The sequence below is a fragment of the Blastococcus sp. SYSU D00922 genome, from assembly GCF_054050495.1.
The window spans coordinates 55,280-111,723 of record NZ_JBJGZL010000013.1 but is presented as its reverse complement, the minus strand read 5'-3'; the positions used below and the strand labels follow the sequence as shown (position 1 = coordinate 111,723).

Annotated in this window: 53 protein-coding genes (2 of these 53 running past the window's edge); 26 read left to right on the top strand and 27 right to left on the bottom strand. The window is 70.3% G+C overall.

Annotated features, from left to right (window positions below):
* A protein-coding gene (locus ACI78T_RS17335) for a hypothetical protein (protein WP_456559364.1) crosses the window boundary here: on the top strand, positions 1-781 show its 3' portion. The gene continues 344 nt to the left of window position 1, outside the view; only the last 781 of its 1,125 coding nucleotides appear in the window; the start codon falls outside the window, past its left edge; its stop codon occupies positions 779-781.
* A gap of 9 nt (positions 782-790) precedes the next feature.
* Here the strand turns inward: ACI78T_RS17335 and ACI78T_RS17330 are convergent, their stop codons facing one another.
* Complete coding sequence (locus ACI78T_RS17330) at positions 791-1,744, bottom strand: D-2-hydroxyacid dehydrogenase family protein (protein ID WP_456559363.1); 954 nt, start codon at positions 1,742-1,744, stop codon at positions 791-793.
* 86 nt (positions 1,745-1,830) lie between these two features.
* On the bottom strand, positions 1,831-1,986 hold the full coding sequence (locus tag ACI78T_RS17325) for a hypothetical protein (RefSeq protein WP_456559362.1): 156 nt from the start codon (positions 1,984-1,986) through the stop codon (positions 1,831-1,833).
* Between the two features lie 121 nt (positions 1,987-2,107).
* Here ACI78T_RS17325 and ACI78T_RS17320 point away from each other — a divergent pair, with 121 nt between their 5' ends.
* Complete coding sequence (locus ACI78T_RS17320) at positions 2,108-3,007, top strand: SMP-30/gluconolactonase/LRE family protein (RefSeq protein ID WP_456559361.1); 900 nt, start codon at positions 2,108-2,110, stop codon at positions 3,005-3,007.
* A 4-nt stretch (positions 3,008-3,011) separates the two neighbouring features.
* Here the strand turns inward: ACI78T_RS17320 and ACI78T_RS17315 are convergent, their stop codons facing one another.
* Positions 3,012-3,239, bottom strand: a complete 228-nt coding sequence (locus ACI78T_RS17315; RefSeq protein ID WP_456559360.1) for a hypothetical protein — start codon at positions 3,237-3,239, stop codon at positions 3,012-3,014.
* An 88-nt stretch (positions 3,240-3,327) separates the two neighbouring features.
* Positions 3,328-4,983 carry an FAD-dependent oxidoreductase gene (locus ACI78T_RS17310; protein WP_456559359.1) on the bottom strand — a complete coding sequence of 552 codons (1,656 nt, stop codon included), beginning with the start codon at positions 4,981-4,983 and terminating at the stop codon, positions 3,328-3,330.
* Positions 4,984-5,110: 127 nt separating this feature from the next.
* Between ACI78T_RS17310 and ACI78T_RS17305 the strand changes: the two genes are divergently transcribed.
* The 3 genes from ACI78T_RS17305 (at position 5,111) to ACI78T_RS17295 (ending at position 8,210) form a co-directional block, all read left to right on the top strand.
* A complete protein-coding gene (locus tag ACI78T_RS17305; RefSeq protein ID WP_456559358.1) occupies positions 5,111-5,635 on the top strand; it encodes an HAD domain-containing protein in 525 nt (174 codons plus the stop codon).
* Between the two features lie 62 nt (positions 5,636-5,697).
* Entirely contained in the window at positions 5,698-6,798 is a 1,101-nt protein-coding gene (locus tag ACI78T_RS17300; RefSeq protein ID WP_456559357.1) for a transglycosylase domain-containing protein, read from the top strand.
* A gap of 20 nt (positions 6,799-6,818) precedes the next feature.
* On the top strand, positions 6,819-8,210 hold the full coding sequence (locus ACI78T_RS17295; RefSeq protein ID WP_456559356.1) for an ADP-ribosylglycohydrolase family protein: 1,392 nt from the start codon (positions 6,819-6,821) through the stop codon (positions 8,208-8,210).
* Between the two features lie 6 nt (positions 8,211-8,216).
* On the opposite strand, the gene ACI78T_RS17290 is transcribed toward ACI78T_RS17295, so the two are convergent.
* A complete protein-coding gene (locus ACI78T_RS17290; RefSeq protein WP_456559355.1) occupies positions 8,217-8,390 on the bottom strand; it encodes a hypothetical protein in 174 nt (57 codons plus the stop codon).
* Between the two features lie 253 nt (positions 8,391-8,643).
* Positions 8,644-9,078, bottom strand: a complete 435-nt coding sequence (locus ACI78T_RS17285; RefSeq protein ID WP_456559354.1) for a PASTA domain-containing protein — start codon at positions 9,076-9,078, stop codon at positions 8,644-8,646.
* A gap of 374 nt (positions 9,079-9,452) precedes the next feature.
* Here ACI78T_RS17285 and ACI78T_RS17280 point away from each other — a divergent pair, with 374 nt between their 5' ends.
* The gene (locus ACI78T_RS17280) at positions 9,453-10,361 is read left to right on the top strand and encodes a phosphorothioated DNA-binding restriction endonuclease (protein ID WP_456559368.1); all 909 of its coding nucleotides are present in this window, start codon (positions 9,453-9,455) and stop codon (positions 10,359-10,361) included.
* Positions 10,362-10,465: 104 nt separating this feature from the next.
* On the opposite strand, the gene ACI78T_RS17275 is transcribed toward ACI78T_RS17280, so the two are convergent.
* From ACI78T_RS17275 to ACI78T_RS17265, 3 genes are read right to left on the bottom strand one after another with little or no spacing between them, the layout of a single operon-like run.
* Positions 10,466-11,656 (bottom strand): OmpA family protein, encoded by a 1,191-nt coding sequence (locus ACI78T_RS17275; protein ID WP_456559353.1) that lies wholly within the window; start codon positions 11,654-11,656, stop codon positions 10,466-10,468.
* The gene (locus ACI78T_RS17270) at positions 11,653-12,999 is read right to left on the bottom strand and encodes a hypothetical protein (protein ID WP_456559352.1); all 1,347 of its coding nucleotides are present in this window, start codon (positions 12,997-12,999) and stop codon (positions 11,653-11,655) included. The genes ACI78T_RS17275 and ACI78T_RS17270 overlap by 4 nt, the downstream gene beginning before the upstream one ends.
* The gene (locus tag ACI78T_RS17265) at positions 12,996-13,565 is read right to left on the bottom strand and encodes a hypothetical protein (protein ID WP_456559351.1); all 570 of its coding nucleotides are present in this window, start codon (positions 13,563-13,565) and stop codon (positions 12,996-12,998) included. The genes ACI78T_RS17270 and ACI78T_RS17265 overlap by 4 nt, the downstream gene beginning before the upstream one ends.
* Before the next feature lie 529 nt (positions 13,566-14,094).
* Here ACI78T_RS17265 and ACI78T_RS17260 point away from each other — a divergent pair.
* The 6 genes from ACI78T_RS17260 to ACI78T_RS17235 all read left to right on the top strand — a co-directional run bounded on the left by ACI78T_RS17260 (position 14,095) and on the right by ACI78T_RS17235 (position 22,831).
* A complete protein-coding gene (locus tag ACI78T_RS17260; protein ID WP_456559350.1) occupies positions 14,095-15,417 on the top strand; it encodes a restriction endonuclease in 1,323 nt (440 codons plus the stop codon).
* A gap of 185 nt (positions 15,418-15,602) precedes the next feature.
* Complete coding sequence (locus ACI78T_RS17255; protein WP_456559349.1) at positions 15,603-18,212, top strand: Z1 domain-containing protein; 2,610 nt, start codon at positions 15,603-15,605, stop codon at positions 18,210-18,212.
* Entirely contained in the window at positions 18,209-19,201 is a 993-nt protein-coding gene (locus tag ACI78T_RS17250; RefSeq protein WP_456559348.1) for a PD-(D/E)XK motif protein, read from the top strand. Before ACI78T_RS17255 ends, ACI78T_RS17250 begins: the two co-directional genes overlap by 4 nt.
* Before the next feature lie 86 nt (positions 19,202-19,287).
* Positions 19,288-21,111, top strand: coding sequence for a hypothetical protein (locus ACI78T_RS17245; protein ID WP_456559347.1), 1,824 nt, complete (start codon positions 19,288-19,290; stop codon positions 21,109-21,111).
* Positions 21,108-22,001, top strand: coding sequence for a hypothetical protein (locus tag ACI78T_RS17240; protein ID WP_456559346.1), 894 nt, complete (start codon positions 21,108-21,110; stop codon positions 21,999-22,001). The genes ACI78T_RS17245 and ACI78T_RS17240 overlap by 4 nt, the downstream gene beginning before the upstream one ends.
* Complete coding sequence (locus ACI78T_RS17235; RefSeq protein WP_456559345.1) at positions 21,998-22,831, top strand: DUF6339 family protein; 834 nt, start codon at positions 21,998-22,000, stop codon at positions 22,829-22,831. The genes ACI78T_RS17240 and ACI78T_RS17235 overlap by 4 nt, the downstream gene beginning before the upstream one ends.
* On the opposite strand, the gene ACI78T_RS17230 is transcribed toward ACI78T_RS17235, so the two are convergent.
* Entirely contained in the window at positions 22,788-23,201 is a 414-nt protein-coding gene (locus ACI78T_RS17230) for a very short patch repair endonuclease (protein ID WP_456559344.1), read from the bottom strand. The two genes, ACI78T_RS17235 and ACI78T_RS17230, sit on opposite strands and share 44 nt — an antisense overlap.
* A gap of 249 nt (positions 23,202-23,450) precedes the next feature.
* Here ACI78T_RS17230 and ACI78T_RS17225 point away from each other — a divergent pair, with 249 nt between their 5' ends.
* Positions 23,451-24,506, top strand: coding sequence for a DNA cytosine methyltransferase (locus ACI78T_RS17225; protein WP_456559343.1), 1,056 nt, complete (start codon positions 23,451-23,453; stop codon positions 24,504-24,506).
* A gap of 589 nt (positions 24,507-25,095) precedes the next feature.
* On the opposite strand, the gene ACI78T_RS17220 is transcribed toward ACI78T_RS17225, so the two are convergent.
* The gene (locus ACI78T_RS17220; protein WP_456559342.1) at positions 25,096-27,246 is read right to left on the bottom strand and encodes a BbrUII/HgiDII family restriction enzyme; all 2,151 of its coding nucleotides are present in this window, start codon (positions 27,244-27,246) and stop codon (positions 25,096-25,098) included.
* Positions 27,206-28,336, bottom strand: coding sequence for a DNA cytosine methyltransferase (locus ACI78T_RS17215; RefSeq protein ID WP_456559341.1), 1,131 nt, complete (start codon positions 28,334-28,336; stop codon positions 27,206-27,208). Before ACI78T_RS17215 ends, ACI78T_RS17220 begins: the two co-directional genes overlap by 41 nt.
* A 411-nt stretch (positions 28,337-28,747) precedes the next feature.
* Here ACI78T_RS17215 and ACI78T_RS17210 point away from each other — a divergent pair, with 411 nt between their 5' ends.
* Together ACI78T_RS17210 and ACI78T_RS17205 are read left to right on the top strand one after the other, a co-directional pair.
* Positions 28,748-29,110, top strand: a complete 363-nt coding sequence (locus tag ACI78T_RS17210) for a DUF1330 domain-containing protein (RefSeq protein ID WP_456559340.1) — start codon at positions 28,748-28,750, stop codon at positions 29,108-29,110.
* A gap of 2 nt (positions 29,111-29,112) precedes the next feature.
* Complete coding sequence (locus ACI78T_RS17205) at positions 29,113-30,429, top strand: ABC1 kinase family protein (protein ID WP_456559339.1); 1,317 nt, start codon at positions 29,113-29,115, stop codon at positions 30,427-30,429.
* On the opposite strand, the gene ACI78T_RS17200 is transcribed toward ACI78T_RS17205, so the two are convergent.
* From ACI78T_RS17200 to ACI78T_RS17190, 3 genes are all read right to left on the bottom strand, one after another.
* Entirely contained in the window at positions 30,423-31,169 is a 747-nt protein-coding gene (locus ACI78T_RS17200; protein ID WP_456559338.1) for an enoyl-CoA hydratase/isomerase family protein, read from the bottom strand. The genes ACI78T_RS17205 and ACI78T_RS17200 overlap by 7 nt on opposite strands.
* Positions 31,170-31,284: 115 nt before the next feature.
* Positions 31,285-32,145 carry an HNH endonuclease gene (locus ACI78T_RS17195; protein ID WP_456559337.1) on the bottom strand — a complete coding sequence of 287 codons (861 nt, stop codon included), beginning with the start codon at positions 32,143-32,145 and terminating at the stop codon, positions 31,285-31,287.
* A 110-nt stretch (positions 32,146-32,255) separates the two neighbouring features.
* Positions 32,256-32,600, bottom strand: coding sequence for a nucleotide pyrophosphohydrolase (locus tag ACI78T_RS17190; protein ID WP_456559336.1), 345 nt, complete (start codon positions 32,598-32,600; stop codon positions 32,256-32,258).
* 107 nt (positions 32,601-32,707) lie between these two features.
* Between ACI78T_RS17190 and ACI78T_RS17185 the strand changes: the two genes are divergently transcribed.
* Positions 32,708-34,594, top strand: a complete 1,887-nt coding sequence (locus ACI78T_RS17185; protein WP_456559335.1) for a DNA/RNA helicase domain-containing protein — start codon at positions 32,708-32,710, stop codon at positions 34,592-34,594.
* Between the two features lie 71 nt (positions 34,595-34,665).
* Here ACI78T_RS17185 and ACI78T_RS17180 read toward each other — a convergent pair whose 3' ends face one another.
* The 3 genes from ACI78T_RS17180 to ACI78T_RS17170 all read right to left on the bottom strand — a co-directional run bounded on the left by ACI78T_RS17180 (position 34,666) and on the right by ACI78T_RS17170 (position 40,141).
* On the bottom strand, positions 34,666-37,977 hold the full coding sequence (locus ACI78T_RS17180; protein WP_456559334.1) for a TM0106 family RecB-like putative nuclease: 3,312 nt from the start codon (positions 37,975-37,977) through the stop codon (positions 34,666-34,668).
* Between the two features lie 152 nt (positions 37,978-38,129).
* Positions 38,130-39,179 (bottom strand): hypothetical protein, encoded by a 1,050-nt coding sequence (locus tag ACI78T_RS17175; RefSeq protein WP_456559333.1) that lies wholly within the window; start codon positions 39,177-39,179, stop codon positions 38,130-38,132.
* Between the two features lie 224 nt (positions 39,180-39,403).
* A complete protein-coding gene (locus tag ACI78T_RS17170) occupies positions 39,404-40,141 on the bottom strand; it encodes an excalibur calcium-binding domain-containing protein (protein WP_456559332.1) in 738 nt (245 codons plus the stop codon).
* A gap of 234 nt (positions 40,142-40,375) precedes the next feature.
* Between ACI78T_RS17170 and ACI78T_RS17165 the strand changes: the two genes are divergently transcribed.
* Positions 40,376-41,623 (top strand): MFS transporter, encoded by a 1,248-nt coding sequence (locus ACI78T_RS17165; protein WP_456559331.1) that lies wholly within the window; start codon positions 40,376-40,378, stop codon positions 41,621-41,623.
* Between the two features lie 101 nt (positions 41,624-41,724).
* Entirely contained in the window at positions 41,725-42,345 is a 621-nt protein-coding gene (locus tag ACI78T_RS17160; protein WP_456559330.1) for a hypothetical protein, read from the top strand.
* A 47-nt stretch (positions 42,346-42,392) separates the two neighbouring features.
* On the opposite strand, the gene ACI78T_RS17155 is transcribed toward ACI78T_RS17160, so the two are convergent.
* Together ACI78T_RS17155 and ACI78T_RS17150 are read right to left on the bottom strand one after the other, a co-directional pair.
* The gene (locus ACI78T_RS17155) at positions 42,393-42,926 is read right to left on the bottom strand and encodes a DUF4916 domain-containing protein (protein ID WP_456559329.1); all 534 of its coding nucleotides are present in this window, start codon (positions 42,924-42,926) and stop codon (positions 42,393-42,395) included.
* Between the two features lie 14 nt (positions 42,927-42,940).
* Positions 42,941-44,338: a DUF4407 domain-containing protein gene (locus ACI78T_RS17150; RefSeq protein WP_456559328.1), complete on the bottom strand. Its 1,398-nt coding sequence runs from the start codon at positions 44,336-44,338 to the stop codon at positions 42,941-42,943.
* A 212-nt stretch (positions 44,339-44,550) separates the two neighbouring features.
* Here ACI78T_RS17150 and ACI78T_RS17145 point away from each other — a divergent pair, with 212 nt between their 5' ends.
* Both ACI78T_RS17145 and ACI78T_RS17140 read left to right on the top strand, forming a co-directional pair.
* Complete coding sequence (locus tag ACI78T_RS17145) at positions 44,551-45,180, top strand: antibiotic biosynthesis monooxygenase (RefSeq protein WP_456559327.1); 630 nt, start codon at positions 44,551-44,553, stop codon at positions 45,178-45,180.
* A 114-nt stretch (positions 45,181-45,294) separates the two neighbouring features.
* The gene (locus ACI78T_RS17140) at positions 45,295-45,678 is read left to right on the top strand and encodes a hypothetical protein (protein ID WP_456559326.1); all 384 of its coding nucleotides are present in this window, start codon (positions 45,295-45,297) and stop codon (positions 45,676-45,678) included.
* Between the two features lie 57 nt (positions 45,679-45,735).
* Here ACI78T_RS17140 and ACI78T_RS17135 read toward each other — a convergent pair whose 3' ends face one another.
* The gene (locus ACI78T_RS17135; protein ID WP_456559325.1) at positions 45,736-45,915 is read right to left on the bottom strand and encodes a hypothetical protein; all 180 of its coding nucleotides are present in this window, start codon (positions 45,913-45,915) and stop codon (positions 45,736-45,738) included.
* A 154-nt stretch (positions 45,916-46,069) separates the two neighbouring features.
* Here ACI78T_RS17135 and ACI78T_RS17130 point away from each other — a divergent pair, with 154 nt between their 5' ends.
* Positions 46,070-46,822, top strand: a complete 753-nt coding sequence (locus ACI78T_RS17130; RefSeq protein WP_456559324.1) for a DUF6308 family protein — start codon at positions 46,070-46,072, stop codon at positions 46,820-46,822.
* Here ACI78T_RS17130 and ACI78T_RS17125 read toward each other — a convergent pair.
* The gene (locus ACI78T_RS17125) at positions 46,786-47,370 is read right to left on the bottom strand and encodes a TIGR03086 family metal-binding protein (protein ID WP_456559323.1); all 585 of its coding nucleotides are present in this window, start codon (positions 47,368-47,370) and stop codon (positions 46,786-46,788) included. The two genes, ACI78T_RS17130 and ACI78T_RS17125, sit on opposite strands and share 37 nt — an antisense overlap.
* A 5-nt stretch (positions 47,371-47,375) precedes the next feature.
* On the bottom strand, positions 47,376-47,798 hold the full coding sequence (locus tag ACI78T_RS17120; protein ID WP_456559322.1) for a hypothetical protein: 423 nt from the start codon (positions 47,796-47,798) through the stop codon (positions 47,376-47,378).
* A 68-nt stretch (positions 47,799-47,866) separates the two neighbouring features.
* Between ACI78T_RS17120 and ACI78T_RS17115 the strand changes: the two genes are divergently transcribed.
* Complete coding sequence (locus ACI78T_RS17115; protein ID WP_456559321.1) at positions 47,867-48,286, top strand: DUF1810 domain-containing protein; 420 nt, start codon at positions 47,867-47,869, stop codon at positions 48,284-48,286.
* An 11-nt stretch (positions 48,287-48,297) separates the two neighbouring features.
* On the top strand, positions 48,298-48,864 hold the full coding sequence (locus ACI78T_RS17110) for a hypothetical protein (protein WP_456559320.1): 567 nt from the start codon (positions 48,298-48,300) through the stop codon (positions 48,862-48,864).
* Here ACI78T_RS17110 and ACI78T_RS17105 read toward each other — a convergent pair.
* Genes ACI78T_RS17105 through ACI78T_RS17095 form a run of 3 tightly spaced genes read right to left on the bottom strand, consistent with a single transcriptional unit; the run spans position 48,815 to position 51,488 of the window.
* Positions 48,815-49,600, bottom strand: coding sequence for an ABC transporter ATP-binding protein (locus ACI78T_RS17105; protein WP_456559367.1), 786 nt, complete (start codon positions 49,598-49,600; stop codon positions 48,815-48,817). The two genes, ACI78T_RS17110 and ACI78T_RS17105, sit on opposite strands and share 50 nt — an antisense overlap.
* Before the next feature lie 16 nt (positions 49,601-49,616).
* Positions 49,617-50,504, bottom strand: a complete 888-nt coding sequence (locus ACI78T_RS17100; RefSeq protein WP_456559319.1) for an ABC transporter permease — start codon at positions 50,502-50,504, stop codon at positions 49,617-49,619.
* 6 nt (positions 50,505-50,510) lie between these two features.
* A complete protein-coding gene (locus tag ACI78T_RS17095; protein WP_456559318.1) occupies positions 50,511-51,488 on the bottom strand; it encodes an ABC transporter substrate-binding protein in 978 nt (325 codons plus the stop codon).
* A 223-nt stretch (positions 51,489-51,711) separates the two neighbouring features.
* On the opposite strand from ACI78T_RS17095, the gene ACI78T_RS17090 reads away from it, so the two are divergent.
* Together ACI78T_RS17090 and ACI78T_RS17085 are read left to right on the top strand one after the other, a co-directional pair.
* A complete protein-coding gene (locus ACI78T_RS17090) occupies positions 51,712-52,446 on the top strand; it encodes a hemerythrin domain-containing protein (protein WP_456559317.1) in 735 nt (244 codons plus the stop codon).
* A 19-nt stretch (positions 52,447-52,465) separates the two neighbouring features.
* The gene (locus ACI78T_RS17085) at positions 52,466-54,715 is read left to right on the top strand and encodes an ATP-binding protein (RefSeq protein WP_456559316.1); all 2,250 of its coding nucleotides are present in this window, start codon (positions 52,466-52,468) and stop codon (positions 54,713-54,715) included.
* Here the strand turns inward: ACI78T_RS17085 and ACI78T_RS17080 are convergent.
* Positions 54,690-55,355, bottom strand: coding sequence for a hemerythrin domain-containing protein (locus ACI78T_RS17080; RefSeq protein WP_456559315.1), 666 nt, complete (start codon positions 55,353-55,355; stop codon positions 54,690-54,692). The genes ACI78T_RS17085 and ACI78T_RS17080 overlap by 26 nt on opposite strands.
* Before the next feature lie 118 nt (positions 55,356-55,473).
* Between ACI78T_RS17080 and ACI78T_RS17075 the strand changes: the two genes are divergently transcribed.
* Positions 55,474-56,444, top strand: partial view of a glutathione S-transferase family protein gene (locus ACI78T_RS17075; protein ID WP_456559314.1) — the 5' portion only. Its footprint extends 64 nt past the window's final position; 971 of the gene's 1,035 nt are visible here — the first part of the coding sequence; the start codon lies at positions 55,474-55,476; the stop codon falls past the right edge of the window.

Here is a 56,444-nt window from a genome sequence, read left to right as displayed (position 1 = left end):
CGACGGCCTGGTCGCCCGTCTACCGGGGATCGCCGGCGAGGGCGCCGACGCGACGGCGACGCAGCTGGCCAAGGCACTGGCCGAGACCTCGCGCAACGCGGTCAGCGCGCTCCGCCGGCTGCGCTACTCGATGGAGCGCCGACTGGCCGCCGAGATCCGTGACGGTACGAAGTCCGTCGAATCGGCGCTCGCCGACATCCTGGAGCTGTCCACTGCGGCGGGACGGGCCCGCGACGAGGCGCGCGCAGCGAGGCGTGAAGGTCTGTGGTCGTGGCGCAGCGACGACGCGGCCTACCAGGCGCAGCGACGCTTGCTCGACCCCAGCTTGCCCGAGCGGACGACCGACGTGGAGGGCCGCTCGCGGCCGTGGTTCCTGACGCTGGATGCCGGCGTCCGCCAGTGCGTGCAGATGGACGACCAGCTCGCCGAGGAGACCGCGGTGCTTCACGGGCTCCTGACGGCGGCGTCCACGATCGCGGTCACCCGTGACGCCCGGGCGCAGGAGAACCTCACGCTCATCGCCGCGGTCGGCGGAATCCTGCTCGGCCTGCCCGGCCTGGTCCTCGCCCTCTACGGGGCGAGCACGGTGCTGCCGCTCAGCGGAAAGAACTCCAAGTTCGTCGTCCCGCTCATCGTCGCCGGCGGTCTGGCCATCGTCATCGCTGCGTTGCTGCCCGGGCACGGTCGCGTACGCGCGAAGCGGATCTTCGGAACGGTCCTCTCAGTGGTCGTGACGACGCTGCTGCTGATGTGGGCAGGCGGCCTCGTGCCGCCGTCCTGACCACGCGGGTCAGGGCGTGAGAACCCGGACGGGGTTGCCGGCTAGCCAGGCGGCGACGTCCTCGACCGCCTCGCGGTAGAAGACCTCGTAGGTGTCGCGGGTGACGTAGCCGAGGTGCGGGGTGAGCACGGTGCGCGGCGCCGTCCGGAGCGGGTGGTCCCTCGGCAACGGCTCCTGGTCGAAGACGTCGAGCCCGGCGCCGCCGATCTTCTTGCCGTGGAGCGCGTCGAGCAGGGCTTGCTGGTCGACGATCGGTCCGCGGCTGGTGTTGACCAGGATCGCGGTCGGCTTCATGCGGCCGAGGTCCTCGGCGCCGATGAGCCCGCGGGTGCGCTTGGACAGCAGCGTGTGGATCGTGACGACGTCCGAGGTGCTGAACAGCTCGTCCTTGTCGACGCGGCGGACGCCTGACTCGGCCGCGCGCTCGTCGGTGAGGTTCTGGCTCCAGGCGACGACGTCCATGCCGAACGCCTGGCCGATGCGGGAGATCTGGGTGCCCAGGCGACCGAGGCCGACGATGCCGAGCCGGGCGCCGTGCAGGTCCATGCCGATGGTCTGCTGCCAGCCGCCGGCGCGGACGGCGTCGTGCTCCTGCGGGATGTGCCGGGCGACGGCGAGGATGAGGCCCCAGGTGAGCTCGGCCGTGCCGGTGCCGAGGATCGCGGTACCGCAGACGGTGACGCCGCGCTCGGTGGCCGCCTCGACGTCGATCGACTTGTTGCGCATGCCGGTGGTCACCAGCAGGTTGAGGTTGGGCAGCCGCTCGAGCAGCGAGCGCCGGAAGTCGGTGCGCTCGCGCATGGCGATGACGACGTCGAAGGGTGCGAGGCGGGCGGCCGCGGCGTCCTCGTCGCCGACGTGGTCGTGGAACTCGACGACCTCGATGTCACCCGGCACTTGCGACCAGTCGCAGTAGCGGGCGGCGACGGACTGGTAGTCGTCGAGGACGGCGATCCGATGCATGCGTGTGGGTCTACCTGGGCGGACCTGCACATGACAACGGCCCCCACCCGCGAGTGCGGGCAGGGGCCGTGACGTCGTGCGAGGGATCAGTAGCCGCGGGAGCGGCCGCTGCCACCCTTCTGCTTCGCCTGGAAGTCGGAGATCATCTTCTTAATCTTCGCCTGGTTCTGCGGCTTGCGGGCCTCCTGGATGACCTTCGCCGCGACGCCGGACGCGATGAGCTTTCGGATCATGCCTGCCATGAGTGGCCTCCTTCGGGTTGCTTGCACTCTGCTTGCCCGAACGAACGGCACCCCAACCGCGCTCCCGCCCGATCAGGCGATCTGTCGTGAATGGGGCGCGCTACCCGTAACGTCCGGTCACATGGCCGATCGAGAGTTCCGGACGGTGCTGGAGGGCGGCTCCTTCTTCGAGGGCCCGCGGTGGCACGAGGGCACGTGGTGGGCGTCGGACTTCTACCGGCACACCGTCAGCCGGGTGAACCCGGAAGGCGGCGAGACCGTCGTCCTCGAGGTGGAGAACCAGCCGTCGGGACTCGGCTGGCTCCCGAACGGCGACCTGCTCGTCGTCTCGATGAAGGACCAGCGCCTGCTCCGCCTCAGCGACGGTGAGGTGACCACCCACGCCGACCTCTCGGGCGTCTGCGGCGGCCACGTCAACGACATGGTCGTGGACGGGCAGGGCCGGGCGTTCGTGGGCGACTTCGGCTTCGACCTGATGGGCGGCGGCGCGCCGACGTCGGCCTCGTTGAAGCGGGTCGACCCCGACGGCACCGTCACCGTCGTCGCCGACGGCCTGCGGTTCCCGAACGGCTCGGTCATCACCCCGGACGGCGGCACGCTGATCGTCGGCGAGACGTGGGGCAACCGCTTCTCCGCCTTCGACATCACCGCCGACGGCTCGCTGACCAACCGGCGGGTGTGGGCGGAGTTCGGGCCCGTGCCCGAGGGCGGCTCGGTCGAGGAGCTGATGGGGCAGGTCGTCATCGCACCGGACGGCTGCACGCTGGACGCCGAGGGGCACGTCTGGGTGGCCGACGGCTTCGGGTCGCGCGCGATCCGCGTCGCGCCCGGCGGCGCGATCGTCGACGAGGTCGCCGGTCCGGACGGCATGGGCGTCTACGCCTGCGCGCTCGGTGGGGACGACGGCCGCGAGCTGCTCCTGTGCTGCGCACCCGACTTCTACGAGCACACGCGGGCGCCGGCCCGCGAGGCCGTTCTCGTCAGCACGCGGGTCGACGTCCCGCACGCCGGCCTGCCCTGACGGGTCAGACCGCCACCTCGGAGCGGTCCAGCGCCCGGAACGCCCCGTAGACGAGGAACGCCGGCCAGACCATCGACTTCAGCACCGCCAGGGCCTTCTCCTGCGGGGTGTTGGCGTGCTGCCAGTGCCACACCACCGCGCCGACGAAGCCGAGCCCGTAGACCGGGCTGCCCCCGCCGCCCTGGCCGGGACCGCCCTTGCGCCCGCTCTTGTTCGCGCCCTTCTCGCCCATCGCGCCGCCTCCCTCGTTCTCGGGATCCCCCGCGCCGATGAGCCCCGAGGCTAGGGACGCCGGTGCCGGCCGACCAGGGGTCGCGCGCTCAGACCGCGAGCAGCCGGTGCACGTACTGGATGGCGATCGAGCCCTCCCCCACCGCTGACGCCACGCGCTTGACCGACCCGTGCCGGACGTCGCCGGCCGCGAGCACCCCCGGGACGCTCGTCTCCAGCGGCATCGGACGCCGGCCGAGCGCCTGCAGGGCGGCGTCGCTGAGTTCCGACCCGGTGACGACGAAGCCGGCCTCGTCCCGCTCGATCGACGGCGGCAGCCACGCGGTGTGCGGCTGCGCGCCGATCATCAGGAACAGCGCGTAGGCGCCGACCGTCTCCTGCTCGCCGGTCGCCCGATCGCGCAGCACCAGGTGGTCGAGCCAGCCGTCGCCGCCGCCGTCCACCACCTCGGTGCCGGTCCGGACGTCGATGTTCGAGGCCTCCTCCACCTGCCGGACCAGGTAGTGCGACATCCCCGCCTCGAGCGTCTCCGCGCGCACCACGAGGGTGACCCGCTTCGCGAAGTGGGCGAGGTGGATGGCGGCCTGCCCGGCGGAGTTGGCCCCGCCGACGATGACGACCTCCTCGTCGGCCACCAGCGGCGCCTCCGACGCGGCCGCGCCGTAGAAGACGCCGGCCCCGTTGAGCGCCTCGAGCGACTGGACGCCGAGCCGGCGGTAGCGGGCGCCGGTCGCGAGGACGACGGCGCGGGCCCGCACGAAGCCGCCGGTGTGCAGGCTGACCTCGATGCCGTCGTCGCCGGGGACGAGGTCGGTGACCGTCTGCATGAACGCGAAGCGGGCACCGAAGACCCACGCCTGCTGGTAGGCGCGGCGGGCCAGCTCGGCGCCGGTGACGCCGCGCGGGAAGCCGAGGTAGTTGCGGATCGAGGAGCTGGACGTCGCCTGCCCGCCGATGCTGCCCGAGTCGACGACCAGCGTCCGCAGCCCCTCGCTCGCGCCGTACACACCGGCGGAGAGCCCAGCCGGGCCGCAGCCGACGATCACCAGGTCGTAGCGCTCGCCCGACGAGTCGACGGGTGCTCCGGCGAAGCGGGCGATGTCGGCGTCGGTGGGGTCCTCCATGACGTGGCCGGTCGGCATCACCAGCATCGGGAACTTCCGCTCGCCGACGTCGGCGAGGATGGCCCGCCCCTCCTCCGACTGGGCCAGGCAGAAGCGGTGCGGCATGGCGCAGCGGCCGAGCACCTCGCGCAGCTCGTACGACCGGCCCGACCACGTCTCGCCGACGACGTCGATGGTGTGCGGGGCGCGGCGCCGGTTCTCGGCCCAGGCGAGCAGGAACGACGACATCGCCTGGTGGAACTGCTCGTCCGGTGGGGGCGCGGGCCGCACCACGTAGTGGTCGATGCGCCCGCGGGCGATCGCCTCGAAGAGGGCGTCGCCGGTGTCCGGGTCGCCGAGGTGGCCCCAGTCGATGAGCAGGGCGCGCTCGGCGTGCGGGAAGAGGCGGCCGACCTCGCCGAGGAAGTCGCTCCCCGGGCCGCCGTCGAGCTCCTCGCCGGCGAGGACCAGGGCGACCTCCTCGCCGGCGGCGGTCAGGTCGTCGAAGGTGCTGCGGGCCTCGGCCGTGCTCGGCAGGATGCAGACCCGGTAGTCGGGGGTGTAGCGGGTGCGCAGCTCACGTTCGACGGCGGCGAGCAGGTCGGGGTGGTCGTCGACGGCGACGATCAGCGGGGCGTTCATGGCAGCTCCGGGCATCGGTCGGCCCCGTTGGCCGGCGATCCTAGGAACCGGGTCACGGCCGTCGCCAGGGTTCCGTGCGCGACCGCCGGTGCGGTGCCGGAGCGGCGCGTCGGGTAGGCCTGTACCTGTGACCGCCGCTCCGCCCGTCCTGCTGCTCGACGTCGACGGCGTCCTGAACGCCGTCCGGCGCGACCTGCCCGAGGGATGGCGGCGCGGGACCTTCAACGGCTACGTGCTGTCGTGGGACCCGACCGTCGTCGCCCGGCTGCGCGCGTGGCACGAAGCGGGCCGGGTGGAGCTGCAGTGGCTGACGACGTGGACGCGGCTGGCCGACGAGCTGCTGGCCGAATCGATGGGTCTCCCCCGCGGCCTGCGCACCCACGACCGGGACGACGTCCTGCCCACCGGCTTCGGCGGGGAGCGGCGCGGCATCTCCGGCTGGTGGAAGCTGGCCGCCGCGCGGGCGGTCGCCGAGGCAGAGCCGCGACGGCGGATCGTGTGGATCGACGACGACCTCGCCGACCAGGCCGAGGACACCACCGAGTGGCTGGCTGCCCACGGCCACGTGCTCGTGGTGGCGCCGGACTTCGGCACCGGCCTGACCCACGCCGAGCTGGACCGGGTGGAGGCCTGGCTGGCCGCTGATTCCTGAGGGCTCACAGGTACCGGCTCTAGCCTGGGCTGTCCGACACCGACCACGGGAGCACGCGCCGCATGGCCTCCTTCGAGCCGGACGACCGGACGACCCGCCGGTTCCGCCGCCGGCCCACCGAGCCGCAGCCGCGGTACGACGCCGAGCCGCCCCGCCGTCCCCGGTTCGACCGGCCGCCGCCCGCGGCGAACGACTGGTACGGCGCCCCGCCCGAAGCTGTTGGCCCGCCGCCGCAGTACCAGCCCTGGGCGCCGGCGCCGCCCCGCGGCCCGTTCCCGCCGCCTCCGCCGGAGTACCCCGACCCGCGCGGCCGGCGCGGCCTTCGGCGTCGCCGCGACCGGGCCGGCCGTCGTCCTCGCCGCCGGCTGCTCGGCCGGATCGTGCGCGTGTTGGCCGCGCTGTTCATCGTCCAGGCGCTGCTGGTGCTGTCGCTGCGCTGGATCGATCCGCCCACGACGGCGTTCATGGCGGCCAACCCGGAGGGCTCGATCCAGCAGTCGGTGCCGGTCGAGCACGTGTCGCGGAACTTCCTGGCCGCGGTGATCGCGCACGAGGACGCGCAGCTGCCCTACCGCGCCGGCGCCTTCGACTGGCACGTCATGTGGGCGCGGGCGATCGCGCACGTCTCCGGCGAGGAGGACGCGTCGGGCTCGACGATCCCGCAGCAGGTGGCGAAGAACCTGTTCCTCAACCAGGAGCTCAGCGCCTGGCGCAAGGCGGTCGAGGCGGGGATCTCGATGGAGATGGCGCTGCTGATCGACGACCGCCGGATGCTCGAGCTCTACGTCAACTACGCGCAGTTCGGTCCGACGATCTACGGCGTCTGCGCGGCCGGCTGGTACTACTTCGACTCCCCGCCGGGCGAGCTGTCGGCCGCGGAGGCGGTGCAGCTGGTCGGGCTGCTCCCCTCCCCCGGGCACGTCCAGCGGGCGCCCGGCGGCGGCATGGACTTCGAGGTGGACGACGGCATGGGCTGGCTGTCGCGCTCGCACGTGATCAACGCGCAGAACCGCGTCCCCGCGCACCTCGAGCGGCTCGGCTTCCAGCCGGTCGAGGACGTCGGCATCGAAGGGCTCGCCTCCGACCAGCCGCCTTCGGACGACGACTGCACGACGCGTCCGGACGAGGTCGCCCAGCTGATCTCCGCGGAGGGCACGGGCTGACGCCTGGCAGTGTGGCGCGCATGCATCGCTCGCACCGGGTGGCCGGCGCTCTGGTTGGCTCGGCCGTCGGCGACGCGCTCGGTGCGCCGTTCGAGTTCGGTCCCGCTGGTGCCTTCTCCGCCCGCTTCCCGGTGCCGGCGCGCGGTGCGCGGACCGAGATGTGCGGCGGCAGGTCGCTCGGTTGGGCGCCGGGCGAGTTCACCGACGACACCCAGATGGCGCTGCTCGCGGCGGAGTCGCTGCTGGAGAACGACGGCCTGGACGAGGCGGACCTCTTCGGCCGGTTCCTGCGGTGGGCCGAGGCGGAGCCGCCGGACATCGGCGACCAGACCCGGGCGGTGCTGCGGTCCGGCCGGCCGTGGGACGTCGCCGCGGCCGAGCACTTCGCGGCGACCGGGCGGGCGGCGGGTAACGGCTCGCTGATGCGCGCGACGCCGGCCGCGATCTGGTTCTCCCGGTTCGGGACGTCGGCGACGGTGGACGCCGCCCGGCGCATCTCGGCGCTGACCCACGGCGACCCGGCGACCGGCGAGGGTTGCGCGATCTTCGCCGAGCTGATGCGGGTGGCGCTGGAGGGCGGCGACCCGCTGGAGGCTGTTCCCTCGGCCCTGGCGCTGGTGGCTCACGAGCACCGGGAGCGGTGGGCGGCGGTGCTGGCGCCGTCGTGGACGCCGGCGGACGCGACGGAGTCGAACGGCGCGGTGTGGCCGACGCTCGGCTCGGCGGTGTGGGCACTGAGGAACGGGCGCGACTTCACCGAGGTGCTGCGACTGGTCGTCGACCTGGGCGGGGACACGGACACGGTGGCGTGCGTGGCCGGCGGGCTGGCGGGTGCGGTGTTCGGGATGGGCGGCATCCCGATGCGCTGGTCGTCAGCGGTGCACGGGCGGGTGCCGGGGTTCGGCGACCGGCGGTGGGGTCTGGCGGACTTGCAGGAGCTGGCGGCCGCGCTCGACGGCAAGCCGCTGGTGCACTACTCCCCCGGCGTGATCCCGCGGATCGGCCCGACCGAGGTGCTGCCGGGGATTTGGGCCGGCAACCTCGACGGGGCGCGGTTCAGCGACGAGGACTTCGCGGTCATCTCGCTGTGCCGGCTGGGAGATCCGTTCCCGCACGAGGTGCACCGGATGGCTTACGTGGCGGACAACGAGTGGAACCACGACCTGGACGCCGTGCTGGCCGACGTCCTTGACGACCTGACCGCGCTACGGGCAGAGGGGCACCAGGTGCTGGTGCACTGCCACGGCGGTGCGTCGCGCACGGGGCTCGTGCTGCGCGGCTGGCTGGTGCGCGAGAAGAGGATGTCGGTCAAGGAGGCGACCGCGCACGTCGCCGAGCGCTGGCCGCACCTCGGGCTGTGGAACGCTAGCTTCACCGCCGCCCTCGAGCGGCTGCGTCCCGCTGGGAGCTGACGCGCGTCAGCGCGCGTCGTCGTCCCAGCGCTGCGCGGCCGCCGACGGCTTAGGCCGCTGCTGACGGAAGCCGGCGTCGAAGCGCTGGGTGACCTCCAGCTCGCCGGTGTCGGGAGCGGCGTGCCGGCCGATCCGGGGCATCGCGAACTCGGCGGTCTCATCGGTGAAGTGCTTGGCCACGGACCGACAGTACGAAGCGGAACGGCTTCGGTGCGGCACCTGCGCGAGGCGTCCCGGACGGCTGGGACCGGAGGGACTCCTGTGGTCGATTTGTCGACTTCTCGTCTTACCTTCGAGGCCATCAGCCGAACCGCAGGAGGACGGACCTCAAGTCGGAGGCGAGAGACGACTGCGGGATCCGGAAAGCAGAATGGGCGGCCGGCGCGCGCTCGTGGCACACACCGACCGCCCATCCCCATCGCTTGGAATGGGGCTAGGGGCAGCCCTCGCCGCGCTTCACGGCGCCGAAGTCGATCTGACCTTCGACATCCCCGGTGACGCGCTGGCCCGCGGGAACGTTCTGGTCGCAGACGATCCAATTGGAGTCGAGCATCTGGTTCCGGCTCCCCACCAGGTCGTGCGAGATGCTGACCCACACGCCGTTTGCCTGCAGCAGATCCTGCGCGGACTGCAGGTCCATGCCGACGAAGTCCGGCATGGCGAAGTCGACGATCGGCGTCGCGGGCGTAGTGGCTGCCGGGGGTGCGACCGCCTCCGGCGTGGGGGCTACGGCAGCCGGTGTCTCGGGCGCCGCGGGAACCGTCTCGGTGACGGTCGCCGTTGCCGGGGCGGAGGTCGACGTCTCCTCCGAGCCTCCGCCGACTGCCGAGCCGATCGCCCCGACGACGAACAGCCCAGCGACGACCATGAACCGCGGCCGCTTGTAGAGCGGCTGGGTCGCCTGAGGAGCAGCCGGCGTGACCCCGTACTGGGGCTGTGCATAGCCAGGGGCGGTCGGAGGCGGACCATACGGCGGCTGGCCGGGAACGGAAGGACCCTGTGGCGGGGGGCCGTAGGGCGGTTGGGTCATGTGCATCCCCGTCTTCTGACTGCTCCGGACATTCGTCGGAGGGACTTCTGGCATGACGGTCGTCATGGCAACCGCGGGACTGTGACACGGCGGACGCACCTGTTCCGGTTTTCGAGGAGCATCGAGAAACGGCGTCGTCCCACCCGCCGCACTCGTACTCCGGGGCACCACACCGGAGCCGCTCCCATGGGGCATGGTGGGCGACCGTGTCACTGAACGAGGTTGCCGCGCGCCAAGCTCTGGAGAGGTTGTCGTCACTCCGGCAGCACCAGCGGGACGGTCGGCGATCACCGCACAATCCACTACTCGTCCTCCTCGCACTGGGGCGCTTGGCGGCGAACGGAACGAGCGCCCTCACGTGGGCAGAGGCGGAAGAGCAGCTCGCCGACCTCCTGCAGGAGTTCGGCCCGCCCTCCACGGCTGGCCGCGCGCAGAGCGCCGCCTACCCCTTCACGCGGCTCCGCTCCGACGAGGTCTGGACCTTGGACCACGACGTCCCGATGGACAACGTGGGACCGCTCCGGCGCGGGGTGACCGGACGGCTCGAGGCATCGCCGGAGGCGGCTCTCAAGGACCGACCAGAACTGCTCGACGAGACGGCGCGCAACCTCGTCGATGCCCACTTCCCCATCACGGTGGCTTCCGACGTGCTCGTCGCTGTCGGCCTGGATCCGGAACTGCTGGACCGCCGCTCAGGCACTGGCGACGTCGGCACGCAGGAGCAGCGGCAACGCAGCCGCGCCTGGCCGGCGGCGGTCATCGAAGCGTGGGACCGGCAGTGCGCCTTCTGCGGCTTCGATGGCGCCGCCGGTGGAGCGGTCGTCGGGATCGAGGCAGCGCACGTCCGCTGGTTCAAGTTGGGTGGTCCGGACGACCTGGACAACGGACTGGCCCTCTGCTCGCTGCATCACAAGTTGTTCGATCGCGGCATCCTCGGGCTCGACGAGAGCCACGCCGTAGTGGTGTCTCAGCGCTTCTCGGCGCGGACGCAGAGCGGCCGCGCGACCGACGAGCTCCACGGCCGGCCGCTGCAACCGCGTCGCGGCACTCCGCTACCTGCAGTGCGGCACGTGGCCTGGCACTGCGAGCAGGTCTTTCAGGGCGTGGCACTAGCCACCTGATGCGATCTACGACAGCAACATGTAGAGGCTGACCTTCGCAGCGCCGGCGTCCTGGATCGGGGTAGGGACGCCGTGGTCCCCTACCCCGAGCCGCATGACCTCCCCTACTCGCAGGTAAAGGCCCCCTGGAGCAGTTGGATGATCACCTTGCGGTTCTGCGCAGCGGCTGCCGGGTCGAGCGGGCCGTTCGGGCCCCCGTCGGCCACGTACTCAGGGAAGCTGCTGCCGACACCTGCGGCCGTCAGTGATTCCCGAGTCACTCCGAGCACGACGAGTTCGTCGACCACGGCCTGGGCACGCTGCAGACTCAGCGTCACCTGACCGTCGGTCGGGCCCCAGTTGGCCGTGGTTCCCGTGACCGTGGCCGTGAGGCTGTCTCGAACCAGCTGCGCAGCGATCGGCGCGAGGACGGCGCGGGCAGCTGCGGGGTCGCTGAACTCCGCGGCGTCCGGCCGGAAGCCGACCTCTCCCCCGTTCAGCACGACTGTGCCCGCAGCGCAACGAACGGGTTCGGGCAGCGGCACCGAAGTCACCCCGGGCACGTCGTCGTACGCCGGGCCGCCGAGGGCCTGCTCCACGATCGAGACCTCTTCCGCGCAGGAGGCCAGGAGCACTGCCTCCCAGATGCGGATCAGGTGCTTGCGCTGGGCAGTATTCAGCGGATCCTGCGGCGAGGCGGTGTCGCCAAGTCCCTGGACCGCGACACGGATGCCGCAGAGGTCGGGCAGCATGTCCGAGGCCTGCAGGTCTGCCACCACGTCCGCAGGCTCGGCGTCCAGCAACCCAGGCTGCGTGAAATCCATCGCGCCGGTCGTCGACAGGCCGGAGTCGACCACGACGATCTCGCGGGGCCCGTCGATCGACGAGACCTCGCGAGCGGCCAGATCGAGCGCGGCCAGCAGATCCGACTCCTCGTCGTCCGCGCGCGCGGACCTGATGGCCGTCTCGACCATCTCCCGGTTCTCGCGCCTACTGGCTTCCCGGGCGGGCCCGTTCGCCCCGGTGATGCGCAGCCATCGGGAGTCGAGAACGCTCGGCTGCCCGTCCGCCACGACGATGGAGACCATCGCCTCCTCGTCCACCGCTCGTGTCACGGACTCGCGCGCGTCGCCATCCAGGCGAGGCTGCGGCATGTTGCTCCGTCCGCCGACGACGAAGGCGGTCGCCGCCGCTGGCATTGATGGCTCGGCTGCCTGATCGGCCTCTCCGCAGGCGGCGAGCGTCGGAACCATGCCGAGGGCGACCAGACCGACGACGAGCCCGCGCTTCATCGAATGTGAAGTGACCGTCCTCATGGCCGCCACTCCGTGGCGTCGGACGACGGGGCGTGACCGTTGAGGGCAGCGTGCTCCTTGACCGGGAGATCTGCTGCGCCGGCCAGCGAGACGGGCTTCGGCTTAGGCACGGTGTCGTGCACCGCTCCCTCGTCACCCGATCGCGGACTGGGCAGATCGCCGACAGCTGGCGGAACCGCAGGGTGGTCCTTGGCGAGCCGACCGGTCGTGAGCCCGTTCGTGGCCTCGGGCACGCCCATGTGCTCGGCCACGAGAACCCGGACGAGTTCCTTCAGCTCGTCGACCGTGGCGTCGACTTGTTCCATCCCGTCGGTACGTCGCTGATCGGCCCGCGCCTCGACGTCCCTGGCGAAGTCGAGCTCATGCCGCGCACGGGTGGCCGCTGTTGCCGCGGCAACCTGGAGCTCCTGCTGCGCGACCAGCCGCTTCCGCAGCAGCCTGTACGACGTGGCCTTCGGGTGGTACTCCGAGTACCCGACGTAGAAGGCGAGCAGCCCCGAGGCGAGGAAGAGCCCCCCAAGGAGAACGGCCGACAGGAGCTGCTCTTGAGCGGCGGCCGCCGCGCCGCTGGCGTCGTCGAAGATGGACTCCGATGCGGTAGTCGGCGTGCTTACGCGCAGTCGGAAGAAGACGGCGACCGCGCCGAGCGTGAGCCAGCCCAGGACCAGCATGACGATGGTCGGCCGGCCCAGACCGCCCTGAGCCTCGCGGAGGTTCTTGAGCGCTCGACCAACGGAGTGCATCAGGCCGACGGAGGCGGCCGCGAAGGCCGCGGTGAGCCCGATGACTACGATCTCGCCGGACTCCCGGAAGGTCGTGGCGAGCACGGCGTAGAAGGTGACCACGTCGCCGACGGCCGCGAGCCCCAGCAGGACGTACGAGACGATCCGGCTCCAGGGCGAGATGGCCAGGCCTTCGAGAGGGTCGCTCGTCGGACGTGGCCGGCGGCGACGCTCTCGTTGGCCCGAGGTGGCGCCCCGGTCGTCGAATAACCCATCGGTGACCCGCCCGACCGCCCGCTCGGTCTCCTGGACCTCGGCGTCGGCTGCCTTCGCGGCGAGGTCGGCCTCCAACGCCCGGGACTCGAGGTCGCTCATGGACCCCCGGACGGCGGCGACCGTCGTCGTCCGTTCGGCGCTGAGGCGCGCATGCCACGCGGTTCGTTGCCGCTCCAGCCAGGCATCGAGCACGTCGCCGTTGCCTGCGTCCAGCGCACCGCGCTGCGCGAGTGCCGAAACCCTGCTTGAAACTTCGTCGCGCAATGCCTGGAGCTCGGACGCTACGTCCGCTGACCGGTAGGGCGCGGCCCCGTCGGGGGTGCGCGTGGCGAATCGATCGATCATGCGGGCATCTCCGTCGAAGCCTCGGAGGGAAGCAGGGCCATGTCGGCGGCCTCGTCAGGGACGACGCAGATGTCGGTCTGCCATCGGGTGATCAGCTCTTCGCGCTCGGGGTGCCGCTTCACGATCGTGCGCCGGTAGATGGCTGCCATGCGCTCGGTGCGCTCGCGGTGCCGCTGCACGCGGGATCGGGCGATCTCCGCGCGCCGCTGCAGCTCCGCTTGGAGTTCGGAGCGATCGGCGTGAGCCTCGTGCACGAGCTGTTGAGCAGCGTCTTTCGCCGCCTTCGCCTCATTCAGTTGTCGACGATGCGCAATCTGCCGCCGGGTGCGCGTCGCAACCGGCGAAAGGAACTCCTCGCCGGGGAAGCGGACTGCAAGCCATTCCTCGGGCGTCGGCTGCGCGAGTCGTTCCGCCTCGGCGTCACGTCGCACGAGTTCGGCCTCGTGGGACTCGATCACCGCATCGAGCCGACGCAGTTGGACGTGCAAGCGGCTCTCAGCAATCAGGTATTCGGTGCGCTCGAGCTCACACGCGTGACCGTAGAGCGCCACGAGTTCCCGCAGCATCGGAGTCGTCTGTGGTGAGAGGCCGACAGGCACGCCGGCCCGGCGATCCGCTCGACCCGCGCGCGTAAGGCGCCAGCGAGTGAGCAGGGAAACGCGCACCGAAGGCGCCCGACCGGACTCGGGCGCGACCTGCGACAAGGACATGACCACCGTTCCCCCGTGACGGCCACACGGCCGCCGAGCTTTTCTGCTCCGGCGGTGCCGGCTCAGCTGGTCGCTCCATCGCCATCCGACTGCCGGCAGGTCAGGACTGCGACACGCTCAGAGCGATAAGCGGGGTCACGTTATGGCGCAGGGGCGGCGAATGGCGCGGACAGAGACGAATGGGTGCGGGAGGTGCTACCAGAGAGTGAGAAATGACCACACCTAGCACCCGAACGGTGGAACGGCAGACATCTGCACGTTGCACCGTGGCCACGGACCGCAGCCGACGCTTGCTGCTTCGGCGAGGCGCACGTCGGTGGCAGCGCTCATGAGGCCATCGGCAGGGTGAGGGGGACGACAGGGCGGCGCCCGGCAGAATGGCCACGTGCCGCATCGCCGAATCGCCATCCATGACGTCCTCCGCTACAGCAGCGATGGTGATGCGACTTCGCCAATGCTCGATGGCTACTCGAACTACCACTTCATCACTGCTGCGCCAGGGACTACTCAGCCCCGGCTCCTACTGGACGCGGGGATAAACGCTCCTGCGCTGACGATGGCGCCGGACGGCCAACGTCGCGCGCTCATCGGAATTCGGTCCAGCCCGTGGAAGGCTGGGCACGCCACCAACCCATGGCACGACGAGTTCGATCTGGACCACGGGTATGTCCGCTACTTCGGCGATCACAAGCCGAGCTCACGAGGGCTACCGGGGTCGACGTCAGGCAATAGGACTCTGTTCGAAGCGCTCGGGTCTCACGCCTCGCCAGATCGGGCGGTTCGCCGACTGGCTCCTCCGCTACTCCTCTTCCGCTCGGTGACCGTTCGACGCGAAGGGCGGGCCGTCGTCAAGGGCCACATCGAGTTCTGCGGCGTAGCGGTCATCGACCGCTTGGAGAACATCATCCAGCGGGACCCAGAGACTCAACGCGGATTCCCGAACGTGGCGCTCGATCTGGCCGTGATCAGCCTCGCCGATTCCGGCGACACCCTGGATCTCCGTTGGATCGATGATCGGCGAGATCCTTCTCTGACCGCAGAAGAAGCACTGCGACATGCGCCAGCTAGCTGGCGACAGTGGGTCGCCGACGGACCTCCCGCGTTGCCTCGGGTCCGTCGACGCGTGCAGGCGCCCCGACTGCGGGCCCGGGAACAGCAGCTGCCACCGCCGGCCAGCACGGACGCCGAGCTGCTCCAGAAGATCCATCGGTTCTTCGATTCCCGGAAGCACGCCTTCGAGATGCTCGCCTCTCAGATCGCAGCAGACGCCCTCGGCGGCCACGGAGGGACATATCAGGAGGGATGGCTCACACGAGCCGGAGGCGACGGCGGCCTCGACTTCGTCGGACGCCTCGACATCGGAGCGCCCGGGACGAGCACGCCGCTGGTCGTACTCGGCCAGGCGAAGTGTGTCTCTCCCGACTCGTCGGTCAACGCCGACCAGGTCGCCCGCGTCGTCGCCCGACTACGCCGCGGGTGGGTCGGCGTGTACGTGACGACCGGCTGGTTCACGAGGCAGGCCCAGGTGGAGATCATCGACGACGAGTACCCGATCGTCCTTATCCCGGGCTTGGACGTGGTCAAGCACGTTCGGGCTCTCGCCGAACGTACGAGCAACGGCGATGTGGACGCGGTCCTGTCCCGAGCCGTGGAGAGCTACGCCGAGTCGGTGACACACCGCCGCCCGGAGGAGATCCTGATCCGCTGACGAACTCGCGTACCGCGTCACTGAGTGGTGCTGGCTCGCACGTGACCGCTGCCCTCAAGACCTAGCGACTCGGCGTCGCCGAGGAGACGGAGTGGGAACCAACGACGGCAACACCTACTCGGGTGTAGCCGCAGTACCGATACCGACAGTTACCCTCCTGACCGCACACCTACGGAGGGGTCTCAGTGTCCGGTCACGGGGTCACAGACGAAGAGGTCGACCAGCTCTATCCGGTCTTCCTCCAGTTCACGCAGTCCATGACACCCCACGACGCCGTGAAGAACCTGCAGTTGTTCGGCGCCTCCGAGGCCCTCATCCGAGCGGTGCGCGAGCGACACGAGGCGGAGAGCCTCAAGATTCGCAACCTCGACGAACCTGCCTCCGTGTACCTCGACGGCAGACAGACCTGGTACACGGGCCCTGACATGGAGAACGACCGCAACTGGCCGGCTCTCGTGGCCTCGATGCGACGGAAGGACTTCGGCAAGGACAACATCGCCTCGATCGACAAGTCCTCCACGAAGATCGTGTCGCTCCTCGATCACCCGAGGCAGGACGGATTCCGCACCCGGGGGCTCGTGGTCGGGTACGTCCAGTCGGGCAAGACGACGAACTTCACCGCTGTGATGGCCAAGGCAGCCGACAAGGGCTACAAGCTCTTCATCGTCCTGTCCGGGATCCACAACACCCTGCGTCGACAGACTCAGATCCGTTTGGTGAAGGACCTCGTCGAGTCGAACCCGGAACGGTGGCACCAGGTCACGAACGAGATCCATGACTTCACCCCGCCGCCTAACCCCAAAGCCTTCTTCGCCGCCAAGGACCAGCACCTCCTCCTGGTGGTGAAGAAGAACGCCGCCGTCCTGCGAAAGCTCCGCAACTGGCTCGCTTCTGCCGGCGAGTACCTCGACCAGTGTCCGACGCTGATCATCGACGACGAGGCCGACCAGTCCACGGTTGCGACCGCGAAGATCAACCCGCTCCTTTTCGACGTGCTGAACAAGTTCCCGAAGGTCGGCTACGTGGGCTACACCGCCACGCCCTTCGCCAATCTCTTGATCGATCCGTCCGTCGACGAGGACTTCTATCCCCGGGACTTCATCGTCAACCTGCCGCAGCCAGAGGGCTACCACGGCACCGAGGTGCTCTTCGGTCGGGACCTGCTCGACGGGGAGGACGCTGCCGACCTCCCGGGTGGCTACGACATGGTCCGCCTGGTCCCGGATGACGAGGTTGGCGATCTCAAGCCCCGGAACAAGAGGGAGGCCGCGACCTTCCAGCCGGCGATGACTCGATCGCTGCAGGCAGCGGTCGAGTGGTTCTGGCTGGCGACTGCGGCCCGACGAGCTCGAGGTGGCGGCAACCCGCACTCGACGATGTTGGTCCACACCACGACCGAGACGGCCGTGCACGAGGCGTTCAAGGAGCCGCTGCTCCACCTTCGCGCGACCCTGCTGACCCGGCTGGGAAGCGCGGACGACAAGACGCTCGACCGATTGCGCGAGGCGTGGGAACGCGAGACCGGACTGGTACGAGCCTCGGACTTCGGCGAGGAGACGGTCCCGTTCGAGGTTCTGGTGGAGCACCTCCCTGCCGTCGTTCGCGAGACCAAGGTCGTGATCGACAACTACCGCAGCACCGATCGCCTCAACTACGAGTCGGGACCGGTGACCGCGATCGCGGTGGGAGGGAACACGCTCTCGCGCGGACTGACCCTCGAGGGTCTCGTCTCCAGTCTGTTCGTTCGAGCGGTCTCGGCCTACGACACCCTTCTGCAGATGGGACGGTGGTTCGGCTACCGGAGCCGGTACGCCGACCTGCCCCGAATCTGGATGACCGAGGAGTTGGCGGAGTGGTTCAGCCACCTCGCGACCGTTGAGGCCGACATGCGCCGCGACATCGACCGCTACATGCACAACCCGGCTGAGACCCCGCTGACGTTCGCCGTCCGGCTGCGTTCGCACCCGAAGATGAGCATCACGTCCAAGGCGAAGATGAAGTCCGCGGTCCTTGCCCACGCCGCCTACGGGGGGACCCTGGTGGAAAGTCGCTTCTTCGACGTGACGCCCGGGGGAAAGGCGATCCTGGACGCCAACGTGGCCGCCGCGCGGGAGCTGGTCAGTAATGCGGATCGCAATGGCCTGCGAGAGACGGGGCCGCGCGATGAGACAGCAGTCTTCACGCAGGTGCCCCACGAGGACATCACGACGTTCTTGAGTTCGTACTCCTTTCATGAGCGCTCCGAGGACGGGGAACGCGGACGACTCCTCGGCTACATCGACAAGCGCGTTCGCAAGGGCGCTCTCACGCAGTGGAGCGTCGCCGTCGTCGGCAACTCGTCACCGGGCGCCAAGACGGACCGCTGCGACCTCGGGGCGGAAGTCCGCGTCCGCATGGTCAAGCGTGCTCGCCTCGGCCAGGAGTCCGAGACCGTGCTCGACGGTGTGGCGGACATCAAGACGCTGAGCAGCCGGCGCGACGAGACGATCGACCTGAATGTCTCCGGCAGGAGTCTCAGCAATCGGGACGAGATCCTCGCCCTGCGGGACGCTCAGCGACCCGGCCAGGGCTTGTTGCTGATCTACCCGATCGACCCCGAGTCCCGTACCGAGACACAGGGGCGCCGTCCGCTGAATGCTCCAAGCGACGTCGTCATTGGTGTAGCACTGGTCTTCCCGCGTCCGCTGCCCGGGACCACGGACTCGGACGTCGAGTACTGGAGTGCGGACCTCTCCGGCGTATCGGTCGAGCAAGAAGACACGTCGGTACTCGAATATGACGACGAGGCCGCGTGACGCTTCACGGGGAGGACCTCGAACAGCTCTGGACGACGGCCTCTGCGAGCCCGGTCGTGTCCGCCTTCCGGACGGCCGACATCGGGATCGGGACGGCTCAAGGCCCCCTGCTCGCCGGCGTCGACGCGCAAGGGCATCGCCATCTTCTCGTGCCGATACGCAGCAGGCACACGCTGCGCGAGGAGATCGATGGCAAGACCGTCGTTCTTCGACGACGTGCCCTGGAAGATGAGCGCCACTACCAGGAGTACGCCTCACTCGAATTGCTCGACCCGCGCCTGGACGTCATGTTCACGGCTCTCTGCGTCGAGGTGTCGGGCCGGATTGCCGGAGAGCCGGACAGGGCCGTCGCTGCCATGAGGGAAGTCCTCAGGGACTGGAAGGAGTTGCTCGCGGGGAACCGCGAACTGCTGAGCTCCTCCGCTCTGGCCGGTCTCTTCGGCGAGCTGCACGTCCTGAGATCGATGGTCCTCCAGGATCCGGGCGCAGTCGCGTTCTGGACAGGACCGACCGGATCGGCGCAGGACTTCCACCGCGGCGTGGATGCCGTCGAAGTGAAGACGACGACGTCACCTGAGGGCCGAACCGTGAACATCCACGGTTCCGATCAGCTCGATGTGACTGCGCCGGGTCGCTTGCTCCTCCACTGGCTCCGCCTGCAGACCGGCCGAGGCATTTCGGTGAGGGACCTCGTTCGAGACGTGCTTGATCACGCGGACGATCCGAGCCGGTTCCAGGCCTTGCTGCACAAGGTCGGCTATCACGAGCTGGACGCCCCCGCGTACGCGATGCAACTGTTCGAGGTCGTCGAGCACCGCACATACGTCATCCGTCCCGGGTTTCCCCGCGTCGTTCCGGGCGGACTCTCCGGGGACGCCGTGCTGGCGGGGGTCGGGCCGATCGAGTACTCGATCGATCTGGACGCCGCTGCGGCAGATGCCTGCCGGACGGACCTCGATCCTGCACTGTTCCTGCTGGAGCAGCGGTGACGACGCCACGGTGGTGGTCACAGCCGTTCCCACCCACCGGAGCGATCGCGTCCGAAGGCATTCGCAATCAGCTCGGACGTCCCCCCGTGGATCCCCTGACGGTTTTCGTCCGCGAGACCGCACAGAACTCGTGGGATGCCCGCCTGCCAGGTCAGCAGACCGTCTATCGCCTGGAACTGACCACCGTCGCGGCGACACACCGGCCGACGTGGGAGCGGTTGCTCACGCCGCCAGCGGCCGTGCAGGAGCATCTCGGCGTCGGGCGGGCAGTCCGCGCAACCAATCTGACCCTGCTCTCCGTCGTCGACCGAGGGACGAAGGGCCTCGGTGGTCCGACGCGCGCGGACCAGATCGCCGAGGAGCGACGGGACTGGGTGTCATTCGTCTTGAACGTCGGCGAGAAGCGGGACACGGCCCAAGGGGGAGGCACCTACGGCTACGGGAAGGCGGTCCTCTACCGGCTCTCGCGGGTGGGCACGATCCTGGTCTATACGCGCACCGCAGGAGAGGACGGTCGCCTGCAGTCGCGGCTGATTGGAATCGCTCTCGGCAGTTCCTTCGACACGCGGGACCGGGTCGATACGGCGAGCAGGCCTTTCACCGGTCGACACTGGTGGGGCGACGTGCGGGACGACCACGTCGAACCGCTCGTCGAAGACGCCGCCGATGACGTCGCCCGGGCACTTGGCTTGACGACCTTCGACGCGGACGAGTCCGGGACCACCCTGGTGGTCATCGATCCGATCCTCGACGACTTCGACGACGTCGAATCCGCCGCTGCCCATTTGGCGGAGACGATCGCCTGGCACCTCTGGCCGATCATGCTGCCGGAGCGCGGCTCCGCGCGCCTGGCGCCTGAAGTCATCGCCGGCGGGACTTCGTTCCCAGTGCCTGATCCCGCTCGCCTCTACCCCTTGAGAATGTTCGTCTCCGCCTACCGCCGCCTGCGGACGGATGGCGCATCGGTCCTGGAAAGTCGCAGCCCCCGTCAACGGCTTGGACGATTCGCGCTGGAACGCGCGGTCGTCGTCCCCATGGCTCCGGGCTCCGGCTCTCTCGCCTCGAGCTTCGCCGGCATTGAGGGCGACCCTCACCACGTGTGCCTGATGCGGTCCCCTGAACTGGTCGTGCGCTACCACGAAGGACCAGTGACGACGTCGGTGAACAGCGTCTACGCCGGTGTCTTCCGCGCCGACGACGAACTCGACGACGTCTTTGCAGCTGCGGAGCCACCGACCCATGACAACTGGGTTCACGAGCAACTCACCGGCCATGCACGCACATTCGTCAGCGTGACGTTCAGGCGCTTGCGCGAGCATCTGGCCGTCTTCCGGGCACCTGTGACGGCGGCCCTTTCCACGACGTCCGATGTGGCTCTCGGCGCTGCGAGCAACTTCCTCGGCGGCCTCGTCGCCGCCGCCTTCGCCGGGCCAGACATCAATGACAGGACAGGGTCCGGTGGCCGCGGACGCGGAGAGGGCGCCGGAGGGACCGGCTCTCGCGGATCCGGCGGGGCGGGCACCGGCGCGCCAGGAGCGCCAGGAGCGCCAGGAGCGCCCCAGAAGGATCGAGCACGTGTTAGCGCGCTGATCGACCCATCCGTACAGGAACGGGATGGCGCGGTCGTACTCGTAGCGCGGTACGGCGTCACCGGGCCAGGGCCGGTTCGACTCGACGCGCGGCTTTCGGTCGCCACGTGGGACGGTCGGGAGGAAGACCCTCCCGCTGGCGCGGACCGTCCCAGGGTGGCCTCCTGGACAACGTCCGAGGGGACGGTGGGCGATGACTGGTGCACCGTTCTTCCGCCCACCGAAGTGGAGCTGGTCGTGATTCCGGTGGCCGACACGGCGACCGACATCAACGTCCTAGCCACGCCGCTCCCACACGGACAGGAGGGGAGCCGCACGTGACCCGCGCCTTCCCCTTCCTGCGCCCGCCGGCCGACGTGGTGACGCGCGGACCGTGGTCGCGACTCTCTGCTGACGGCGGCGAGCCGCTTCCGGACACGCTCCTCGACTGGGACTACGACACCACGTTGTCGCTCTTACGCCCCATGACGGTCGACGGGCTTCGGGCCCGACGGCTCAGTGGCCTGGCCGACGACGCAGAGCTGGACGTGAGCGTTCAATGGCTCGCCACGAGTTCGGCGTTGCGTGGGCGGGCATGGCGGTCGGCTCTGCCGGCCGTCGATGCTTTCGAGCCGAACGTCGCCTTCCAGCTGCCCGGCGGCGAGCTCGGCGGCACTCTCGAACTCGTCACGAGCATCACGCTCCGCCGATCGTCGCCAGGGTCCTCCCCCGCGGCGGCAACCAGGCCTGGGAGTGTCCTGTGGTCGGACGAGTACCGGGTGCTGCTCCAGGGGGACAACACTCTCTTCCCTATCGCCCCGGCCGACTTCCACGACCTGCCGTACCCGACCAATGCCGGCTGGTACCTCCACATCGACGAGGACTTGGAGGCCGCGGCACTCGGATCACTACTGCTCCTCGTGAATGAACGCCACGACGTGGTGATGCACGCCTTGGATGCCGCGGCCTCCCCGACTGAGGGAGATCGGCGTGTCCTGTCCACACTTCGCAGCGACGTGCTCCGGGTCTTGGTGGAGCAGGCGCTGACACACGAGGACCTCTCGGACGACGTGGAGTACCCCGCCGGCTCCCTGGGCGCTCTGCTCACGAACGTCGTCCGCAACGCCTTTCCGGCATTCTCGCTGGAAGCGCTACGCCGCGAGCGGCAGACCGCGCCCGCGCTCTTCAGCAGTCGTATCCAAGCCGCCTCGAGCCTGTTGGTGGGTCCGTGAGCGTCCTCTACCCACGGTTGCTCGGCGATGCCGCCCGCGAACTCCACCAGACCTACCAGCGCGCCTCGATCAGCGAGCTGCGTGGCCAGCACGCGCTTCGCCACCGCTCTGCCGTCTTCGCTGCGACCGGTGGGCGTCGAGTCACGTCGGACGAACTGCAGCGCCTTCGCGACGACGTGGTCGCCGTCGCGGAACGAGCCGGCTTCCCCGAGGAGGGGCGACGCCAGGACCGGGTCACCTTCGACATCGAGATCGCCCAACTGCTGCACGAGCGGTGCGGCCTGGTCGCAGGTGAGGCGGCCGTCCGTTCCATCTGGGCGTTCCTCGCCCTCGTCCTCCTACCGGACGTCTCGTACTGGCGCTATCCACGCCCCCCGGGGGACCGTGTCCTCGGAACGGACATCACGCGGCACGTCTGGGGAAGGTTGTGGTGGCGGGCGCATCTGCTTGCCCGCCCACAGGAGTTCGAGCGCTACCGACTCCTCGACACCTTCGGCGAGGCCGCGTTCGATCAAGTCTTCGCGCGCCGTCGGTCGATCGGTGGGAGTCGAGCGCTGGTACGGACGCTCGCAGAGGTCTGGCCGTCGGTCGAACGAGGAGGAGTTCCGGAGCGAGAGGTGCTCATCGACGTGCTGAAGCGGCTCTCCCGATGGGGGGCAGTCGTGGACTTCGAAGCCCTCGACGAGGACGAACTTCGCCGGCAGGTCCAGGACGCGACGACCGAGTCGGCAGCGCTCCTGCGAGTTCGCGAGGAGCCAGCTCGGGCGCGGCACGCCAGTACGTCGACTAGCCGCCTCGGAGAGTTCGTTCGATCACGTCTACGACCATGACGGGCTTCTCGTGCTCCCAGAAGCGGAGCACCCGCCATCCGAGTGCCTCCAGGTGCTGGTCGGTATCGCGATCCCGTGCCGTGTTCCTGGCGAGCTTCGCCACCCACCACGCATTGTTGGCAGCCGGAACAGAGGCGTGAACAGGGCAGGAGTGCCAGAAGCATCCGTCGATGAAGACCGCCACCCTCCGGCGACTGAACAGCATGTCCGCCCGGCGCCGCGGCATCCCGGGCAGAGGGGCATCGACCCTGTAGCGAAGTCCACGACGATGCGCCTCACGCCGCACGGCGACCTCCGGCGCAGTGTCCCGACGACGCGCACGGCTCATACGCAACGAGACCTGTGGGCTCGATGCAAGGGGCCGGTCCATCAACGCAGTTCCCCTCACCCGCCTGCTCGCATGTCGGTCATCGCACCCCTCACACAGGCAACGCCCGCCTCACGCGGGACTTGTCGGTGGGCGCGCTTACGTTGCCTTCGAACCACTGATCGATAGTGTCGACGAGACGTCTCGCGTGCCACCGACTGCGGCACGCCAGCAAGAACGGTAGGTGCAACCTCGGTGCAGGAAGCTGACCACCACCCACTGCCGACTCCCTCCGCGCCGAAGCCCCTCCGAATGATCGACCTGTTCGCTGGCTGTGGCGGGTTGACGTCGGGGTTCACCTCCACCGGGCGGTTCACACCGATCGCAGCTGTGGAGCACGATCGCGCCGCCGCGTCCACGTATGCAGCGAACTTCGGCGAGGACCACGTCTACTGGGGCGAGATAGAGGACTGGGTAACCGGCGACCTGCCTGACGCCGACATCGTCGTCGGTGGACCGCCGTGCCAGGGGTTCTCGAACCTCGGCAAGCGCAGCGCCTCGGATCCGAGGAACGAACTCTGGCGTTCCTACATGCAGACGCTGATCAAGGTGCGCCCAAAGGCCTTCCTTCTGGAGAACGTGGACCGCTTCGGTACAAGCGACCAGTTCGTGTCCCTCCTCCGCGAGACGATGCCCGGAGGACTGCTGCAGGACTACGAGATCGACGCGCGCGTCGTCAGGGCAACCGATTTCGGAGCGGCACAGCTGCGCCGGCGATTCATCGTCATAGGCACCCACCGGGATTTGGCGCAGATCAAGGTCCCTGCGGGTTCGGTTCCCAAGGAGGAGTGGCGCACGGTACGAGAGGCGCTGAAAGGCTTGGCAAAGGACGTCGACCCGGACGACCGTGATCTGCCGTCCGCGACCACGCAGTACTTCGGGCACGTCGTGCCTGGCGTGTTCAAGTCACCGGACCTGCACATCACGCGGTACTACACGGACCTGTCTCTCGAGCGGTTCGGGCACATCCGGGAAGGGGGCAACCGCCTCGATCTACCTGACAAGCTCAAGGCGCCGTGCTGGATCGGGCACTACAAGGGCTCGATGGACGTCATGGGCCGAATGCACTGGGATCGCCCGTCGGTGACCATCAGGACCGAGTTCTTCAAGCCCGAGAAGGGTCGCTATCTACATCCTGATCGCCACCGGGCCATCACCCATCACGAGGCCGCCCGCCTACAGGGCTTTCCCGATGAGTTCCAGTGGTGCGGCGGCAAGCTAGACATCGCACGTCAAATCGGCAACGCCGTACCAGTTGAACTAGCGAGCGGCCTGGCAAGACACATTGCGGCAGGCTTGGGGCGCTAGCTCTCACGCGCGAATTCCCGGGACCGCCACTGACGGCCCAACGCCGCTGCCACCGCAGGGGCCGGTCGCCGGCGCGATTTGGGCTGCCCGACAACCTCGACGCCCTCATCGCCGCCACGCGTGCCGACGACGTGCCGCCGATTCAGCAGATCAACGAACGGCATCGGGTTGTCGATGCTCACGCGCCGCGAGACCGGCCCGTGCATCGTGACAAGGTCCTGGGCCGACGCCGGCGCCATGCGAGCCGCCACCGAGAACGTCCATCCCCTCCGCCTCACGCAGGCCCCCGCGCCCAGGGGCTCGTCACGAGAAGGGGAAGAAGGCCGTCTGCACGGGAGCGCCGGCCGGCGACGGAGCGGGCGCCCCGGTCACCTAGGCCCACCTTTCCCCGACCACCTGAACGAGCTCCTCGACGCCTACCGCCACAACGCTCGAGCTTTGTGAGCGCAATCGTCGCGTGGTGGATCGTGGCCATGCTCGCACGCCGGCATATCCAACCCGCGGCATATGGCGCCATTACCGGCGGGGTGCCAGACTGCGTTCAAGTGAGGGCCCCGTCAATGACCGCTCCGCGACAGTTGACGCAGCCCTAGTCCGCAAGGGCGTTTAGCACTTCGGAGACTCGCGTCAAGTCCTTATTCTTCTCAATGTATTCCGAGTATTGTGCGCGGGCCTTATGGACCAGCTCCTGATAGCGGAAGATGCGCCCATTTAGTTCCGCAACCCGCTCCCGCGCGTAGTCGTCGGCGTTCTTGCCATATGGCGCCTTTCTCGCAGTGGGTTTCTCCCCCACTACGAAGATTAGCTCATGGGGCTCGTCCGACCGACCGGTCTCCTCCAGGATCCTTCGAAGCGCATTTACGTACGTCAACCCTTGATCATAGAGAACATCTACGTCAACCTTTACGCCAGGGCGCTTCAGCTCGATAATCACATGTCGGTTTTGGACATTACAGTAGCGCAGGTCAATCCGTTTCAGCGGATCTTCCTCTGGGCGTTCAGCTCCAAAGCTACTCGCAAGCTCGAATATCTTCTCTTCCATCTTCACGTCTTGCGAGATCCTGTCCCAGGCGGGATCGAGCAGCCACAGGCTGGCATGCAACTTTTCCTGCAAGACTTTTTCCAGAACATTCTCCCCGACTCCCTCTTCGAAGCTTTGGATGGTTTCGACGCGGGCGCGAATGAGGTCGAGGTACATGGCCGATTCGTAACCCTCGAGAGTGCCGAGGACGTTCAGGATGTCGCCACTCTGCATGGTAGAGAGCTGATTGAGCTTCTGCAGATCCTCTCTGAGTCCGATGCGCTCGAACGCCACGATCCCGGATTGAAACAGGCGCCGCCTGTCCTTCGCAGCATCGGTACTCTCGGGGATCGTCAACGACTCGATCGTGCCCATCAGCTTCGTCGCAGCGTCCTGCTGATACGCGGGAAGTGACTCGATCCAGTTCTTGATTGGCGCGTTGTTGGCCAAGACCTCCTTGGCCTTCTTCTTAGGTCGCCAGTCAGACCACTCTTCGGACGCCTTCAATAGAGCCGAGCGCAAGAATGTGCGCAATGCAAGAACGCGCGGGTCGTCCTCCATCAACCGCTGGCGGTCGCTCGTGGCGATATCTTCCTGCTCGTCCGCATCCAGGAAGTCCGCCCGGATCTGCCCCGTGATGTAGCTGACGAATACGCGGCTGAAATCGAGGCGCTCGACTATCCCTTCTTGGATTGGCCGACCACGCGACAGGATGATGATGTTCTTGAGGGACCCAGCGTCCTCGTCCTCAACGAGCTGGTCGGGCTTCGACGTCGTCCCGAACCAGCCCGTGACCCGCCAGCCTGAATCTCCCGAGACCTGGTCGGCGACCACGGTCCTGTGGACTGTGTCGGAAAGGACACCAGCCGGAAGCACTTCGGATCCAAATTCCCAAAGGTATTCGATCTTCTTGAGTTCTACGCGATCGGCAAAGGTGATTGGCTTGTCGTTGATGGTAACGTAGAATCGATCTCCGAGAGCGTGCGCATCCGTTGATCTCAGGAATGCGATTTCGCGCCTGATGGCCTCCATGGCCGACTCGCCATCAAGGGCAACTGGAGGCGTCAAAGAAAGCACGTCGAACCGACGAGCAACGCGCTTACGGAGGGCGTTGATCGCGATATCGATCCTCTGCCGACGGAGCTCGGTCAAACGGATGACCGTGCCGTGTGGACCAAGAGTGGCCAGCGGGTCTATAGGCTGAGGATTGTATGCCTCGTCCGCCTCAATTTTTTCCTTCAGCGCATCCACCTCGATGCGCAAGGCGTTCTGCTGGCCATCTTTAGCGGAGTGCACCTCCACCGTACCGGCGATGGAAAAGACTGACAGCTTTCCGATACCCTTCCGCCCCATGTAGGCCCGGTGGTATTTACTGCTCAGTCCACCCTCTGTGACACGCTTGGGATACCCGACCGTAAGGAACTTCTCTTGGAGATCGAGTTGAGTCATACCCCGACCATCGTCGCGAATCTCTATGAAGGGGTCTTCACCATCACTGCTCCAAGTAATCTCAACCACATTGGCATCCGCATCCCAGGCATTCGCGACCAACTCGGACACAACAGCGGCCGCGTTGCTGTAGAGGTTAATACCAAGGGCCTCGAGAACGGACATACTGATCTTCATCTCATAGGCGCCACCACCGGTAGTGCCCGACTCTTGCTGAGCGTCCAGCCTTTCACTCATCAACAAGCCCACCGGCTCCAGCGGGGCGAACACGTCCCGACACTGCCGCGGCCGGTACATCGCCGCCTTCGTCTCGCTTACTCACAACAGCCCCGATCGCCTCGCCGACAGCCCGACCGAAAACTGGCGGAACAGCATTGCCTATCAACCGTCCAACCGCCTGCATTGACGGCTTGTCCCCACCGGGAATAAATCTGTATGCGCGCGGGAACCCCTGAAGCATGGCCGCCTCGCGGAGAGTCAGGCTGCGATCCTGTTCAGGATGACCGAAGCGCCCTGTACCGAAGTTGTAAGACTGAGTCGTGATCGTTGGCGAAGGTACATCCCAGCGCATACGTCCGTAGAACGCCTGGAAGCTCGCGCCAGACTCCTTGCGGTGACACGGCGCCAAGAGTTCGTCTGGCCATTCTCTCCAGGTGCCACCCGGCGTAGAGGCTTTCATGCGAGCAAGATTCATCGGCGTGAGGCGACGAGCAGCATGAAGTGGATCCCGCGGGTCAACTTCCCCGTGAGCAAGCTTCGGCAGCTTCCCGATTGCCATTCGCACTGTCTTGAATTTTCCAGGCGTAACACTTCCTTCCGGGAGCGAGATGCTGCCCACTCTTGACGCAACAAGCACCAAGCGCCTCCTCTCCTGCGGCAAGCCGAAGGCGGGGCCGTAGAGAGTTCCGAACTTGGCTTCATACCCCAGATCGATCAGACCCGAGACGAATCGTTCGAATACGGGCATGCGTCCTAGACGAGGAACGTTTTCCATCGTGACGAAATGGGGTACCGTCTCCCCAACCAGTCTCGAGAACTGCGTAAGCAAGTCCCAGTTATTTTCAGCGCTGGTGTCGGCACCGCGTCGGTGACTGGAAAACGGCTGACACGGCGCACAGCCAGCAAGTAGGCGATACGGACGCGACTCCGACCAGAGATCATTCAAGTCCTCTCCAGTCAGTTCTCCAACGTCGCGCAACAGGAACCTTGCTTTGATGTTTCGCTCATATGGATAAGCACATGCTGGGTCAAGGTCGACGCCAGCAGCTACATCGACACCGGCTTGCTTGAGGCCAAGGGATAGGCCTCCGGCCCCACAAAAGAGATCGACCGCGGAGACCTGGGACGAGGCATCTGGCATGGTCAAGACCTTAGCCAGGACCTGAGACAGTTGCGGCGCGCCAGCAGGCCGTGTCGCGCGAGGCGGGGCCTTCCGGACAGGATGGCGGCGAAGAGCTCCGGCATTATGCGGTAACGCCGATGCTTCCAAATCCTCAACCCGCATCATGCCGCGGCTGCAGGAGCGGATGGGGTTCGGCAGCCTCAGCATATGCTGCTCGACGGGCGCACCGGTCGCACAGTCAGCGTCACCGCGTTCGAGACCCGCGACGCCCTCGCGCTGGTCCGCAAGCAGTCCAGGCACCTGCGCGAGCAGTTCGCCGGCCATGGGCGGCCGCATCGTCGACATCGCCGAGATGGACCTCGCCGTCGCCGACCTGCGGGTCCCGGAAACGGTCTGACGGACTGAGGAGGAGCGCCGTAGCGTCGACACATGGCGATCGATCCCTGCGGTGCAGACCTGAAGCGCTACCTCCAGGAGGACCCGGGCGGCCCCGTGGTCATGCTCAACCTGCTCCGCTTCGCCGAGGGCGGCCGCGAGTCCTACGACCAGTACGCCAAGGCTCTCTCCGAGACCTTCCTCCCCCGCTACGGCGGCGAGGTCGTCTACGCCGGCGACGGCGGCACACCGCTCGTCGCCGAGCAGGGCCAGGACTGGGACGCCGTCCTCCGCGTCCGCTATCCCTCCCGCGAGGCGTTCAGCCGCATTGTGGCCGACCCCGAGTACCAGGAGGTCACTCACCTGCGCACCCAGGCGCTCACCGAGGCCGTGCTCCAGCCGACCACCCCCTGGTAGCCATGCCGGATCAGGACGAGGGGACGCCGACGCGAGGCCGCCTCGCCCGGACGGTCCGCCTTGCCGCACTTCCGGCCGCCTTCGCCGGCCGCACCGCCCTCGGTCTCGGCAAGCGCCTCAGCGGCCGCCCCGCGGAACTGGTCGCCGAGCAGGTCCAGCAGCGCACCACCGAGCAACTGTTCGCCACCCTCGGCCATCTCAAGGGCGGCGCGATGAAGATGGGCGAGGCGTTCTCCGCCATGGAGGCCGCCCTCCCCGAGCAGCTGGCCGGCCCCTACCGCGAGACGCTAATCAAGCTGCAGGAGGCTGCGCCGCCCATGCCGGCCGCCCGCGTCCATGAGCAGCTCGAGGCGTCGTTCGGACCACGCTGGCGCGAGCGCTTCCGCGAGTTCGACGACCGGCCCGCTGCGGCCGCCAGCATCGGGCAGGTCCACCGCGCCACCTGGTCCGACGGCACGCCGGTGGCCGTGAAGGTCCAGTACCCGGGTGCCGGCGAGGCGCTCGTCGCCGACCTGAGCATGCTGCAGGGGATCTCCCCCATCGCGAAGGCGGCGGTCCCTCACCTCGACGTCCGCGAGCTCTTCACGGAGCTGCGCGAGCGGTTCGTCGAGGAGGTCGACTACGCCCGCGAGGCCGAGGCCCAGACCGCCTTCGCGAACGCCTACCGCGGCGACCCCGACGTCCTGGTTCCCGAGGTGCTGGCCGTCGAGGGCGAGGTGCTCGTGACCCGGTGGATCGACGGCACTCCCCTGTCTCGCGTCATTGCCTCCGGCCCCCAGGCGGAACGCGACCGCTGCGGCACCTCCCTCGTGCGCCTGTTCACCTCCGGTCCGGCGCGGGCCCATCGGCTGCACGGCGACCCGCACCCCGGCAACTTCCGGCTGATGGACGACGGCCGGCTCGGCGTCCTCGACTTCGGGTCGAACCAGCCCATGCCCAATGGCTGGCCCGCGCGGCTCGGCTCCCTGCTCGCCGCCGGGCGGGACGGCGACGCCGCGCACCTGCACCGCATCGCCGCCTCGGCCCATCTGCTGCGACCGGACGACGTCACGCCCGCGGCCCTGCTCGCGCTGCTCGACCCGTACCTGCTGCCGCTGCGCAGTGAGCGGTACGCGTTCACCCGCGGCTGGCTGCAGGAGCTGACCCGGCGAGCCTCCGACCCGCTCGGTTCCGCCCAACGAACCCAGCGGAAGCTGTCCATCCCCCCGCACTACGTGCTGCTGCAGCGGGTGGCCGCCGAGCTGGTCGGCGTCCTCTGCTCGCTGAACGCCACCGTTGCGGTGGACGGCGAGCTGCGTCGGTGGCTGCCCGGCTACTGAGCCAAGCGGCGCATCGACCACATCTGCGCGGGGCGCTCGGACTGCATCGCGACGTCCCACGGGATCGCGCCGTTCACGACCTCCTTGCGGAAGTTGCCGACCGCGATCCGGGCGAGCTCCGGATCCGCCGCCACCCGCTGGGCCAACTCGATCGCCCGGTCCTCGACCGCCGCGTCGTCCACCGACTCCCACGCCAGCCCGAGCTCGACGGCCTTCTCGCCGTCGATCTCCTCACCGAACAGCGCCATCGCCGCCGCGGCCTCGCGGCCGATCAGCCGCGACAGGATCACGAAGTGGCCGCCGCCCGGGTGCATGCCGCGCTTGAGGAAGCCGGCGAGCAGTCGGGCGTCGCGCGCCACGATGCGCAGGTCCGCCGCCAGCAGCATGTTCATGCCGGCGCCCACCGCCGAGCCGCGCACCGCCGCCACGGTCGGGACCTTCACCTGCCCGAGCCGGTAGAAGGAGTCGTAGATCTTGCCCATGCCCTCGAAGGCGTCGGGCGCCGCCGGATCTTTGCCGGCCGAGGTCAGCGTCGCGATGTCGCCGCCCGCGCAGAACGACTTGCCCACCGCCCGGATCACCAGCGCGCCGACCTCCGGCTTGGCGTCCACCTCGTCGAACGTGGCGATCAGCTCGTCGGCCATCGCCGGCGTCAGCGCGTTGCGCCGGTCCGGAGCGTTCAGCGTCACGATCGCGACGCCGCCGGCCACCTCGAGCAGCACCTCACCGGATCCGGCCACGAGCCCACCTTCCTGCCGAGCGGGCCGACCGGACGTCGGCCACGGGATCTGCTGGCATCAGAACACGTGGCCGAAGGTGCCGCTCACACGGCCCGGCCTGCCCCACCGAGGCACGTCACTGCAACCAGTCACATAGCTTGTTGTGCTCCGCCAGAGCGTTGCTGCTGGGTGCATGGGTGGGATTGACCGCACGACGGATCTGCCGCTCGTCGAACTCCTCGTACTCGCTGCCCCGCAGTTCCGGGGCGACCCGAACGGTCCCGAACGGCATCACCGTGAGGAGCCGTAGGTCGAACAGGGTGTGGAGGTCCGCCCTGAGCAGCAGACCATTGCCCGGCGCGTGGGACCCGAAGTCCCGGAACGGCCGGATGTGCGCAGCTTCCAGCGTTGCCTCGACCTGCGAGCCAGAGACGCAGCAGGTGCGATCGAATGCCTCGAGAAGCCCCTGACGAAAGGCGCGTTGACCGCGCCGGACCGCGATCAACCGCTGGGCGTAGTCCCGCTGGTCGATGTCCGCGGGCGGTTCGATCTGCGCAGCGGCGAGGAAATCCTCCAACGCTTGCTCGATGCCGCTCCTCCGCGGGAACAGGGCACTGAGAGTGCGTACTCCTTCGTCGGTCATCCGACTGAACTGGGAGATCTGCACGTGGTGCGTCAGTCCAGCCATCGGCGCGGCATCGGCGGCCCGGAACGGGATGTGGCCGCTTGGCTCACTCACCACCTCGATCGGGACCAGGTACTTGTAGGTCCGATCGTCATCCCAGGGCACCCAATCGCCAGGGCCGACTCGACGAGGCACTCCCGTCACCCGGCAGTGCACCAGCCATCCCGAGTCAGGCAGCGGCTTCCAGAGGAAGAGGTCGTCCCCCACCCTCGCGCCGCCGGCGTTCGACGGTGTGCCCCACAACCCGTGTTCCTTGCACGTCTTCCAGTTGTCCAGATGGTCCGCCGAAAGAGAGTCGACCCAGCCCGTCAACAGTCATGACCTCACCCGTGATCACCGGGGTGAAGGCATGTCCTCGCCGGAAGCCTGTTGGGCCGCGGTTCGCTGCCGCCGGACGGCGACACGTCATGCTGCAGGAGCGATCAGTGTCGTTCAGGTGCGACACCCCGATAGCCGTCCGCCGGAAAGCGCGCCTCGTTCCGCGTCAGCTTGCTCGTCGCCGCAGCCGCCAGATCGACACCGGCCACGTCGGCGAGCCGGACGAGGTACAGCAGGACGTCCGCCAGCTCCTCCCCCAGCCGCTCGCCCAGCCCAGGGTCCACGACGCCGTCCGCCGCGGATGCCGGCAACCACTGCACGAGCTCAGCCACCTCGCCGACCTCCCCGGTCAGCGCCAGCGTCAGCGATTTCAGGTCGTGGAACCGTCCCCAGTCCCGCTCCTCCGTGAAGATGCGCATTCGCGCGGTCAGGTCCGCCAGATCCGTCACCGCTCGAGTATCGATGCCGGTGAAGCGCCATCGCCCCGGCTAGGGTGATCCGAAAGCGGAACGACAGGCTTCCGAACCTTGGACATGCCCCTCCCGCACGTTGATTCGTGCTGCCCGGGGACAGGTTCGTGCCACTCCTTCGTACGTCCGGCAAGGGCCTCGCCGACCTCGCGCGCGTGGGCCGCATCGGCTCGACACTGGCCACGCAGATGGCACACCGAATGAGCCGTTCCGCCGCCCAGGCCGAGATCCGCTCGTGGGACGTCAGCCTCACCGCCCTCGCCGCAGACCTGGAGCAGGCCGGCCTCGAGAACGTCGAAGTGCTCGCGGAGTTCCAGCTCCCGCTGTCCAGCAAGCGGATCGACGTCGTCCTCGCCGGAGAGCACCCCACCCGAGGCGGGCCGTCGTACGTCGTCGTCGAGCTCAAGCAGTGGACCCGGGCGTCCCTGTTCGAGGGTGAACCGGAGCTGGTATTGCAGCCCAGCTACGGCAGCCGTCCGGTGCTCCACCCGGTCGCCCAGGTGCGCGCCTACGGGGAATACCTGCTCGACTTCGTCACCGTGCTGCACGGGACCACGAATGTCCTGGCCGGCGCCGCCTATCTGCACAACGCCACCGACGACGGCATGGCCTCGCTGCGCGGTTACCCGCAGGACGAGCTGGGCCGCTTCTTCACCGCACAGGGCCGCGGCGACTTTCACGACTTCCTCCGCAGCCGCCTCTCCCCCGCCAACGCACCGATCTACGCCGACCGGCTGCTGCGCTCCTCGGTGGCGCCGAGCAAGCAGTTGCTATCCGTTGTTGCTGAAGAGCTGAGCGTCCGCGAGCAGTTCGTGCTGCTCGACGAGCAGCGCGTCGCCTTCGACCTGGTTTTGCATGAGGTGGAGAAGGCGCGTCGCGGTGACCACAAGAGCGTCGTCATCGTGTCCGGCGGGCCCGGCAGCGGGAAGAGCGTCATCGCACTGTCCCTGCTGGGCGAACTGGGACGACGGGGCATCCGCGTCGCGCACGCGACCGGCTCCCGGTCGTTCACGCAGACCCTGCGCCGCGTCGCCGGCCACCGAGCGCCCCGGACGGCGGCGTTGTTCCGCTACTTCAACCAGTTCATGGACGCCGACCGGAACGGGCTGGACGTCCTGATCGCAGACGAGGCGCACCGGCTGCGCGAGACATCGGCGAACCGATGGACCAAGGCCGAGAACCGGACTGGCAAGCGACAGGTGGACGAACTCATCGATGCCGCACGGGTGCCGGTGTTCCTGCTCGACCAGAACCAGGTCGTGCGGCCCGGTGAGATGGGCACCGTCGAGGACATCGAAAAGCACGCCCGCGGTCGCGGACTCGACGTGCACCAGATCGACCTGTCGGCCCAGTACCGCAGCGGAGGCAGCGCTGAGTACGTCGCATGGGTGGAGCGGCTCCTGGGCCTGACGCCCGGAGGTCCGATTCCGTGGGACGGTGACGAGCGCTTCGAGGTCCGAACCACGCCCTCGCCGTCGGCCATGGAGACCCTGCTTGCCGCAAAGCTCGCGCAGCACCAGAACGCGCGCATGGCGGCCGGCTACTGCTGGACGTGGAGCGACCCGCGATCCGACGGATCGCTGGTGCCGGACGTACAGATCGGCGACTGGTCCCGGCCGTGGAACCTCAAGGGCGACCGGTCAGTCGGCGGCGCGCCGCCCGCCGCGCTGTGGGCGAGCGACGACCGCGGCTTCGGGCAGGTCGGCTGCGTCTACACCGCCCAAGGCTTCGAGTACGAGTGGAACGGCGTCTTGCTGGGGCCCGACCTCGTCTGGCGGACCGACCGGTGGGTGGCCGTCCGCAGCGCGAATCGCGACCCTGACTTCCGCAACACCAAGAAGGTCAGCGATGCCGACTTCGACCTGCTGGTGCGCAACGTCTACAAGGTGCTGCTCACCCGCGGACTGCGCGGCGTCTACCTGCACTCGACCGACCTCGAGACCCAGCGCTTCCTGGAGCACCTCGTCGGCTGACTAGCGCATAACTCACCGCGGCGAGTCACTCAGCCTCAAGTCCTCGCCCAAGAGCAGCCGCTTCAGCCCGTTCACGAGCGCTCCCTACCCGACTTCACGGGGACGACCGTCGTCGACTCCACCAGCCGGCAGAGAGAGTTCACCCTCCGTAGCTGGTCCGGCGTCCGCACCGGCGCGTCCAGCAGCTCCGGGCTGAGCACCACGCAGGCCAGCGCCTGCGCCCGTGACACGGCGACGTTGAGCCGGTTCAGGTCGTACAGGAACGAGACACCCCGCGGCGCCTCGTCGGCGCTCGTGCTGGTCATCGAGTAGATGACGACCGGCGCCTCCTGACCCTGGAACTTGTCCACGGTCCCGACCCGCGCACCGGCCGGCAGGGTCGCCTTGATCAGCGCCACCTGCGCGTTGTACGGCGCCACCACCAGCACGTCCGACGGCCCGATCGGCGCCGCCTCCCCCAGGTGGTTCCGCCACGTCGAGCCCTGCACCGAGTGCCACAGCCGCGCGACGGCGTCGGCCTCCTGCTGGCTCTTGTCCGCGCAGGTGAGCTCGTGCTCGACCGGCAGTACCCGCAGACCGCTGCCCGACAGCAGGCCCTCCCCCAGCACCGACACCGGGTCGCGGCCGTCGGCCGCCTCCAGCCGGCCCTCGTACGCCAGATGAGACACGAAGCGGGTGAGGTCCGGGTGCATCCGGTACGACCGGTCGAGGAACACCCCACGGTCCTCCGGGATCGTCGCGTGCCCGTCGAGCAGGTGCTCCAGCGCTGAGGCGCCCGACGGGCCCGGGTGCACTGCCTGCGAAGGCTGGGCCAGCTGCTGCGGGTCGCCCAGCAGCACCATCGACTTCGCGCCCCGCGCCACCGCGACGGCGTTGGCCAGCGAGAACTGGCCAGCCTCGTCGACCACCAGCACGTCGACGGCCTCGGCCAGGTCCGCCCGAGTCCAGAACCACGCCGTCCCGCCGACCAGGTTCGCGTCGCCCCTCACCAGCGCCGCCGCCACGAACCCGTTGTCCGACGACCACGCCACGTCGTCGGAACCGCAGTGCTGGCTCTCGTCGCACTTCTGCAGGGCCGGCCGCCCCACCGCCTTCAGCAGGTTGCCGATCACCGCGTGGGAGGTCGCCGTGACGCCGACCTTCCTCCCCGCGTCCAGCAGCTCCCGTATCAGCGCCGCGGCCGCCGTCGTCTTGCCGCTCCCCGGCGGGCCCTGGATCGCCAGTACCTCGCCGTCCAGCGCCAGGCCGAGCCGCACGATTGCGTCGGTCGTCGTCTCGCCCTCGCGCAGCGGCGTTCCCGCGGGAACGCGCCGCTCGACCAGCGCCTGCCCGAGGCAGTCGCGACCAGCGAGCACGTCCTCACCCGTCGCAGCGATCGCCGCACGCAGGCTCGCGGTGTTCAGCGGCCCGGCGGGCCCCAGCCCGCGCGGCAGCGGCGGCTCCGCCGCGGTCGTCTTGAGGACGAGTCGACATGTCGCGATGTCGAGCTCGACCACCGTGCCGGCCCGCTTCGCGGTATCCACGTCGAGCGCGTCCTCCCCGGCGGCCACCTTCGTGTCCTGCACCGGGAACGAGTACTCGTACAGGTGGCTCCGCTTCTCCGGCCCGAGGTACCGCTCAAACGTCAGCCCGCCCAGCGCCGTCCCGTCGCGCTCGAGCTCCTCGGCGTCGAGATCCTGCAGCCGGTAGACCTCCCACCAGGCCGGCCGGTCCTCGCGGCGGTGCCAGCCCACGAGGTCACCGAGCAGCGGATGGCCGGCGTCGTGCAGACGGGCGGCCAGCTTCAGCTCGTCGGCCTGCGCCTGCGTCACCTTGGCGTCCGGCGCCTTCACCTCGACCGTGGGCCGCGGCAGCAGCCCGTGCGCCGCCTCCAGCTCGGCGCGCTGCTGCTCCAGCCAGTCGTGCAGCTCCCGGGTCGAGTCGACGTCCTCCTTGTTGTACGACTCGATCGAGGCGAGCTTCGCGGCGTCGCCGTCGACCAGCCACTGCTCGTAGACGAGCACGCTGCCGAGCCCGGTGGCCACCTCGCCCTCGTGCGCCCGGCCGTAGAACGCCTCGACCTTCTTGATCGAGTACGACTCCTTGCTGATCCGCATCGACTGCCGGACGACCGGATAGAGGTCGACGAACCGCTCCTCGCGCAGCAGCTGGTCCAGCTCAACCTCCCGGACGCCGTAGGTGCCGGTCAGCCGCTTGAGCGCGGTCACCTCGTAGGGCGCGTAGTGGTAGACGTGCATCGCCGGGTCGGCCTGCGCAGCGGTGACGATCCGGTCGATCAGGTCGGCCACCATCAGTTTCTCCGCCGGCCGATCGTGCGCCCACAGCGGCGTGGACGCGCCCGAGCGGTCGCCGAGCCCGGCGAGGTACTCGATGCCGGCGCCGTCCTCGAACCAGGGGTCGCCCTCGAAGTCGAGGTACAGGTCGCCGGCCGACGGCGGCGGCAGCCGGAGCAGCCCCATGCCGTCGACCGGTGGCAACAGCGTCCGCGACGGCAGCGCCGTCCGGCGCTCCCTCAACTGCTCGTCGGCCTGCTGCTGCAGCCGGGTCCGTGCGTCCGTTCCGATGCCCGAGGCCTTCAGCTGATCCGGAGACGCCGTCGCCAGCGACTCCAGCGTCGGGATGCCCGCCGTCCGCAGCGCGTCCCGGTGGTCGCCGCGCATGCCGGCGACCAGACCGAGATCGTCGGCCTGTCGCAGCTCGCCGTTGCAGTGCGACGCCCAGCGGCACTGTTCGCAGTAGCCGATCGGCGAGGGGCCCGTCTCCGGCGGCGCGGCGACGAAGGTCTCCAGCCGGGCCCGCGCGCGGCGGGCGTACGCGGCAACGTCGATCAGCCGCCACGGCCGCGACTCGCCGTCCCCGGTGACGACGTGGATGAACTCCGGCGCCACGCCCTGCAGCTCAGTGAGCCGCTCGGCGTACGTGGCCATCTGCAGCAGCGCCGCGACCTTCAGCTTCCGCGCGAGCTTGGTGTCGGCGATCTCGTACGACCAGTCGCCGAAGGCCGGGGACGGCGTCTCGACGCGAAGCAGGAAGTCGGCCTGCCCGCCCCAGGCGCCGTCGAAGAAGGTCCCCTGGTAGACGACGTCGACGCCACGGCGCATCGCCTCGACGGTCTGCGCCTCCGCGCGCCGGCGGCCCTCGGCGTCGAACGCCGTCTCGATCTCGGCGACGGACTTCCCGGCGGCGACCAGCGAGGTGAGGTACTTCTTCTCGTGCTCGAGCCCGCGGTCGAAGACGAACCGCAGCTCCTCCGTCGTCTCGACGTCCGGAGCGGCCCACTCCCCCACCGCCACGCCGAGGTCGAGCCGGGTCAGGTGCGCGCACTCCTGGTGGGCGGTCAGGTCGGTCGGGCTGAGCACCAACCGCCCGTCGAGTCGCTGCATCGCCCGTTCCTCCCCGATCGCCGCCGTCCGGCCGCCGCGGACGACTGTGCCTCGCCACAGGCGTACGGGATGCCACTGACACGAATCGGCCGCAGCGCGGCCCCGAGGTCCCGTGTCACCCGTCCGTGCGATCGGCGCCCGCGGCTCCCTGATCAGACATCGTCGAGGGGAAGCTCGCCTTCCTCATCGGTCCCGCTGGGCCGAGCGCCAGCACGGATGGCCGCCGCCAGTCCCTGACGCGTGGACGCCAACCAAGCCGTCATCTGCTCCACGACCTCGTGCTCCAGGGCGCCGGCCTGCAACGGGACCGGCATGGCCACGCCTCCTCGGTAGTCCACGACCTGCGACGGGAACGCCCGGCGCGCGACCGGAGCACCACTACCGAAGGACAGCCAGGCCGGCGAGCGGCCGTGCTCACCCCACAGGCCGAGACTCAGCCGCAGGGTGCAGATGACCTCGCCCAGGTTCATGCGGAGGCCGTACGCGAGGGGACCTCCTTCGGTGATGGTGTACCGCTTTCCCTTCGTGGCGATCCCGTCCCGCACGGCTGCGCTGTGAACTGCCTGGAGCAGGCCCGCGAGATGGCGGATCCGTCGCGGCGTCTCCTGATCGCTGCGCTGCTCGTCCGACCACGGGACGAACATGGAGTTGTCCACCTGCTCGACCAGCGCCAGCAGCTGCCGCGCGTCCTCAGCAACACCGCTGTCCGAGAGGCGGGCGAGCGGCTCGACGACGTCGCGCCAGCTGGCCAGACCGACGACCAACCCGGCGTCCGCGTCCCAGAAGTGCCACCCGCTCACCTGCCGGCCGGCAACCAGGTGGTGCTGCTCCTGGAGTTCGCCGACGAGGCCGGCGATGCGCCTGGGCGGGACGACGTAGACCAGGACGCCGATGTGCGCCGACGACGCGTCGCCCTCGGTGTGCTGCCTGCGCATCCGCTCGAGGTAGGCGCCGGAGAGCTGCGCCTTGGTGAGACCGGCCCAGAACTTGCCCTCCACCTGGAGCACTTCACGGGTGCCGTCGCGGCCCACGATGTCGGGCCGCCCGTCGGAGTCGCCGGCCTGCGTGGAGAACGTGAGGTCGGCCGGCAGATCCGGTGCGCCGGCTCGGACCTTGGCGATGAGGGCCGCACCGGCAACCGGGTTCTGCAGAAGAAGCCCCAGCCCCTCGGTCGCGGCCAGCTCTCCGTTGAGCGAACCCATCCGCCGCGCCAGCTGCGCAAGTAGTGACATACGCAGGATGTTTCCGCAGGGCGCAGCGACGCACGGTAGCCACACCGCGGAACCGAGAGGTGCCGTAGGGACCTCCGTTGAGAGTGGGTGCTTCCAAGGGGACAGCGGACGACCTGAAGCGAAAGGTGGCGCCAGGCTGATGTCGCCTGGCACCACCTGTTCGATGTCCTACTGCGCCGACACGTGCGTGTGGGCTACTCGCAACCGATGCCGTCCCCCTCGCGATCGAGGTGCCTGCCGTAGCCGGGGTCACCGACCCGGACAGGAGCAGCGCCGGCCGCACGTGCTGCATCGCAGTTCTTGTAGTACGTGGAGGCGGGCGCCTGCGGCTCGGCTGCGGCCGGCGCTGGTGCGGCCGGCGCTGATGCGGCAGGGGCAGGCCGCGTCACAGCCTGGGAAGGCTGCGCGGCCGCTGCCTCCCGCGCCGCGAGCTCCGCCTCCCGCTGGTCGAGCAGTGCCTTCTGCCCCTCCAGCTCCGCCATCCGCTGCGCGAGACGCGCCTCGCCCTCGTCGGTCGCCTGCCGGATCTTCGCCTCGGCCTCCGCGACCTGGTCCGTGAGGTCGTCGGCCTCCTGCTGCTTTTCTGTCAACTCGCTCTGGAGCGTCAGATACGCCGGCGACGCCTCGACGTCGGATTCGCCGCCGGATCCACCGACCGCCACGCCGATGAGAAACGCAAAGAGCGGAACGACCACGGCCGACGCTGCCAGCAGAGTCCGTCGCCTGGTCGGCTCCAGGCGACCGAAGGCCGCTCCGATACGGGAGCCGAGCGTCGTCGGCTTGACGCGGCGAAAGGTCAGCTCGGTCCGCAGCAGGCCCTGGTCCCGGCGGTCGACCTCCCAACCGTTCTTGCCCCACTTCGCAATCGTCTTGTCCTCGGTACCGCGGATCGCCTGCACGGAGGTGAACTCGTACTCCACGTCGTCAACCACAGCCGGGACCGTAAACACGAAGAATCGAGCCCCGACGGTGCCGCTCGGGCGGCGTCGAACCATTTCTCGTTCTGCGGACCCGGCAGCATCAGCGACCACTTGCCTCACCACCGGTATCAGGGCGGCCGTTCCTCCGGCTTCGCTAGACTCGGCGGCGTTCAGAACGTGTAACTACCTGCTGTCGGCCTCGCCGGCGGATCAAGGCGGCACGCCCGATCCGCACACACCGAGGTCATGACGCTCCCCCGACTCACCGAGTCCCCGCTCGTCCGCTCCGCGGGCTCCGCCTACTTCCCGATCGCCTTCATCGCGCGGCTGCCGTTCGCGATGATGGTCGTCGGGCTGCTCACCCTCGTCGTCGCCGAACGCGACTCCGTCGCCCTCGGCGGGCTCAACGCCGCCGTCGCCGGCATCGGCACCGCGCTCGCCGGACCGCTCCTGGGCGCCGCCGCCGACCGGCTCGGCCAGCGCCGGGTCCTCGTCCCGCTCGGCCTGCTCAACGCCGCCCTGCTCGGCGCCTTCGTGCTCGTCGTCGGCAGCAGCGCTCCCGACTCCGCCGTGCTGGCGCTGTCGGTGCTCATCGGCGCCAGCGCGCCGCAGGTCGCCCCGATGTCGCGCACCCGCCTGGTCGCGATCATCACCAGGCACGTCGCACCGCACCGCCGGGAGAAGCTGCTCACCGGCACCATGGCGTACGAGTCCGCCGCCGACGAGATGGTCTTTATCGTCGGCCCTTTCCTCGTGGGGCTGCTGGCCACCGCGATCGCCCCGTGGGTGGCCATCGCCGGCGCCGCCGTACTGACCGCCGTCTTCGTCACCGCCTTCGCCCTGCACCCCACCGGCCGGCTCCAGCCGCTCACGGCCGAGCAGCACGCGACCCGGGGCCCGGCCCGTGAGCTACTGAGCCGGCAGCTGGTGACCGTCGTCGTCGGCACCCTCGGCGTCGGCGTCTTCTTCGGCGCCACCCTCACCAGCCTCACGGGCTTCCTGGCCGCCACCGGCGACGGCGACCGCGCCGGCCTTCTCTACGGCGTCATGGGCATCGGCTCCGCCGCGCTGGCCCTCGGCTCGGCGGCCCTCCCCCAGCGGTTCACCGCGAAGGCCCGCTGGCTCGTCTTCGGCTCGGTGCTCCTCGCCGCGGCGGTCGGCTACGCGACGGCCCGCTCCGAGAGCGGCTTGCTGATCGCCCTCGCCGTCCTCGGGCTCGGCATCGGTCCCACACTGGTCGCGCTCTACAGCCTCGCCGCGGCGTTCAGCCCGGCCGGCCGCTCGGCGACGACCATGACCATGCTCGGTTCGGCCGTCGTCGTCGGCCAGGCGGTCGCCTCCGCTCTCACCGGCGCCGTCGTCGACCGGTGGGGTGCCGAGGTCGCGATCGCTGCCCCCGCGCTGGCCGCCGCGCTCGTCGTCGTCGCGGCCCTCGCCCACCGGGCGCCGGCCCCGCGGCTGGCCGAGCCGGTCCGGGAACTCGTCGACGCCTGACGGACCGCGCCCGCGGCCGTTGACAGCGCTGCCGGGCTGAGCAGCATGGCCCCTGCGGCGACGCCGCCCGGGCGCCGCCCGCCATCCGAGAGGAGGGCGGCATGTACGCCCGATCCACCACTGTTCTGGCCGACCCGCAGCGCATCGACGACGGCATCGCCTACATCCGCGACGAGGTCATGCCCGCCGTGCAGAGCATGCCCGGCTGCATGGGGACGTCCATGCTCTGCGACCGCAGCTCCGGCCGGTGCATCGTCACCACCAGCTGGGACTCCGAGGAGTCGATGAGCGCCAGCAGGGACGCGGTGATGCCCATGCGGGAGCGCGCCACCGACGTGATGGGCGGCAGCTTCGAGGTCCAGGAGTGGGAGATCGCCCTGCTGCACCGGGCCCATCAGGCACCCGAGGGCGCGTGTTGTCGCGTCACCTGGACCCGCGGCGACGGCGCCCGCATGGACGAGATGACCGAGACCTTCCGCACCGGCATCGTCCCGCGCCTGGACGACATCCCTGGCTTCTGCAGCGTCAGCCTCATGATCGACCGGCAGTCCGGTATGAGCGTCCTGACCGCCACCTACGACGACCGCGCCGCACTCGACGCCTCCGCGCAGACCGTGCGGGGCATGCGCGAGCAGTTCACGCAGCAGACGGGCACGGAGGTGGTGGACATGGCCGAGATGGAGCTGGCCATCCACCACCTGCGCGTCCCCGAGATGGCCTGAGGGACGGCGGCCGGCGCGGGCGTGCGGCCCGCGCCGGCCGACACCAGTCAGACGCCGAGGTGCGCCAGCGCCTGCAGCAGCAGCGTCGCCTGGCCGTTCATCAGCTCGCCGAGCACCACGGGGTCGCGCGCCTCGAGCGGCGAGAACCAGGTGAGCTCCAGCGCGTCCTGCTGCGGCGCGCAGTCGCCCTCGACCGGCACCACGTAGGCCAGCGACACCGCGTGCTGGCGCGGGTCGTGGAACGGTGTCACGCCCGGCGTCGGGAAGTACTCGGCGACGGTGAACGGCTGCGGCGCGGCCGGGATCCGCGGCAGCGCCAGCGGCCCGAGGTCCTTCTCCATGTGCCGGAGCAGCGCCGCCCGGATCCGCTCGTGGTACAGCACGCGGCCGGAGACCAGCGCCCGCTTGATCTGCCCGTCCTCACCGGCCCGCAGCAGCAGCCCGACGGCGATCACGGTGCCGTGGTCGTCGACCCGCACCGGCACGACGTCGACGTACACGATGGGCAGCCGCTCGCGCGCGGCGTCCATCTCCTCGCGGGAGAGCATGCCGCCGCCGGTCGCCGTGTTCAGCTCGGTCATGGGGACTGTCTACCTCAGGCGGATGTCGGCACCCGGTCCTCGGTCCGGCGGCGGACCGAGCGGACGGTGCGGACGGCGGCGTTGCGGGCCAGCTCCCGGATCGGGCCGGTGTCCCAGATCGGCCGCGACGGCTCCTCGACGGCGGCCGGCGCAGCAGCGGCCGGCGCCTGCGTCCGGGCGGCGACCTCGGCCAGCGCCGCCCGGCGCCGCGCCAGGATCGCCTCCTTCTGCCGGTCGACCCGCTCCTTCTCCGCCATCACCAGAAGCTCCTCCTTGGCGATGGCGACGGTCTTGCGCGACTCCTGCGCCAGCTCCTCGATCTCCACGTCGCCGGTGTCGCGCAGGGCGGCCAGCTTGTCGTAGGCGGTCGGTGGGCTGAAGTTCAGCAACATCTTCATGAGCACCGGGAGGATCTCCACGCTCATGAACAGCAGCGAGAGCATGAACTGGGCGGCGGCCATGGTGCCGTTCTTGTCGCCCAGCCGGTCCAGGGCCTCCAGCCGCATCAGCAGCCCGCCGGTCCCCTGGTTGGTCGCGTCGAACTGCGCCTGCAGCCGGTCCTGCTCGGCGGTCAGACGCTCCAGCTCGGCGCGGTCGGTCTCCAGCGACGACGCGGCCAGCGACGCGCTGCGCGACTCGGCGGCCGAAGCCGCGGCCACGGCGTCGTCCAGCGCCGCACGGGCGGCCACCACGACCGCCGCCTGCGCGTCGGCCGCCTGCCGCGCCTCGATGTAGGCCTGCCCGGTCCCGGCGTCCCCGGTGCCGCACGAACCGTCCAGCTCGCACTGCGCCTTCGCGTCCAGCTCGCGCGCGGTCGCGACCTCGGCGTCCAGCGCCGTCTGCTTGGCGGTCACGTCGGCCCGCACCACCGCGAGCCCGGTATCGGCCACACCGCCGCTGGCCACCACCGCCTCCGACGCGGCGATCCGCTCCTCCAGCTCCGGCAGGTGCGCGAAGCGGGCGTCGTCGGCCAGCGAGGCGCGGTAGGCGTCGCCCTGCTCGGCCTGCATCGTCACGATCTCGGTGTCGATCTCCTTGGCGAAGATCTGCATGGTCAGCGGCGTCGCGATGACCACGCCCAGCACCAGCGCCAGCCCCACGCGTGGGACGGCGAGCACCAGGTTCCGCTTCAGCGACGAGTCGTGCGCCATCCCGACCATGAGCATCCGGTCGAGGTTGACGACGACGAGGCCCCAGCCCAGCCCGATCAGCAGCGCCAGCGGCCACCACGCGCCGAGGGCCATGTGCACCGCGAAGGCCATCGACACCAGCGCCAGTCCACCGGTGCTCAGCAGCACGCCGCCCAGCGCCACGAACTTGGCGCGGGCACCCGGCGCCGCCTCCAGCACGTCGGGCCGCGCGCCGGCCAGCACGGCCAGCTTGTTGCCGATCCGCCCTCGTCGGAACCTCATGCAGTGCCACACCCCCGGCGACGGGGATCGCGAATATCCGTCGCCTCAGCTGGAGTTATCGGCAGCCGCCCGGCCCCCCGGGACCGGTCACGGGGCGTGGCCATGTCGCCGAACCGGTCGCCGCCGTGCCGGAACCCGTTCCCAGGAGGACGGCGGTCCAGCACAGTGGGCGGCGACGGCACCGGCGCCGTCGATTCCAGGGGGAGCACCGCATGCACGCCCGATCGACCACCTTCCGCGGCCGGCCCGGTGCTCTCGACACCGGCATCGCCCACGTCCGGGACGACGTCCTGCCCGCCGTCCTCCAGATCGAGGGGTGCGTCGGCCTGTCGATGCTCGTCGACCGGCACACCGGGCTGTGCGTCGTCACCACCTCCTGGGACGACGAGGAGGCCATGCACGCGAGCGCCGAGGCGATCGGCGGCATCCGCGACCGGCTGTCCCGGACCCTCGAGGGCGCCGTCGACGAGGCCGAGATCGCCGAGTGGGAGGTCGGCGTTCTCCACCGCATGCTCGGGACGCCGGAGCACGCCGCCGCCCGCGTCATCTACACGAGAGGCCCGCTCGGCGCGGCCGACCGCATCGTCGAGCGCTTCCGCAGCCACATCGTCCCGCGGGTGCACGAGCTCTCCGGGTTCTGCAGCATCAGCCTCTTCGTCAACCGCGAGAACGGCCGCAGCGCGATCACCACGGTCTACGAGGACCGCCAGACCATGAACCGCGCCAAGGGCCAGGCGCAGGCGATGCGCGAGGAGTTCACCACCCACCTCGGCATGCAGATCACCGAGGTCATCGAGTTCGACGTCGCCCTCGCCCACCTGCGGGTGCCCGAGACGGTCTAACGCGCGGGCCTCGACCTCTCCGACTGAGGTCACCGCGGTTGCCGGGCCGCCTGCGACACCCCGATCGGATCGCACTTCGGCTCAACGAGAACCAGATCGTGCAGCATGCCTGCCGTGCAGCACCCCGACTTCTACGCCGCCATCGTCACCCTCACCCCCGTCTTCCTCGCCGCGGGCCTCTACGCCCTGCGAGAGGACTTGAGGAAGCCCGGGGACAAACTCGGGCGACCGGCCACTGCACTGCTCCTCTTGGCAATCCTTACCTTCGTCGGCGGCCTTCTCGTGCTTGGCGAATTGACTGACTTCTCAGATTCCGCGTGGCTGCGCTGGCTCTTCGTCAGCGCGTCGGTAGCGCAACTCGCGATTGCCGCCATCGGCTTTCTCATGCAGGCGACGGCAGGCGGCGAGGATGTGGGCCGCCAAACGGCAAGCGAACAGCGAGTGGAGCACTCCACCGGTCGGCGCGGGAAGCGGGCCAAGTCGGCTCGGCGGCGGTAAGGCCTTCGCGACAGCGACGTCCCCTCACTCACCGATCCGTTTCAGGCTGGCTGAGCGTTAGCGCGCGGGCGGCACCCAGCCGGCGGCGAGCTTGTCGTAGACAGCCTGCAGGGCGGCCAGCGGCGAGAGGTGCAGTTCGTGCTGCATCCGCTGCACCTCGGCGAGGACGGCGTCCCAGTGCCCCGACGGCGTCGCCTCCCGGAGGCGTTTCCGCGTCTCGGCGAGCTCGGCGGTCACGCCGACCACCTGGACGGGCCTGCGCGGCGACGGCACGGATCCGACGGGCTCGACATCCATGGCGGCACAACCTAGGGGCCACCGACGCCCGGGCGGAAGGCCTCCGCGAGCGCCGGAGCTGCGACGATGGGTCCTCCGACGAGGGAGGCCACCGGTGGACGACGCCCAGCTGGTGCTGCCCAGCGCGGGACCGGAGCCGATCCCGCTCGACACCGCCCTCGCCGCGGTCGTCGGCTACGCGCGGGGACGGCGGCCGCTGTACTTCCGTGCACCCAACGCCCGCACCGGGCGGTGGGCGGAGATCCCCGCCTTCGGCTACGAGCGGTTCGACCGCCGGCCGCGCTCGACCGGCCCGCTCGACGAGCCGGACGTCCTCACCGCGGAGGGCCTGCACGGCCGGCTGGACCCCGAGGCGTGGCAGGCGACGAAGAGAGCCCTCGCGGACGTCGGGCCGCTGCTGGACGCGGTGGCCGAGTCCGCCGCCGGGCGCCGGTTCGAGGACCTGCCGGACGACGAGTTCTCGGTGCTGGCCGAGCCGGGCACCGTCGGGGCGGCGCTGCGCCGGCTGCGCGAGGCGACCGACCGCGCGGTGTCGCCGAAGCACGTGAACGCGGCCCTGCACCACCGCCGTCCCGACCTGGTGCCGCTGCTGGTCCGCACCACGCGGTGGCAGCTGCTCCCCCACGTGCGCGAGGGGGACAGCGGCGTGGAGGCGGTGGTCCACCGCGAGGTCAGCGGCAACGCCGCGGCGTTCGCCCGGCTAGCGGCGGAGCTCGGCGCGCGGGACGTCGAGCTGAGCGCCGTCCGGCAGCACGACGTCCTGCTCTGGCTCAGCGCGACCCTGCGGCTTTCAACGGCGGTGCAGCTGGGTCAGGCGGAGGTCCACCCGGGGTCGCGGCCGGTCTGACCGAGCAACCGGTGGAGCACCGGCGCGTCCTCGCGCACCTCGACCACGGGCCCGTAGATCGCATCGCGCATCTCCGGCGCGTTCGCCGCGAAGTCGACGCCGTAGTCCAGGCAGGCCTGCGTGCTCGCCGGGTCGGCCCGGTAGTCCTGACCGGTCGCGGCCGCGAGGTCCCACCCGTGGACGAGCACCTCGTTGAGCGCGATGAGGCCGACCGCGCTCGCCGGCAGGTCCAGGCCGGCGATCACGGTCCGCCCCTCCCACGCGCCGGGCTCGCGCCAGGCAGCGGCGAGCGCGTCGAGCTGCTCCGGCAGGCGCGTCCGCCAGTCCTCTGCGAGGTTCGCGGCGTCCGGGTACGGCCCGGGCGGCTGGGGCACCTTCCCCGCCGCCTCGGCGAACGCGTGAGTCAGGCCGACGAGGTGGTCGAGCAGCGCGGCCACGTTCAGGTCGGCGCAGGGCGTCGGGTGGCACAGCTGGTCGGCCCGGACGCCGGCCACGATGCGGGCGACCTCGGCGGTCTGCGGGCCGAGGTCGAGGGTCGTCGTCTGCATGCCGGTCAGGACCGGAGGGGGCGGCGGAACTCATCGGCGGTGCGGCGGCCGGCCCACCCGAGGAGGACCAGCGCGAGACCGACGACGAGGAAGGTCGCCTGCATCGCCGGGAAGGTGAAGCCCAGGGCGGCAAGCTGACCCAGCATCCAGAGCACGAGCACGGCGCCCACCAGCGTCGTCGCCGTCCAACCGCGGGCGTCACGGCGCAGCAGCAGCACGATCGGCACCAGCGGGAGCACACCGAAGAGCACGACGAGGGCGATCCCGGGCAGGGCGAAGTCGTCGAGCAGCGGCCAGTCGGGCAGCTCCGCTGCCGTCATCCCCATCCCGCCGCCGCTCGGATCGGTGACGAAGCTCAGCCCGCCGAACCACCCGCCGCCGACCAGGACCGCCAGCGCGGCCAGCGTCGCGCCACGCAGGACTCCCATGCCCCGGCATCCTGGCGCACGGAGGACCCCGTGTTGCCATCGCGCCGCGTCACGACGAGCCTGCGGAGGTGAGCGATGCCTTCGACCTCCGCCGGTTCGTCGACGCCCAGGCGCACACCTACGACCAGGCGCTGGCCGAGCTGCGCGCCGGCAGCAAGCGCAGCCACTGGATGTGGTTCGTCTTCCCGCAGATCGCCGGGCTGGGCCGCAGCGGCATGGCGCAGCGCTTCGCCATCTCCGGCCTCGACGAGGCGCGCGCCTACGTGCAGCACCCGACGCTGGGCCGCCGGCTGGTCGAGTCCGCCCGCGCCCTCACCGCGATCGACACCGAGGACGCCGAGCAGGTCCTCGGGCCGGTCGACGCCCAGAAGCTCCGCTCGTCGATGACCCTGTTCGCGCACGCGGCCCCCGAGGAGCCGGTGTTCCGCGAGGTCCTCGACCACTACTTCGGCGGAAACGAGGACGACGCCACGACGTCCCGGCTCTAGCCTCCGGCGCCGTGAGCTACGACGCCCTGGCCGAGAGCGTGCGCCTGCTCGACGGGGCTCGGCTCCCCGACGTCGCCCGGCTCAGCCGTCGCATCCGGCACCTCCCCCTGGCGGTGGACCGGGACGGCGAGGTCGCCGTGACGATGTTCCTGCGCCGGGGCGTCAGCGGCGTCCCGCTGGTGGAGACGCACGTCCTGGCGCGGACGGGCGGCACGTGGCGGGTGCTCGGCGGGGGCGGCGGACCGGCGTACGCCGTGCTCGAGCCCCGACAGCCGCTCGCGGACCTGGGCGCCCCGGCGGTCAGCCACGGCGGAGGCGGCGTCGCGAGCTCGGGCGACCGCCCGTGGCGCAGGAGCGACTGGATCTCCTACGCGGAGCTGGAGGCCGCCGCGGAGGTCGCCGCCCTGCGCGTCGGGAGCAGGCTCCTGCCGGTTCCCGGGCACGGCTGCGCGATCGTCGTCTGGCGCCGGGAACCGCCGGCCGTCGACGCCCTCGACGCGTCGGGTGCCGTCCTGGGCGCCGTCGACCTCAACCGGCCACCGGGAGGGCGTGCACCAGGTCGGCGATCTCCCGCTTGACCGCGTTGAACTCCGGAGACGTCACGTCGCGGTCGGCGAGCTCGACCGGCACCACCCGGCTGACGTGCCCGGGCACCCCGTGCGAGGCGCCGCCGGTCATCACGACCACGCGGTCGGCCAGGTACACGGCCTCCTCGATCGAGTGCGTCACGAACACGACGGTCGTCTGCGTCTCGGCGTGGATCCGCTTGAGCTCCGCCTGCAGGTCCGAGCGGGTCAGCGCGTCCAGGGCGCCGAACGGCTCGTCCATCAGCAGCAGCGACGGGTCGTTGGCCAGCACCCGCGCGATCGCCACCCGCTGCTGCATCCCGCCCGACAGCTGCGAGGGGTACCGGTCGGCGAACCGGGTCAGCCCGACCGCCCCGATGAACCGGTCGGCGACCCGCGCGGCGTCGTCCTTCGGGAGCTTCTTGCGCCGCGGCCCGTACAGCACGTTCTCCCGCACGGTCAGCCACGGGAACAGGCCGTAGTCCTGGAAGACGACGCCGCGGTCGGGCCCGGGCCCGGTGACCGGCGCGCCGCCCACCTCGACCGTCCCGCCGGTGGCCGCATCGAAGCCGGCGAGGATGCGCAGCAGCGTGCTCTTGCCGCAGCCGCTGGCCCCCACGACGGCGACGAACTCCCCCGACGCGATGGCCAGCGACACCCCCGCCATGGCCAGCACCTCCCCGCGCGGGGTCGCGTACGCCTTGCTCAGGTCATCCAGCCGGACGTCGGCCGTCCGGCCCGCGGTCATGGTCACGAGCGGGCTCCTACTTGATCAGCGGACGGTCGCGGAACAGGACGCGGAAGACCAGCATCAGCAGCCGGTCGGAGAGGAAGCCGGCGATCGCGATGCAGATCATCCCGACGACGATCAGGTCGGTCCGGACGACGTCGCGCGCCAGGAAGATGGTCGAGCCGAGCCCGTCCGGGACGCCGGTCGTCTCGCTGAGCACGAGGATCACCCACGCCAGCCCGAGCCCGACCCGCATGCCGTTGACGATCGCCGGCGCCGCCGCGGGCAGGACGACGCGCAGCAGCGTGCCGGGCCCCGACGTCCCGAGCATCCGGGCGGCCTCCAGCAGCCGCTCGGGCACCTGCCGCGCGCCGCTGATCGTCCCCAGCACGATCGGGAAGAACGCCGACAGCGTGATCAGGAAGATCGACGCCTGGTCGCCGTAGCCGATGAGCAGCGCCACCAGCGGCACCCACGCGGTCGCCGGGATCGGGCGGAACAGGTTGATGGTCGGGTCGAACAGCGCGAACGCCGTCCGGAACCGGCCCATGACGATGCCCAGCGGCACGCCGATCGCCGTCGCCAGGGCGAAGCCCGAGGCCACCCGCGTGGCGCTGGCGCCCAGGTCGGTCCAGAGCAGCTGGCTGAACGCGTCGTCGTTGAGGCCGCCGAACGCGTAATCCCAGAGGGAGACGGCGACGTCCGAGGGGTAGGGCAGGTAGCCCATCCGGATGCCGAACGGCAGCTCCCACTCGTTCTGCCGGCCCACGTGCCAGACGATCAGGATCAGGATCGGGACCGGCAGCCCGAGCAGCACGGTGCGTGCCAGGTCGGCGCCCCGCCGCCGCCGTCGGGATCGGGCGGGCGGCGCCAGGGTCCCCTCGGCACCCGCGGGTGCGACGGCGGCGGCGGTGGTGGACACGGCTGCTCAGTTCTCCGGCGCGAACGCGGTGTCGATGATGTCCTCGACGGGCGGCGCCTCGTCGATCAGGCCGAGGCCGGCCATCTCGCCGGCGAGAGCCTCGACCTGGCCCTGGTACTCCTCGCTGAGGTCGGTGCGCAGCGTGAAGTTCTCCAGCGCCGACTCGAGCACCTCCTGGTCGCCGCCGAACTCCGCGACCATGTCCGGCAGCCACTCGTCGACGTTGTCGCTCATGTACTCCGTCGTCGCCACGTGGGTGTCGACGACCTTCTGCACCAGCTCCGGGTTCTCCTCGATGAGGGCGCCGCTGGTCGCCAGGCCGATGTTCACCTGGCCGATGGCGGTCGAGTACGGGTCGGCGATCTCCTCGGCGCCCGCGGCCTCGGCCAGGGAGACGCCGATCTCGACGCCGAAGAACGCGTCGATCGAGCCGCTGCCGAGCGCCGAGGCCAGCTCCGGCGGCGGGACGGCGATCAGCTCCACGCTCGCCGGGTCGACGTCCTCCTCCTCCATGATCAGCCGCAGCGCGACCTCGGGGGCGCTGCCCTGCACGTAGCCGACCTTCTTGCCGACCAGGTCGGACACCGAGTCGACGTCGTTGCCGACGAAGCCCCACCCGCCGTCCGCCGCCGACGCCACGACCTTGAGGTCGCGGTCCTGGGCGATCGACGAGATGGTCGAGGTGACGCCGGTGACGGCGAAGTCGACGGCGCCGGAGACCAGCGCGTCGGACAGGGACGGCGTGCTGTCGAGGACGACGACCTCGAACTCCACGCCGTCCTCGGCGTAGTCCTCGTAGAGGAACGGCGCGTAGAAGTGGGGCTGGCCGCGCAGCGTGCCGATCTTCACCGTCTCGGTCTCGCCACCTCCACCACCGCTCCCCCCGTCGGCGGCCGACGACTCGGAGGAGCAGGCGGCGAGGGCGACGACGGCGGCCGCCGAGGCGGCCAGGCCGATCAGGCGCTGCGCGGGACGGGAACTCATGGGACTCCTTCAGGAGGGGGCTCGCTTCCGTCCTGATCCCATCCGCGGTACCGGCGCGGCCCGTTTCCCGGCGATGACGCGTCTGTTAAGTCGTCCCCGGGCGTCGTGAGGCGTGCCACGCGGGCCACGTCCCGGTCGCCGCGGGACATCTGTATCTGGGGCCCGGGACACCTCTCTTCCTAGCGTCGACCGCGACCGATCCAGCCGAAGCACGAGGTGCCCGATGACCGCCGTCCTCGCCAGCCCGACCATCCCGAGCCCGCGCACGCCGGTCGAGGACGCGCCGCGCCACTCCGCCGCCGTCGCCTACCAGCGCGTGCTGCACCAGGCGGTCCGCCGCGAGTTCCGGATGCTGGCCGAGCTGGCGAGCTGGGCCCCGGCCGAGGACGCCACCCGCGCCGCCGACCTGACCGCGCACGCCGACCTGATCGCCCGCGTGCTGCTCCAGCACCACGCCACCGAGCGGGAGCTGCTGTGGCCGGCCCTGTTCCGCGGCCTGCCGGCGCGCGAGCAGGACAGCGCCCGCGACGCGGTCGCCTACTGGACCAGCCGGGCGGCGCTGCTGGACCACATGCTCCGCGACCTCTCCACCTCGGCCCGCCAGTGGGCGGTCGCCCCCACAGCCCCGTCGCGCAACGCCTTCGCCCGCGCCTGCAGCCGCCTCGCCGACCATGTCGACGCGCACCTGACCGCCGAGGAGCGCGACCTCCACCCGCTGCTCGGCCGCTACCTCACCGCTGCCGAGTGGGCCACGGTCAGCCGGGCGGCGACGACGAACCTGTCCGGCCGCGAGCAGCTGATCCTGCTGGGCCTGGCCCTCGAGGACGCTTGCGCCATCGACCGGGCCCGGCTCATGGCCGGCCTCGCCCCGGCGACCCGCACCGCGTGGCGCGTCGTCGGCCGGCGCAACTACCGCGCCACCGTCGTCCGCCTGCGCGGGGCCCCGCCGGCCGCGTGAGCCCGCTACCTTCCTGCCGGTGAGCGCCGGGGAGTTCGCCGACCTGCTGCGGGGATTCCGCGAACGCGCGGCGCTCACCCAGGAGGAGCTCGCCGCCCGCGCCGCGCTCACCGGCAAGGCCGTCGGCGCCTTGGAACGGGGCGAGCGGCGGCGGCCGTACCCGCACACGATCCGCGCGCTCGCCGACGCCCTCGGCCTCGACGACGCCGACCGTTCGGCGCTCTCCGGGGCGGCTCGACCAGCGCCCGCCGCGGTGCTGCCCGCCCCCGCGGTCCCGCTCATCGGCCGGGACGCCGACCGGTCCGAGGTCGTGGAGCTGCTCCGCTCGGGCGCCACCCGGCTGCTCACCCTCACCGGGCCGGGCGGCGTCGGGAAGACGAGCCTGGTTCTGGACGTCGCCGGGGCGCTGGCCGCCGACTTCCCCGACGTCGCCGTGGTCGAGCTGGCACCGCTGAGCGACGCGTCGCTCGTCCTGCCCGCGGTCGCGCGGGCGCTCGGCGCGCACCAGCTCGCCCCTCCCCTGCTCGACTCGCTGGCCGGCTTCATCGGCGGCCGCCGGCAGCTCGTCGTCCTCGACAACGTGGAGCACGTGCTCGACGTCGCGCCGGACGTCGCCGAGCTGCTGCGCCGCTGCCCCGGCCTGGTCGTCCTCGCCACCAGCCGCGCCGCGCTTCGGGTGCGCGCCGAGACCGACCGCCCCCTCGACCCGCTGCCCCTGCCGTCCGGTGCCGACCCGGCGGCGGTCGCCGGATCGCCGGCGGTCCAGGTCTTCCTGGACCGGGCCCGCGCCGCCGGCCGGCCGATCACGCTGACCGGCGGGACGGCGGCCGACGTCGCCGCGATCTGCCGCCGCCTCGACGGGCTGCCGCTCGCCCTCGAGCTGGCCGCCGCCCACGCGCGCTTCCTCTCCCCCTCCGCGCTGCTCGACCGCCTCGACTCCGCCGTCAGCTCCCCGGTCACCCGGGACCTGCCGCCCCGCCAGCGCACGGTCCGGGCGACCCTCGACTGGAGCCACGACCTGCTCACCGCCGACGAGCAGCGCCTGCTCCGCCGGCTCTCCGTCTTCGCCGGCGGCTTCGACCTCGACGCCGCGCAGTCACTCGCCGACGACGACGTCGTCCCCGCCCTCGCCGGGCTGGTGGAGCAGTCGCTGGTGGTCCCGCAGGACGGCGACCGCTACCGGATGCTGGAGCCGATCCGGCAGTACGCGGCCGACCGGCTGGCGGAGGCCGGCGAGGCGGACCCGACGGCCGACCGCGCGGCCCAACACTTCGCCCGGCTGGCGGCGAGCGCCCGTGCGGGCCTCCGGGACGCCGACCAGGCCGCGTGGCTCGACCGGCTGGAGCGCGACCACGACAACGTGGGCGCCGCCCTGCGCCGGATGGCCGAGCACGACCCGGGGACGGCGGCCCGGCTGGGCGCCGACACCTGGCTCTACTGGGCGCTGCGCGGCCACGCCCTCGAGGGCATCGCCGCGGTGGAGCGCATCCCGGACGACCTGCCGCCGGCCGACCGCGCCGCCCGGCACCTGACCCTGGCGGGACTCCGGTTCGTCGCCGGCGACGTCCCTGGCACGGCCTGGGCGGCGACCGTCGCCGCGGACGCCGCCCGGACCGCCGGTGTGCACGACACCCTCGCCGAGGCGCTGGTGCTCGCCGCCACCGCGACGGTCTTCCTCGGCGACCTGGACGCGGCGGCGGGACACCTCGCCGAGGCCGAGGTGCTGGCGGAGGGCCGGTCGTGGGTCCGCGCGCACACGGCGATGGCCGAGAGCCAGCTGTTGTTCGGTAAGGGGGACGTCGCTGGAGCGGTGGCCGCCCTGGCCGAAGCGGAGCGGATCGCCCGCGAGCTCGGCAGCCCGTTCACGCTGGCGACCGTCCTGAACGTGCAGGCAAGCGTCGCCCTGGCCGCGGGCGACGACGCGGGCGCGCTCGGCCGCTGGACCGAGGCCGCCACGCTCGCGGCCGAGGTCCGCACCACCTGGACCCTCGCCTACGCCGTCCCGGGGCTGGCCGTGCTGGCCGCCCGCCGCGGCCAGTGGGAGCTCGCCACGCGGCTGTTCGCCGCCGGGTCGGCGACCGCGGAGGCGGCGTCGGTGGCGATCACCTACCCGCCGGACGTGGAGATGGCGCGGGAGTGGCTGACCGTCGTCCGGACGGAACTGGGCGAGGACGCCTTCCGGCGAGCCTGGGAAGGAGGGCGCGGGGTGCGCCCGGACGACGTCCCCGGGCTCGCCCGGGAGATCACCGGCCGTTCCGCACGCGGGTGATGTAGCGCTGGTAGCTACGGGCGAAGACGGTGCGCAGGAGGAAGCGGACCGGCGCCGGCAGGACGCTCAGCATCTCGACCTTCTCCTCAGGCGTGGCCTCCTCGAGCACCGCGCCGAAGAGGATCGGCAGCTGGCTGAACCTCATCTGGTCGCGGCCGTGCTGGCCCAGCTGCGCCCACTCCTCGGGCGTGATGTGGCGGGCGGCCAGCGGCAGGATCTCCCGCTCCTCCTCGTCGAGGTGCGGGAGCAGCGCCTCGCGGAGCGCGTCGAAGCCGGCGGCCACCTCCTCGGTGACGGCGGGGCGCGCCTCGGCCTCCCAGCGGTCGAGCGCCGGCTGGAGCTGCTCGAGGGCGTCGTGCACGCGCTCGTGCTGCTCCTCCATGCGGTTGACCAGCTCGGCGTCGGGCGGGCAGCGGTCGAGCAGCTTGGGCCAGAGCAGGTCGTCCTCGCCGGTGTGGTGCATGTGCAGGCCGGTGAGGATCAGCCGGCCGTGCTCGGCGAGGACGGCGGCGCGGGCGGTGTCGCCGGGGGCGACCTCGCGGACGAGCTGCGGGAGCAGCCGCAGCTCGCGGCGGAACACGCGGTGGACGACGACCATGTCGTGGACGTCGGTGAGGGTGGTGGCGCTGGTCTCGGTCATGGCATCGAGCCTGCTCAGAGGCCGGTTCTCTCGACACCCACACGGCTCCCACACCACCCCCACAGCCGGTCCGGGGGGTGCTGGTGTGAACCGGAACGGCATCGGGAACGCTGGGACGGTGAGTGACGACAACAGCGGGTCCGGTTACGTCGAGGCCGAGTACAAGCGCGACTCCAAGTACATCTCGGACCGGATCACCTCCGACGGGTCGAGCAACTGGCCCGTGGAGCCCGGTCGCTACCGCTTGGTGGCCGCGCGGGCCTGCCCCTGGGCGAACCGGTCGATCATCGTGCGGCGGCTGCTGGGCCTGGAGCCGGTCATCTCGATGGGGCTGACGGGGCCGACACACGACGAGCGCAGCTGGACGTTCGACCTCGACCCCGGCGGCCGCGACCCGGTGCTCGGGTACGAGCGGCTGCAGGAGGCGTTCCTCGCCCGCGACCCCAACTACTCACGCGGCATCACGGTGCCCGCGATCGTCGACGTCCCGAGCGGCGCCGTCGTCACCAACGACTTCCCGCAGATCACCCTCGACTTCTCCACCCAGTGGACCGCCTACCACCGCGAGGGCGCGCCCGACCTCTACCCCGAGCACCTGCGGGACGAGATGGACGAGGTCATGGAGCGCGTCTACCAGGAGGTCAACAACGGCGTGTACCGCTGCGGGTTCTCCGGCTCGCAACGGGCGTACGACAAGGCGTACCAGCGGCTGTTCACCGCGCTCGACTGGCTGGAGGAGCGCCTGGAGCACCAGCGGTTCCTGATGGGCGGCCAGGTCACCGAGGCCGACGTCCGGCTGTTCACGACCCTGGCGCGGTTCGACGCCGTCTACCACGGCCACTTCAAGTGCAACCGGCAGAAGCTGACCGAGTTCCCCAAGCTGTGGGCCTACGCGCGCGACCTGTTCCAGCTGCCGGGGTTCGGCGACACGATCGACTTCCCGCAGATCAAGGAGCACTACTACGTCGTCCACAAGGACATCAACCCGACGCAGATCATCCCGTCGGGTCCGGACACGTCGCACTGGCTGCTCCCGCACGACCGCGAGCAGCTGGGCGACCGACCGTTCGGCGACGGGACGCCGCCTGG

What these genes read in the sequence shown, in the direction of transcription:
- ACI78T_RS17330 (WP_456559363.1), bottom strand. Translation starts at nt 1,744, where the DNA reads ATGCATCGGATCGCCGTCCTCGACGACTACCAGTCCGTCGCCGCCCGC.
- ACI78T_RS17325 (WP_456559362.1), bottom strand. Translation starts at nt 1,986, where the DNA reads ATGGCAGGCATGATCCGAAAGCTCATCGCGTCCGGCGTCGCGGCGAAG.
- ACI78T_RS17320 (WP_456559361.1), top strand. Translation starts at nt 2,108, where the DNA reads ATGGCCGATCGAGAGTTCCGGACGGTGCTGGAGGGCGGCTCCTTCTTC.
- ACI78T_RS17315 (WP_456559360.1), bottom strand. Translation starts at nt 3,239, where the DNA reads ATGGGCGAGAAGGGCGCGAACAAGAGCGGGCGCAAGGGCGGTCCCGGC.
- ACI78T_RS17310 (WP_456559359.1), bottom strand. Translation starts at nt 4,983, where the DNA reads ATGAACGCCCCGCTGATCGTCGCCGTCGACGACCACCCCGACCTGCTC.
- ACI78T_RS17300 (WP_456559357.1), top strand. Translation starts at nt 5,698, where the DNA reads ATGGCCTCCTTCGAGCCGGACGACCGGACGACCCGCCGGTTCCGCCGC.
- ACI78T_RS17295 (WP_456559356.1), top strand. Translation starts at nt 6,819, where the DNA reads ATGCATCGCTCGCACCGGGTGGCCGGCGCTCTGGTTGGCTCGGCCGTC.
- ACI78T_RS17285 (WP_456559354.1), bottom strand. Translation starts at nt 9,078, where the DNA reads ATGGTCGTCGCTGGGCTGTTCGTCGTCGGGGCGATCGGCTCGGCAGTC.
- ACI78T_RS17275 (WP_456559353.1), bottom strand. Translation starts at nt 11,656, where the DNA reads ATGAGGACGGTCACTTCACATTCGATGAAGCGCGGGCTCGTCGTCGGT.
- ACI78T_RS17270 (WP_456559352.1), bottom strand. Translation starts at nt 12,999, where the DNA reads ATGATCGATCGATTCGCCACGCGCACCCCCGACGGGGCCGCGCCCTAC.
- ACI78T_RS17265 (WP_456559351.1), bottom strand. Translation starts at nt 13,565, where the DNA reads ATGCTGCGGGAACTCGTGGCGCTCTACGGTCACGCGTGTGAGCTCGAG.
- ACI78T_RS17230 (WP_456559344.1), bottom strand. Translation starts at nt 23,201, where the DNA reads ATGGACCGGCCCCTTGCATCGAGCCCACAGGTCTCGTTGCGTATGAGC.
- ACI78T_RS17225 (WP_456559343.1), top strand. Translation starts at nt 23,451, where the DNA reads ATGATCGACCTGTTCGCTGGCTGTGGCGGGTTGACGTCGGGGTTCACC.
- ACI78T_RS17215 (WP_456559341.1), bottom strand. Translation starts at nt 28,336, where the DNA reads ATGCCAGATGCCTCGTCCCAGGTCTCCGCGGTCGATCTCTTTTGTGGG.
- ACI78T_RS17210 (WP_456559340.1), top strand. Translation starts at nt 28,748, where the DNA reads ATGGCGATCGATCCCTGCGGTGCAGACCTGAAGCGCTACCTCCAGGAG.
- ACI78T_RS17205 (WP_456559339.1), top strand. Translation starts at nt 29,113, where the DNA reads ATGCCGGATCAGGACGAGGGGACGCCGACGCGAGGCCGCCTCGCCCGG.
- ACI78T_RS17180 (WP_456559334.1), bottom strand. Translation starts at nt 37,977, where the DNA reads ATGCAGCGACTCGACGGGCGGTTGGTGCTCAGCCCGACCGACCTGACC.
- ACI78T_RS17175 (WP_456559333.1), bottom strand. Translation starts at nt 39,179, where the DNA reads ATGGGTTCGCTCAACGGAGAGCTGGCCGCGACCGAGGGGCTGGGGCTT.
- ACI78T_RS17165 (WP_456559331.1), top strand. Translation starts at nt 40,376, where the DNA reads ATGACGCTCCCCCGACTCACCGAGTCCCCGCTCGTCCGCTCCGCGGGC.
- ACI78T_RS17160 (WP_456559330.1), top strand. Translation starts at nt 41,725, where the DNA reads ATGTACGCCCGATCCACCACTGTTCTGGCCGACCCGCAGCGCATCGAC.
- ACI78T_RS17155 (WP_456559329.1), bottom strand. Translation starts at nt 42,926, where the DNA reads ATGACCGAGCTGAACACGGCGACCGGCGGCGGCATGCTCTCCCGCGAG.
- ACI78T_RS17150 (WP_456559328.1), bottom strand. Translation starts at nt 44,338, where the DNA reads ATGAGGTTCCGACGAGGGCGGATCGGCAACAAGCTGGCCGTGCTGGCC.
- ACI78T_RS17145 (WP_456559327.1), top strand. Translation starts at nt 44,551, where the DNA reads ATGCACGCCCGATCGACCACCTTCCGCGGCCGGCCCGGTGCTCTCGAC.
- ACI78T_RS17125 (WP_456559323.1), bottom strand. Translation starts at nt 47,370, where the DNA reads ATGCAGACGACGACCCTCGACCTCGGCCCGCAGACCGCCGAGGTCGCC.
- ACI78T_RS17120 (WP_456559322.1), bottom strand. Translation starts at nt 47,798, where the DNA reads ATGGGAGTCCTGCGTGGCGCGACGCTGGCCGCGCTGGCGGTCCTGGTC.
- ACI78T_RS17105 (WP_456559367.1), bottom strand. Translation starts at nt 49,600, where the DNA reads ATGACCGCGGGCCGGACGGCCGACGTCCGGCTGGATGACCTGAGCAAG.
- ACI78T_RS17095 (WP_456559318.1), bottom strand. Translation starts at nt 51,488, where the DNA reads ATGAGTTCCCGTCCCGCGCAGCGCCTGATCGGCCTGGCCGCCTCGGCG.
- ACI78T_RS17090 (WP_456559317.1), top strand. Translation starts at nt 51,712, where the DNA reads ATGACCGCCGTCCTCGCCAGCCCGACCATCCCGAGCCCGCGCACGCCG.
- ACI78T_RS17080 (WP_456559315.1), bottom strand. Translation starts at nt 55,355, where the DNA reads ATGACCGAGACCAGCGCCACCACCCTCACCGACGTCCACGACATGGTC.